Here is a 57,671-nt window from a genome sequence, read left to right on the forward strand (position 1 = left end):
TCCAGCAGCGCCGGCCCCGCCTCGGCGCACGCCTCGACCTGGTGCCGGTACACCGCGATGATGAGGTCCGCCCTGGTCGGGAAGTGGCGGTAGATCGTGCCCATCCCGACACCCGCCCGGGCCGCGATGTCACGCACCGGCGCCTCCACGCCCGACGCGACGAAGACCGCGGCGGCGGCGTCGAGCAGGGTCTTCTCGTTGCGCCGGGCGTCCGCCCGCTTGGACCGGGTCGCGCGCACCGCACCCTCGTCGCCGTCGCTCACCGCAGCACTCCTCCCGCCACCGCACCCACCGGGCTTGTAAAACGGAGCAGCGCTCCGTATGGTTACCGGAGCGACGTTCCGCTTGCATGATAGCCGCAGCGGCCCGCCGGCGACCCCACCACTCCCGACGGAGGAACCCACCCATGCAGTACCGCACCCTGGGCCGCACCGGTGTGCAGGTCGGCACCCTCTCGCTGGGCGCGATGAACTTCGGCGCGCTCGGGCGCACCGCACCGGACGAGGCCACCGCCATCGTCCACGCCGCCCTCGACGCCGGGATCAACCTCGTCGACACCGCCGACGCGTACGGCCGGGGCGAGTCGGAGGAGATCGTCGGCCGGGCCATCGCCGGCCGCCGCGACGACGTCGTGCTGGCCACGAAGGCCTTCCTGCCCATGAGCGACGACCCCAACCACCGGGGCAGCTCGCGCCGGTGGCTGGTCACCGCGCTGGACGACAGCCTGCGCCGCCTCGGCGTGGACCACGTCGACCTCTACCAGGTCCACCGCTGGGACCCCGCCACCAGCGACGAGGAGACGCTGTCGGCGCTGACCGACCTCCGGCGCGCGGGCAAGATCCGCTACTTCGGTTCCTCCACCTTCCCCGCGCACCGCATCGTGCAGGCGCAGTGGGCCGCCCGCGAGCACCACCTCGGCCGCTACGCCACCGAGCAGCCCAGCTACTCCGCCCTCCAGCGCGGTGTCGAGGCCCACGTGCTGCCGGTGACCGAGGAGTACGGCATGGGCGTGCTGGTGTGGAGCCCGCTGGCCTCGGGCTGGCTGTCGGGCGCGGTGCGCGCGGGCCGGGAGATCACCACCCACCGCTCGACGGTCATGCCGCGGCGCTTCGACACCTCCACCCCCGCCAACCGGGCCAGGCTGGACGCCGTGGAGCGGCTGGCCGCGGTCGCCGACGCGGCGGGCCTGACCATGATCCAGCTCGCGCTCGGGTTCGTGACCGCCCACCCCGGCGTGACCAGCGCGATCGTCGGCCCGCGCACGCCGGCGCACCTGCACGCGCAGCTCGCCGCCGCGGACACCGCGCTCACCGCCGACGTCCTCGACGCGATCGACGCGATCGTCGCCCCCGGCACCGACCTGGCCCCGGACGAGAAGCACGACACCCCGCCGTCGCTGCTCGACCCCGCACTCCGCCGCCGCTGACCGCCGGGCGCGGCACCCCGACCCGGCGGCGCCGCCGGGCTCGCCCGCGCGCCGCCACGGCGTGGCGCACTCCTCGCGGTACTCGGGTCCGTCTCGCCCTCGATCGGTTCCGCCGCCGCCCGCCGGGCCTCCGCTGCCGCTCGCCGGTGACCCCCACCTCCCACAGCACCCGGGGGCAGTGCCCGGGCCGGTCGCGAACCGCCACCTCGTCCCGGACGTCGTACGCCCGGTCGACCTGGTCGTCCGCGGCCTCGACGACGGGCGTGGAACGCGCCGTTGCGGAGCGCGGGGTCCCCCGAGCGGATGTCGTCCGTAACCCGGCGGGCGGGGTGGTCCACGGGGCATTGCGGCACGCCCGCGCTCACCCGAGCACCAGCCGGGGCCAGTGCGCGAATTCCGCCAGCAGCCCCCGGTCGTGGGTGGCCACGACCACGGCCGCCCCGGTGGTCACCATCGCCTCGGCGAGCTCGTCGACGAGCGACGGCGAGAGGTGGTTGGTCGGCTCGTCGAAGATCACCAGGTCCGGCCGGGCGGCCAGGCGCAGCGCCAGGTCCAGTCGCCGCTGCTGCCCGGACGAGAGCCGGGACACCGGGGTGCGCGCGGCCTCCCGGTCCAGCAACCCGGAGTCCGTCGGGGAACCGGGCACGCCCTGCCGCTCGAACAGCTCCCGCGCGGTCAGCCCACCCGGCCAGTCCGGCACCTCCTGCGCGACCAGCTCGACCCGCGCGCCCGGCAGGCGCCGCACCTCGCCGCCGCTCGGGGCCAGCACCCCGGCGAGCACGCCCAGCAGCGTGGACTTGCCCGTGCCGTTCCCGCCGGTGACCAGCAACCGGTCGCCGCCGTCCAGGGTCAGGTCGACCGGCCGGTCGAGCCGACCGGCCACCGTCACCGCACGCGCCCGCACCAACCCGGCGCCGGCATGGGTGCCCGACTCCGGCCAGCGCAGTGCCGACGGCGGCTCGGGGACGGTGACGCGGTGCGCGACCAGCGCCTCCCGCGCCCGGTTGAGCGCCTGCACGACACCCGGCGCGCGGGACTGCCGCTGGTGCCTGCCGGTGCCCTTGTCCGGCCGCCACCCCGTGCTGAGGCGCGACCTGGCCTGGTCCAGCGCGACCGCCAGCCCGCGCTGCTCGGCCTGCTGCTCCTCGTGCTCCTGCACCCACCGCGCCCGCTCGCGGCGGCGGCCCTCCCGCCAGGCGGGGTAGCCCCCGGCGTACAGGCGCGGCCGGCCGTCCCGGGTGGGGTCCAGGTCGAGGAACTCGCGTGCCACCTCGCGCAGCAGCGTGCGGTCGTGGCTGACCAGGGCCAGCCCGCCCCGGTGGGCGCGCAGCCGGTCGGTGAGGAAGGCCAGGCCGTCGGCGTCGAGGTGGTTGCCGGGCTCGTCCAGCAGCAGCAGGTCGTGCCCGGCCCCGAGGAGGCAGGCCAGCCGCACCCGGTAGCGCTGCCCGACGGAGAGGGTGCGCAGTTCGCGCTCCCGGTCCGCGCAGGCGTTCAACCCCGCCAGGGCCACGTCGAGGCGGCGCTCGGCGTCCCAGGCGTCCAGGCGGGTGGCCGCGTCCAGCGCGCGGGTGTACCGCTCGTCGGCGTCGGGGACGCCCCGGGTCAGGTCGTCGGCGGCCTCGTCGAGGGCGCGCAGGGCGGCGCGGGCGGCGTGCAGGGACTCGTCGGTCAGCGAGCCGACCGTCTCGCCGGGACCGGCGGGCAGGGCCTGCCGGGACAGCCCGACCGTGCCCGCGCGGTGCACCGAGCCCCGGTCGGGGACGTGCAGCCCGGCGAGCACGTGCAGCAGGGTGGTCTTGCCCCGGCCGTTCTCGCCGACGATCGCCAGGCGGGAACGGGAGGAGACGGTGACGGAGACGTCGGTGAGCAGCGCGCGACCGCCCAGCGTGACGGAGACGCCTTCGGCGCGCAGGTGGGGTGAAGTGGACAAGGGGATGCTCCGCAGCTCTCGGTGGAGCCGGGCAGCACGAAGCGGCGCCGCCCGGTGGATGACCGGGACGGCGGGCAGGGAGGGTTCCTCGGTGCGCCGCCGTCAGGCGGCGGAGCGGGGCCGCATCGCCGAGCGGGCGGCGGCGTAACCGGTGCACATGGCGACCAGGTTAGCCCGCGCGGTGGGCGGCGCCAACGGGATTACCGGCTCTTCGGACGGCCGGTGGTCGCCCGCGGGAGGGATGCGCATCGGGGCCGTCCGTTGACGGCGGGGAGTCGCACGCGATCCGGCAGCCGGACGTCCGCGCTCCGGTCATCAGCACCGGTCGGTCCACCGAGGGGCGTCGGGGTCCTTGCCGGAGACGGTGGGGAGTCGTCCCCGGCAAGGCGACGATCGGACCTGCGTGACGGCGGCCGGGGGTTACCGCTGGTTTCCCGCGCGCAGCCAGGCGATGTAGTCGGCGGCAGCCGCGGCGGTGTCGTACCGGGGCTCGAACCCGGTGTCCTCGCGCAGGCGTGCGATGTCGAGCCAGCTCACCGGGCGGTCCCCGGCCGGTGGGAGTTCGCACCGGAAGCCGGGCTCGGCGGAGTTGATCGCGGCGACGACGTCGGCGTTGCTCGTGGCGCGGCCGGAGGCGACGTTGTACGTGGAGTGGTTCAGCTTCCCGGCGAGCTGCAGCAGCGCGAGCGCGCGACCGGTGTCCTTGACGTAGAGCAGGTCGAGGGCGTCCTCGGCGTGCGGCGGTGCGATGAGTCCGGACAGGTCGGGTTCGCCGCGCCGGGCCGCGGCATGGGCCAGGGAGGGGGCGGCGAAGAACGGGTCGGGCAGGTGGCCGCCGGGACCCCAGGTGCCGGAGACGCGTGCGTTGACGATGTCCACGTCGGTCACGTCCGAGAGGTGGCCGGCAAGGAGTTCGGTGACCTTCTTGAACGTCGGGATGGCGTGGGAGTGCCCCAGGGGGATCGGCGCGTCCTCGGTCAGCGCGCCTCCGGTGGCGAAGCCGTAGACGCCGATGGTGCTCGCGGTCACGACACGGCGCACGCCCCAGGTCCGCGCGGCGCGGACGATGTTGAGGAACGCGTCCAGCGCTCCCCCCGTGGCCTCGATCGGGTCGAGGTCGGTCACCGGCCACGGCAGGGCGACGGCGAGGTGCACGATCCCGGTGATCGGGTACTGCCGGCCCGCGGCGAGCAGGGCGTCGAGGTCGGCGACGTCGGCCCGGACGACGTGGACGGGCAGGTCGGCCATGTGCGGGGGGACCCGCGGGGTGCGGCGCTGGAGCAGGACGCACTCCTCGCCCGCGTCGGTGAGGGCGCGGACGGTGTGGGAGCCGATGAAGCCGAGCCCTCCGGTGACGAGGATCATGGTCGCGCCTTCCGCAGTAGGTCTGATCGTCAGTATTACTGACGATCAGACTAAGCCTAAGATGGGGGCCGTGTCCACCGAGCCGAGCACCACCGCCGACCCGCACGAGGTCCTGGGGTACCTCCTCAAGCACGCGACCCTGAAGCTCACGGCGTTGACGGACGCGGCGCTCGGGCCGTTGGGGATCGACAGCAAGGACTTCGGGGCGCTCCGGGTCCTGGCCCACCGGGAACCGGCGTCGCAGCTGCAGGTGGCGCAGACGCTCGGCATCGACCGCACCACGATGGTGGCGTTGCTGGACGTGCTCGAGCGCAAGGGCATCATCACGCGGCGACCGGACCCCGCGGACCGGCGCAGGAACGTCGTCGAGCTCACCGACCAGGGGACGCGGACCTACGACGCGGCGCGGGTGGCGTACGGGGAGGCCGAGAGCGCGTTCCTGGCCGCGGTCGGTCCGGATGCGGCGGATCGGCTCCGCCGGACGCTGCGCACCCTCGTGGAGGACTGACCGGGCCCGGGTCACCGGCGACCCCGCCCCATCGACGTGCGTGGATCAGCCCGGCAGGGCCACCGGTGCGGGACGTTGTCGCGAGCCCGATCCGCCGACAGGAGTCAGGTCGTCCTTCCCACCCTCGAATCCGAAGGGCCGGATCGCCGGGGCGGCCAGGGCGCGCCGCCGCCGGCCATGCCGGCGTGGAACGGGTGCCCCTCGGTGATCTCGCCGCGCACGACCACGCGGCCGGTGAACGCGGAGGCGTAGACGGCGGCGACGAACTCCAGCGTCATCCGCGTGTCGGCGGTGGAGACCGGCGGGGTGCGGCCCTCGTCCAGGGCGTCGAGCACGGCGGCGAGCTGCGCGGTGTGACCGCTGGGCACGCCGACCGGGTCGCTCCCCCACGCCGGGGTGGGGTCGGGTGCCCCGGGGGCCGGGGTCAGCCGCCAGTCCGCGTCGGAGTAGCCGTAGAGGTGCTCCAGCTCCACGGTGGCGTGCTCGAAGTCGAAGCGCAGCCGGCTGGTCTGGCGGGGCGAGACCAGCGAGTTGACCACGGTCGCCACCGCCCCGGAGTCGAACCGCACGAGCGCGGCGGACACGTCCTCGGTGTCGGTGGGCCGGGCCTGGCGGGCGGCGACCGCGCTGACCTCGCTCCACGGCCCCAGGACGGACAGCAGCAGGTCGAACTGGTGGATGCCGTGCCCCATGGTCGGCCCGCCGCCCTCCAGCTCCCACTTCCCCCGCCAGGGGACCGCGAAGTAGTCGTCGTCGCGGAACCACAGGGTGTCCGCCGACGCCAGCAGCGGCCTGCCCAGCGCGCCCTCGGCCAGCAGGCGGCGCAACCGCACCGCGCCGGAGCCGAAGCGGTGCTGGAAGATCGTGGCCACCGGCACCCCGGCCTCGGCCTCGGCGGCGCGCAGCCGGTCGAGGTCGGCCAACGACAGCACCGGCGGCTTCTCGACGACCGGCGACACCCCCGCGGCCAGGCACTCCAGCGCCAGGGACAGGTGGGTGCCCGGCGGCGTGCACAGGTGGACCAGGTCGGGCCGCCGGTCGGCGAGCAGGTCGGCGAGGGTCGGGTGCGCGGACACGCCCCACTCCGCCCCGAAGGCGGCCACCCGGTCGGGCTCGACGTCGACGGCGCCGACGAGGCGGGCGCGGGCGGGCAGCGCCGCGATCGCCCGGGCGTGGGCGCCGGCGATCGCGCCCGTGCCGACGATCGCGCAGGTGTAGGTGCGGCTGGTCACGAAAGGCGCTCCTCGTCCGGTGGTCCGGGTCGGGCCGCGGGTGCGGCGGGTGGCGCGGCGGGGGCGGCGGACACGTCGACGGGGCTCAGGCGTCCGCACATGCCGAACACCCGCTCCGGCCTCCGCGCCTCGTGCACGACCGCCCGCCGCAGGTGCGGGGCCACGCCCCGGGCCACGTCCCCGACCAGTGCGAGGGTGGTCCCGGCCTGGTCGAGCGGACCGCCGCGCACGATCGCCCCCCAGCCCCCGGCGCGCTCCCGGACCAGGGCCGCGGCGGCGGCGTGGAAGGTCAGCAGCGGCTCCGGGTCCCCGGCGCGGACCGCGTCCCGGAGGGGGAGGAAGCCCTCGACCGCCAGGTCGCGGCGGGCGCGGGCGTCGGCTGCGCGTTCCGCCTCCGTCGCCCGGGGCGGCAGGGTGGCCGCCGCGCGGTAGCGGTCCGGGTCGGCGACCACGTCGGCCGGGAAGGTCATCACCGCGTCCCCGGCCTCCGGCAGCCCGGCGTTGCCCATCAGCACGACCACCCGCAGGCCGCCGTGGTTGACCGCCCGGTGGACGGTGCCGGGCGTGAACCAGACGACCGCGCCGGGGTGCAGCGGGATCTCGCGGCAGCCGGCGGGGGTGACGGTGTGCAGCTCCCCCTCCCCGCCCACGACCGCGTAGCACTCGGTCGAGGCCAGGTGCAGGTGCGGGCTGCCGCCGACCACGCCGTCCGGGGCCGCGTCGTCGTAGACGTCGAGGAACGACAGCGAGGTCCCGCCGGGGAAGGTGCTCATCCCCGCCCCTGTGCGTCCCCGGTCCGGTGGAGCACGTCGCGGACCGCGTCGGCCAGGGCTGCGACGTCGGCCACGCCGCCGTCGGCGATCCCGGCGCCGCAGCGGAACCGCACCGCGTCGCCGTCGGCGAGCACGAGTTCCTCGCTGAAGAACGGCGCCGGGTTCAGGCAGGCGAACCCCTCGGAGCGGACGAACCAGCGCGGCGGGTGGTGCGGGTTGTCGGCGTGGTCCACCACGACCACCGCGGACTCCGCGCCCTCGCCGGTCTCGTCGTCGTGGCGCCCCACGAAGGCCATCCACTCGCCCCGGCGACCGCGCAGCTCGTCACCGCCCACGCCGTCCGGTGCGACGACGGTCCCGCCCGTGAACGAACGCGGGCCGCGCCAGAAGAACCCGCCGTACCCCGCGTTCTCCCGGCCCTTGGTCGTCGGCGAGCCGAAGGCGATCCCCGCGCCGGAGGTGTTGGTCATCGTCGTGTCGAGGGTCAGCGCCCACGCCGCGCCGGGCAGCAGGGTCGCGGTGAGGGTCCGGCGCTCGGTGAGCACGGTGCGCCCGGCCTGCGCGACCCAGTCCAGCTCGTGGGCGAACCACGCGGTCCCCCCCTCGACGCCGACGTCGGCCACCCGGCGGTGCCGCTGCGCGCCGTTGTTGTCCAGCTGCACGTAGGACCGCCCGCGGACGTAGGTGGGGCCGCCCCAGAAGTTCTCGTCGCCGACGTTCGGCAACGACCACGCGATGCCCTTGTGCCACACGTGGTCGTGCGGCCGGAACAGGCTCACCAGCCGCCCCGCACGCGTGCGGACCGGGTGCAGGAACGGCTTCGGCGATTCCCGCCGCGGCGTGTCGGGCACGTAGGTGTAGCGCACCAGGTCCACGTCCCCGGCCGAGACCGTCACCGCGGACCCGAGGTCGTGCCGCACGGCCACCGCGCTCACCGCGACGTCCCCGGGCCGGACCGGACCAGGTGCCGGCGGTGGCCCGTCGTGCGGGCCGGCCGGTCGGGTGCGATGACGACCCCGTCCACGCGGACTCCTTTCGGAAAGCGCTTTCCGGTCAGTATCCGGCCCGCGTCGCGTGCCGGTCAAGGTCCTCCTCGGCGACGCCGCCCTCGACGTGCCGCACTCGCCTCGTCCGACCGGGCGGCCCGGTCGGCGGGTTCGACAGGCGGGTGGCCCGCGTCCGGCGCCCACGCGCACGTGTGAGGGAAAGTCGTCGAGAGGCGGTCCAGCACCGACTCGCCCCACCGACCACCCCAGTGCTCCGGCTACGCGTGGAAGCAGGTCGGCGACGGGGCCGGGGTGCTCGCACACCGGGTTCTCCCGCAACCCGATGACGGCCAGGTCGCCCCCGGCTCCGGAACGCGAGCAGCCGCTCCCCCGGCACGGCCTCCTGCACGCCCCGACCGGACCCGGCCGGGCATGGACCCGGAGCCGGGCCGCGCCGAGTCCGGCACCCTCGTGTGCCGGCCCTGCCCCGTCACCGTGCCCGCCCGGGGCGGTCCACCGGGCACGCCCCGGTTCAGCCGGACGTCCGCCGCGCCGCCGTGGTGATCGCGTCGGCCACGAGGGCGAGGGTCCTGGTGATGCTGTAGGGGTCGCGGTCGAGGTCGTCCAGCACCCTGCGCACCGGGGTGACCGACCAGGCGTTCGGGGACGCCGCGGCGGCGTCCAGGGCGGCCTGCACCACCGGGCACACCCGTTCGGCGGCGGCGGCCATGCGGTCGGCCAGGGTGATGTGGCCGACGTCGGGCACGGCCTCGCCGTCGGCGCGCGCCCACTCCGACGCGTCCAGCAGCACGGAGACCGCGTCCTCCTTGGTGACCACCAGCGCGTCCAGGTCCACGCCACCGCCGGGGGTGCGCGCCAGGCCCGGGTAGGACAGGTGCAGGTGCCGGAGCAGCAGCGCCACCAGGTCGACCAGGCCGTCGGGTCCGTGCGCGTCGCCCACGACGCGCACCCACTCCTCGTCGTCCCGGCCACCTTCGCGGAGCGCCAGCACGAAGTCGGCCGCGACCTTGTCCATCGACGCCCAATACCGGTCGGTGCCGCGCACCGGTGCCGTCATGATCGCTCCTGCTCTCCGGGGGACCTTCGGGAACGATCGAATGCCCCGGAAAGCGGGAGGGTCAAACCACCCGATCGGGGTCTGGACGCCGACCGGAACACGGGACCGCGGTGCGCGGTCCGGGTCCGGCGGCTCCGGGGTGCGGGAGCCGCCGGACCCGGCGGTCAGCGCCGCCTCTGCTTGGTGGCGCGGGCGGAGTCGGTGCAGACGTCACCCACGTCCACGGTCTCGCCGCGGTCGACGAAGACGTCGGTCAGGCCGACCAGCCGGCCGTCGCGGTCCGCGCAGGTCAGGGTGTACGCCTCCGCCACGCCGTAGGTGGGCGGCACCGGCGAGGCGAACTCGACCACGCCGCCGGTCCAGTCGTCCGGGTCGGCCGGGTCGACCTGGTCGTAGTTCACCAGGACCGCGGTGTACTCGCCGACCGGCGGGTCGAGCAAGGTGGCCCGCTCGGAGTTCGTGCCGCCGCTCGCCGACTGCGCGACCACCTGCCCCGCGGCGTCGAGGACGAACAGGTCCCAGTCGGTGCGGGTGGACGTCCAGGAGACCGACACGTCGAACCGGCCGTTGTCCGCCGCGGGCGGGCCCTGCACGGTGAACGGGATGCGCTCGGCCACCTGGTTGCCGGGGAACGAGGTGTTCTCCGCGGGCACGCCGGGCGGGTTCGCCAGGGTGATCGCGGCCTGCGGCGGGCCCTGCGGGTCGCGGCCGTGGCGACCGGCCACGTACGGGCGCGTCGAGGGGTTGACCGCCCACGTGAACCGGCCCCCGGTGGACGAGTACCTCGACTCGACCGTGTCGGTGACCTGGATCGGCGGCAGGGTCGAGCCGTCCGCCTGGCGCACGGGCGAGGTCGGCGTCCGGAACGTCTTGTGCACCTTGAGCCGGTACCCGTGCGGCGCGGTGCCGACCAGGGTGGAGTGCGCGGCCGGGTCGGCGGCGTTGGCGAGCATGTCCAGGAACGCGGCCCGGTTGCCGCCCTTGCCCGCGCCCGCCGCCGGCGCCGCGCCGACGTACTCGGCGACGACGGCGTCCTCGTACGGCGGGTGGAAGCCCCCGGGGTTGATCTCGAAGGTGAACCCGAACCCGCCGGTGGCCCAGTACGACCAGTCCTCGGTGCTGCCGGTCGTGTCGTACAGGCCCCACGACGGGATGCTGTCGTAGCCGTTGCGCGAGGCCATCCGGTCGCCCAGCGCCTTGACGACCGGTTCCTCCAGCGGCGCGCGCACCGCGGCCACGCCCGGCGGGCGCAGCACCAGGTTGCCGTAGGTGTGCAGCGTGATCAGGTTGGTGACCGCCCGCGAGGAGACCAGCGAGCGGATGTTGCGGGTCTCCGGCTCGGAGAACGGCTCCGGGCCGCGGAACGTCTCGCTGCTCCACGTCAGGCCCGCGCCCGCGCCACCCCAGAAACCGGCGTAGTTGCGGTTCGGGTCGGTGCCCCGGTCGCGACCGCCGGGGTTGGCCTTGCAGACCCCGGTGCGCAGCTGCGGCGGCGAGTCGTCCGCGCGGCAGTTCTTGCGCTTCATCTCGTAGTCGAACCGGGCGAAGTCGCCGTTCGGCTCGGCCTCGCGGGAGACGGAGAAGCCGTCCGCGTTCACGATCGGCACGACGATGTTGCGCGTCTTCACGACCTGCGACCGGATCGACCGGTCCCGGTGGTAGCCGTTGACCAGCTCGTGGGCCCACTCGATCGCGTGCTCGCCGGCCGGCCACTCGCGGGCGTGGTGCACGCCCATGAGCAGGTTGACGGGCTTGCCGTCGGCGGCGTTGTCGACGTCCTTCGCGATCTCGACCGCCACCACGTCGCGGCCCTCGACGGTCGGCTCGGGCAGCGTGAACGCCCGGACCAGCCGGGGGTTGCCGCGCGCCAGCTCCTTCAGCTCGTACTCGTACTCGTAGAGGTGCCGGTAGGAGGTCCGGCCGGAGGGCAGCCCCGACGCACGTCCCCTGGCGGCGTACGCGCGGTCCCGCGCGGCGGCGTCGCGGGCGGTCCGGGACAGGTCGGGGTCCACCGTGGTGTGCTTCAAGCCGCTGTCGCGCAGGGTCGCGCGGTCCGCGTCGCCGGCGAGCACGACCTCGACGCCGGTGGCGTCGCCCTTCTCGGTGAGGTCCAGGTCGAGGCCGAGCAGGGCGTCCTTGTCCTCCTGCCGCGGCGTCTCGACGCGCACGACCTCGGCGCGTTCGACGGTGGTCGGCGTGCCCCGCGGCGTCAGGGCGAGGAAGTCCACGCCCAGCGTCGCCGTGCGGGCGGGGCCCGCGTAGCGGCACGCCTGGACGACGAGCCGCTGCCCCTTGGTCACGAAGCTCTCGGCCAGCTCGCGGCTGCGCAGCGCGGCGGACGCGGCGACGACCGCGCCGTCCGCCTCGTCGAACACGGCGACGTCCCAGTCGCCCTCGCGGCCGTCGCCCGGCGCCAGGCGGGCCTGCACCAGGCCGTCGACGTTCGAGGTGACCTCGCGCCGGTCCACCCCGGCCGTGCCGGGTGGCAGCAGGGAGGCGTGGCACGCCCTGGTCACGGCCTGGTCGGCCCGCACCACCCGGTCCTCCGCCGTGGCCGCGGGCACCGTGACGCCGACGAGCGCGAGCCCCACCACGCCTGTCGCGACACCCGCTCGTAGCGCCACCGAGGTGGCTCTGTGCCTGGTTCCCATCGCGCACTCCGTTCGATCGTCCCACCAGGCGATCGACGCTATGGCACGACACGTGCGCCGACCACGGCCGGAAGTAGGCGCTGCCCGCGCGTCCCGGCGACGGCCGGGTGCGCCGGGGGCGGACTGCTACGGTCACGCCCCTCGAAGGCCCAGGGGGAGCTCCGCCGGGACGCGCCGGGTCCCCCACCCGACCCAGGAGGCGACCACGATGCTCGACCCCGACGTGCGCCGCGTGCTCGACGGCACCTCGATCGCCCACCTCGCCACCGTCCTCCCCGACGGCGCGCCGCACTCCGTCCCCGTCTGGGTCGGCACGCACGGCGAGCACGTCGTGGTCTTCACCGGCCCGGGCTCCCGCAAGGCGCGCAACCTGCGCCGCGACCCGCGGGTCGCGCTCTCCCTGACCCCGGTCGACAACCCGTTCCAGCCGGTCGTCGTCCGCGGTCGGGTCGTCCGGTGGGTCAAGGGCGACGCCGCCTGGGAGATCGTCGACCGGATCTCCACCAAGTACACCGGCGGCCCCTACCCGCGCGGCGACGACCGCGTCGTGGCGCTCATCGAACCGGAGCGGCAGATCATGGGCTGACGCCCCCCTCCGCACCGCGCCCGGCCGCCGGTCCACCCCCGTCGCCCTCCCGGCGGCGGTCGGGATCGCACGGCCGGGAACGGCGTCACCGGCCGACCCGGTCGACGCGCCTGCCGGCGTCGGTGGCAGCGGTCCGGGACGCGGCGGTTCCGGCCCCGACCGGCGGTGTGCCCCGGAAACCGCGCAGCCGCAGGCTGTTGCCGACCACGAACGCGCTGGAGAACGCCATGGCGGCCCCGGCGATCATCGGGTTGAGCAGGCCGGCGGCGGCCAGCGGCAGGGCGGCCACGTTGTAGGCGAACGCCCAGAACAGGTTGCCCCTGATGGTCGCCAGGGTGCGGCGGGCGAGCCGGATGGCGTCCACGGCGGCGAGCAGGTCGCCGCGCACCAGGGTCAGGTCGCTCGCCTCGATCGCGGCGTCCGCGCCGGTGCCCATCGCGAGGCCCAGGTCGGCCTTGGCCAGCGCGGCGGCGTCGTTGACGCCGTCACCGACCATCGCCACGACCCTGCCCTCGGCCTGGAGCCGCGCCACCACGTCGACCTTGTCCTTCGGCAGGACCTCGGCGACGACCTCGTCGATGCCGACCTCGGCGGCCACGGCGCGGGCCGCGGCCTCGTTGTCGCCGGTCAGCAGCAACGGGGTCAGCCCCAGGTCGCGCAGGCGTCGAACGGCTTCGGCCGAGGTCGGCTTGACCGTGTCGGCGACCGCCAGGACCGCCTTGGCCCGCCCGTCCCAGGCGACCAGGACGGCGGTGTGCCCCCGCCGCTCGGCCGCCCGCTTCGCCTCGGCCAGTTCCTCGTCGGGGTGGACGGCCCACTCGGCCAGCAGCCGTTCGCGGCCGACGACGACCGCGTGCCCCTCGACCACGCCCTGCACGCCCACGCCCTCGTGGTTCCGGAACCCGTCGACCTCGGGCAGGTCACCGACGCGTTCGGCGGCGCCGGCGGCGATGGCCCTGGCGACGGGGTGCTCGGAGGCGTGCTCCAGCGCGCCCGCCAGGCGCAGCACCTCGTCCTCGTCCACGCCGGGCGCGGTGCGCACGGCGACCAGGCTCATCCGGCCGGTGGTCACGGTGCCGGTCTTGTCCAGCACGACGGTGTCCACGCGTCGGGTGGACTCCAGCACCTCGGGCCCCTTGATCAGGACACCGAGCTGCGCGCCCCGACCGGTGCCCACCAGCAGCGCGGTCGGCGTGGCGAGGCCCAGGGCGCACGGGCAGGCGATGATCAGCACCGCCACCGCCGCGGTGAACGCGGCCGACGCTCCCCCGCCCGCGCCGAGCCAGAACGCCAGCGTGCCGACGGCCAGGGCGATGACGACCGGGACGAACACGCCGGAGACGCGGTCGGCCAGCCGTTGCGCCTCGGCCTTGCCGCTCTGGGCGTCCTCGACCAGCCGGGCCATCTGCGCCAGCTGCGTGTCCGAGCCGACCCGGGTGGCCCTGACGACCAGCCGACCGCCGGCGTTGACGGTCGCGCCGACCACGGCGTCACCGGGACCGACCTCGACCGGCACGGATTCGCCGGTGAGCATGCTCGCGTCGATCGCGGAGCTGCCCTCGTCCACGACACCGTCGGTGGCGACCTTCTCGCCCGGCCGGACGACGAACCGGTCGCCGGTGACGAGTTCCGCGACCGGGACACGGGTCTCGCGACCGCCGCGCAGCACGGCCACGTCCTTGGCCCCCAGTTCGAGCAGCGCCCGCAGCGCGGCTCCGGCCCGGCGCTTGGAGCGCGCCTCGAAGTACCGGCCGGCCAGGATGAACGTGGTCACGCCGGCGGCGACTTCGAGGTAGATCGAGCCGGCGCCGTCGGTGCGCTGGACGGTGAGCTCGAACGGGTGGGTCATGCCGGGCGTGCCCGCGGTGCCGAACAGCAGCGCGTACAGCGACCAGCCGAACGCCGCGATCGTGCCCATCGAGATCAGCGTGTCCATGGTGGCGGCGCCGTGCCGCAGGTTGGTCCAGGCGGCCCGGTGGAACGGCCACGCACCCCACACCAGCACCGGCGCGGCCAGCGTGAGCGAGATCCACTGCCAGTGGGTGAACTGGAGGGCCGGCGCCATGGCCATCGCGATCACCGGCACCGCGAGCGCGGCCGAGACGACCAGCCGCTGCCGCAGGGACCTGGTCGGGTCCTCCTCGACCGCCTCGGGCTGCTCCGGTCCGGCGGGCAGGACGGCCCCGTACCCGGCGGCCTCGACCTGCTCGACCAGCACCTGCGGGTCGACGTCGTCGGGGAAGGTGACGTGGGCCTTCTCGGTGGCGTAGTTGACCGTCGCGGTCACGCCGTCGAGCTTGTTCAGCTTCCGCTCGACCCGGTTCGCGCAGGACGCGCAGGTCATGCCCGTGATCGACAGTTCGAGCCGCGTGTCAGCCATGCCCGTGCCCCTCCTCGGTGGTCACCGTGAACTCGGCGGTGCGCACGACGCCGTCGTGCCGGAAGTCCAGGAACAGGCGGTAGCCGCCCGCCGACGGCACCTCGGCCACGAACGCGATCTCCGGTCCGGCGGCCGTCGCCCCGTCACCGGGGGCGCCTTCCGGGTGGACGTGCAGGTAGGCGAGGTCGCCCTGCCGCAGCGCCACCAGGTGGCCGTAGGCCCCCAGGTAGGGCTGGAGGTCGGTGACCGGGGCGCCGCCCCTGGTCACGGTGAGCCGCACGGGGGACGCCTCGCCCGGCGTGAGCTCGCCGTCCAGGCGCACCTCGTAGCCGTCGACGCGGGCCACCCGGGACGGTTCGTGCCGCTGCGGCTCGAACTGCCCGGCCGCGGTGACGTCGGTCCCCAGGGTGGTTGCCTCGCCGCCGGTGGGCGTGAAGTCGGCGAACACCCGGTAGGAACCCGCGCCCGCGACCGGCAGGGACGTCGTCCAGGTGCCGTCCGCGGCCATCTCCGGGTGGACGTGCCGGAACCCGGAGGTGTCACGGCGCACCACGATCAGGTGCATCCGCTTGTCGTGCTCGACGTCGAAGGCGGTCACGGCGTGGCCGTCCGGCCCGGTGATCCGGAAGGAGAAGGTGTCGGTGACCCCGGCGGTCAACGTCGTGCCGACGGGCGCGAGGGTGTACCCGCCCCGGGACGACGCCAGCCCGGCCGGCTGGTCCTGCGCCGCTCCCGCGACGGCGGCGCCGTGGTCGTCCCCGTGGTCGGCGCCCTCCGGGCCGACCTCGCCGTGGCCGGCGGCCTCGACGGACAGGGGACCGACAGCGCTCCCGACCGCCCAGGCGCCCGCGGCGACCAGGGCGAGCGCCACGCCGTAGGCGGAGAGCTTCGCTGTTGCGTTCATGGTGAACCCTTCACGTGTGATGACCAGTCACACCATACCCCTCAGGGGTATCCGGTTCGCACGCGCCCCCGGTCGCTCCCGGCGCGGCACCGGTCGTTGGACCGGCGTTGGTGCGGCGTTGGCGGCGATCACTTGACTCCGCGGGTCAGGCGTCCACGGGACCGCCCCGCTCGAACCCAGCGCTCTGAGGAAGGTCCGGCTCATGGCAACAGGCACCGCCACGGCGGCTCCCGTGCACACCGCGCTCCGGAGGAGCGTGGCCGGCGGGGACGTCGACCAGCGGATCGAGGCGATCGGCAGGGAGGCGGAGGCCGAGCCGCAGTCCGTGGTGGGCATGCCCACCGGCGGCCAGATCCCCGCCGACCCGTTCGCGACCCTCCAGGGCGTCGCGGGCTGGGCGGTCGACTACGTGGCCTTCCTGCGGGAGCCGATCGACCAGTTGCAGGGCGACCCGCAGAGCGTGCGGGCGACCGTGGAGATGATCCGCTCCAGCGCCGAGCGGATGCGCGAACTGGCCGAGCGGCAGCACGAGACGCTCGCCAAGCCCCAGGGCTGGACCGGCAAGGCCCAGGAGGCCTACCAGGGCAGCATGGAGGCGCTCGGCGAGGAGCTGGGATCGCTGGCCGGCGCCGTGGCCAGGAAGGGCGTGGTCGTCGAGCACACCGGCGGGATGGTGCAGGCGCTGCGCGAGGCACTGCTCTACACGGTCGGCCAGTACTCCGACTCGCTGGTGCCGGGCGCGATCAGCGCCCACGTCCTCGCCCCGGCGACCTTCGGCGCGTCCATCGCGGTGTTCCTGGGCGGGGTGGTGAGCAGCGCGACCCAGCTCGGCACGAGCATCGCGGCCAAGATGGACGACCTGAACGCGGCGTTGACCCGCCAGGTCGACCGGGTGAAGCAGCTCGACGCCATCTCCGACGAGATCGGGCAGCGCTGGGAGCGTTTCGAGGCCGCGGCGGGTGGCGGGGCGACCACGGCGACGGCCCGCACCGCCCCCAGTCGGATGCTGCGACAGGGCGAGACCGTCCAGGGTGAGCCGGCCCTGCAAGCGCTCCGACCCATGGAATCGCTGCGCCACGCGGAAGCGATGCGCCCCATGGAGGCGCTGCGGCCCATGGAATCGCTCCACCCCATGGAGAGCGGGCGCCTGGTGGCGGCAGAGCGGTCGGAAGCGCTCCAGCCCATGCAGAGCGCGCGGTTGCTCCCGGCCGAGGAGTCGGTGGCGCTGCGCCCCATGGAAAGCGCACGCCTGCTCCCGGCGGAGGAGTCGATGCAGGTACGTCACGCCGTGCGCCAGGCCGACGCCGAGCCGATGCAGGCACAGGCACGCTACGCGGTCCAAGCCGAACCGATGCAGGCACAGGCACGCTACGCGGTCCAAGCCGAACCGATGCAGGCCGTCCGCATGGAGGCCCCCGTCCAGCACGAGCAGCTCCAGCCGATGGCGCGTGCCGCAGAGCCCGTCACCCACTACCGCACCACCGAGCCGACGGAGGCGCGCGGGGTGACGGCCACCCACCAGTCGGCGGTCCGCAGGGTCGAGGAGACCGAGTAGGCGCGGCGGCTCACGGCCGCTCGCGCCCTGCACCTCCCCGCCCGTCCACTCCCTGCGTTCCGCGGAGGCAACGCCATGGTCACCAACCTGACCCCCACCACGATCAGCACGCCCCCTCCCGGCGGCGGGTCCGGCTTCACGATGGAGCAGTCCGCCATGGACGCGCTCCAGCAGCAGGCCGACGAACTGAGCGCCGGTTACCAGGAGGTCTCGTCGAAGCTGTCCGGCCAGATGCTGGCGGGCAACGCGTTCGGCACCGTCGGGACGTTCGCCGCCGAGGCGTTCAACGCCTCCAACGGCAGGTCGGTCGAACTGGCGGGCAAGGCCGCCTCCACGCTCGGCCTGGTCGGCGAGGGCTTGAAGGCCACCGCGCAGACCCACCTGGAGGCCGACCGCGCCGGCGGCGAGCAGTTCGCCAGGATCGAACCCGCCGAGATCGCCGAGAGGCCCCAGGGCGCACCCGCGGGCGGCGCCGGCGGTCCCGGTGCGCCCCAGGGGCCGCCGGTCACCCCGACCGAGCAGGTTCCCGGCGCTCCGGATGGTGGCGACGGCGCCCCGTCCCGGACCGACGGTCCGCCGGTCACGCCGACGGCGGACGTCCCCGGCGCGGACGGCACCACGCACGCCTCGAAGTCCACCGGCCCCGAGACCCCCACCGCCCAGGCCGTGCCCACGGGCCAGGGCGGCGGTGCGCCGACCGCCCAGGCGGGCGGAGTCCCCACCGGTCAGATGCCCCCGACGCCGACGGTCCCGGCGGGCACGTCCTCCACCCCGGGTGGCGGCGGTTCGGCGGAGGGCACCAGGGCCGCAGCCGCCCGGATGCCCGCCGCACCGGCCCAGTCCGCACCGGCCCAGTCCGCACCGGCCCAGTCCGCACCGGCCCAGTCCGCACCGGCCCAGTCCGCACCGGCCCAGTCCGCACCGGCCCAGTCCGCACCGGCCCAGTCCGCACCGGCCCAGTCCGCACCCACCCGGTCCGCGACGCCCCAGACCCCGGCACCCGTGCCCGCCTTCCCCGAGATCCCCGATCCGCCTGCCGTCCCCAGCGGCACCGGGACCGGTGGCGGTGGCGGCCTCGCGGACGCCCTCAGGAACAGTCCCGCGACCGACCGCACCGGTGCCGAGTCGACGGCAGGCGCGAAGACCCCGACCGGCGGCACCACCCCGGCAGCAGGCACCACGCCCTCAGCGGGCACCACGCCGCCGCCCATGCCTCCGATCCCGGAGGTGCCGAAGGACCTGTTCGAGCAGCCCGGCATCCCCGACCTCGGCACGGGCAGCACCTCGACCGGCGGCTCCGGCAGCCTGCCCGGCAGCGGCTCGGGGACTTCGGGCGGCTCGGGGACTTCGGGCGGCTCCAGCACACCCTCGGGATCGAACGCGGCAACGCCGACCCCACCACCGATGCCACCCATTCCCGAGGTCCCGAAGGACCTGTTCAAGCAGCCCGGCATCCCCGACCTGGGTACGGGTGGCAGCGCTGGCGCGCCTTCGGGCTCCAGTGGGACGACGCCGTCCGGAGGCATGACCCCACCGGCGACGCCCCCGATCCCCGAGGTGCCGAAAGACCTGTTCAAGCAGCCCGGCATCCCCGACCTCGGGACGGGCAGCGGTTCGGGCGCTCCAGGCGGCACGCTTCCCGACACCCCTGATCGCGGCGAACAGCCGCCAGGGGGACAGGGCGGTCGCGGCGACCGTGACGCCTCGGGTGAGGAACGTCCCGGCCGACACGGCGACGGTCGTGACCAGCAGAGCGGCGATCACAAGGACCACGATCGTCACGGCCGTGACGGCGAAGTCCGCGACCACCAGGGCCGGGAGCACCCGGGCCGGGACCACGAAGGCCGCGACCGGGACCGCGAGGAGCGCGATCACGAGGGTCGTGGCGGCGAAGGCGGCGGTGCGGGCGGCGGCGGTGAGCAGGGTGAGCGGTCGGAGCGCGACCAGCACGGCTTCCCCGTCACCACGGTGGACGGCAAGCCGTGCCTCGACCTGCGCGACCTCCCCGTCGAGGAGGGCGAGCGCTGGCAGGAGAACATCCGCGACATCCTCGCCACCAAGGGCGAAGGCTCCTTCTTCTGGGCCGGCGACACCATCGACGCCCGGGGGCAGCGGCACTCCCTCATGGACCTGGTCGAGTTCATGACCAACCTGGACGGTCGCGACCAGTCAGGTTCCGAAGCGGCCGGGCAGTCGGGCCGCGAGGTGTCGGACACCGTCTCCGCCAGCCCCGCCCGCAGCGCCAACGGCGACGTCTACGTCCTGGTCGGCCCCAACCGCGCCGAGGACGACCCGGTCGCGCTGGCGGACTTCCCGGCGCTCCAGGCCAACCCCAGGGTCGAGCGGGTGTTCGCGATCGACGTCGTCACCGGTCGGGAGACGCAGATCCACCCCGAGGTCTCCTGATCGCCCGGCCGGCGGGGAGGTCCACTGGACGGGACCTCCCCGCCGGCCGGTGACAGAAGCGAACGGCGGTGTGCCCCGCCGCCACGAGACACACCGCCCAGGTCCGCCAGGAGGCCGGACCTACTGGTAACGCTCCCAGATGAATTCGGTATTGGCACTGCACCATTCGGGCGATGAAGCGCCCACCTGATCCACCACCAAGCGAGACGCGACACCGAGGCAGCGGGCGCGGGGCGAAACTTTTCGGCAGAGCTGTTGACACCAGGACGGCGACGTTCGTACGGTCTAGCTCACCCGCCGTCGGCGATCGAACAGCCTGAGCAGCAACGTGATCGGGAGTTCTCCACACCTCACCAGGCAAACGGAGCAACTACGCCACACCAGCCGGATAGCGCTTTCCATAATTCCACACAGGTCTTATTGAATCGTTTCACCACAGAAGGAAACCCCTCCTGCGACCGCCACGAACGCAGGGACACACCAGACCATTCCTGGGAGCGCTCCCGGGATTGGACGAGCGAATGGAGCAACGGTGCTCACAACCTCGCGGGTGCGAGTGGTCGCTGCCGCCGCGGCGATCAGCGCATTGACCGGCGGCCTCCTGATAGCGGGAGTGGCCTCGGCCGCGCCCGGCTGCAAGGTCGACTACACGGTGCAGAACAAGTGGCCGGGCGGGTTCACCGCCGCCGTGACCGTCACGAACCTGGGCGATCCGGTGGACGGGTGGCGGCTGACCTGGGCGTTCCCCGGCACCGAGCGGTACGGCCAGGGCTGGAACGCCGAGTTCGCCGCCTCGGGCGCGAGCGTGACGGCGTCCAACGTGGACTTCAACCGACAGGTCCCGACCGGCGGCACGGTGACGTTCGGGTTCAACGGGACCACGAGCGGCAGTGACGTCGGCACGCCCTCCTCGTTCGCGCTCAACGGCACGACGTGCACGGGCGGCGTCAACCCGACCACCACCACGAGCACTACGACCACCACGACCGGCGTGACCACCACGACCACGACCTCCAACCCCGCGCCCGGCGACCCGACCGGCCGCAAGCAGGTGGAGCGGTTGGACCGGGGTGTGGTCAGCGTGCGGTCGGGCAGCGGGAACCTGGTGAGTTGGCGGTTGTCGGGAGGTGATCCGCAGGACGTCGGGTTCAACGTCTACCGGGGCGGCACGAAGCTGAACTCCTCGCCGATCACCACCTCGACGAACTACCTCGACGGTGGTGCGGCGGCGGACGCGTCCTACACCGTGCGCGCCGTGGTCAACGGCACCGAGCAGGCCGCCTCCCCCGCGTCGCTGGCGTTCGCTTCCGGTTACCGCGACGTGCCGATCCAGTCGCCGGGCAGCGGCTACGTCGCCAACGACGCGAGCGTCGGCGACCTGGACGGCGACGGGGACTACGAGTTCGTGCTCAAGTGGGACCCGGACAACGCCAAGGACAACTCCCAGTCCGGCGTGACCGGCAACGTCTTCGTCGACGCCTACAGCCTCCAGGGCACCCGGTTGTGGCGCATCGACCTGGGGCGCAACATCCGGGCGGGGGCGCACTACACGCAGTTCCAGGTCTACGACTACGACGGCGACGGTCGGGCCGAGGTGGCGATGAAGACCGCCGACGGCACCCGGGACGGCCGGGGCGCGGTGATCGGCAACGCCTCCGCCGACCACCGCAACTCCTCCGGCTACGTCCTCGCCGGCCCGGAGTTCCTGACCATGTTCGACGGCCGGACCGGCGCGGCGGTGTCCACGGTCAACTACGACCCGCCGCGTGGCACCGTCTCCTCCTGGGGCGACAGCTACGGCAACCGGGTGGACCGCTTCCTGGCGGGCACCGCCTACCTCGACGGCGCCCGACCCAGCCTGGTCATGGCGCGCGGCTACTACACCCGCGCGGTGGTCGCCGCCTGGGACTTCCGCAACGGCACGCTGACCAAGCGCTGGACGTTCGACTCCAACGCGTCGGGCAACTCCGGCTACGCCGGGCAGGGCAACCACTCGCTGAGCATCGCCGACGTCGACCAGGACGGCCGCGACGAGATCGTCTACGGCGCGGCCACGATCGACGACAACGGCCGCGGCCTGTGGACCACGGGCCTCGGGCACGGCGATGCCGGCCACGTCGGCGACCTCGACCCCGCCCGCCCGGGCCTCGAGTACTTCAAGGTCTCCGAGGACACCTCCAAGCCCGGCTCCTGGTTCGCCGACGCCCGCACCGGTCAGCGCCTGTGGACCACCGCCTCGGGCAGCGACAACGGCCGCGGCGTCTCCGGGGACATCCACCCCGGCAGCCCCGGCGCCGAGTCCTGGTCGTCGGCGGACGGCAGCCTGCGCAGCCCGAGCGGCGCGAACGTCGGCCGCAAGCCGTCCTCGGCGAACTTCCTCATCTGGTGGGACGGCGACCCCAGCCGTGAACTGCTCGACCAGACCCGCATCGACAAGTACGGCACCGGCGGCGACACCCGCCTGCTCACCGGCGCCGGCGTGACCTCCAACAACGGCACCAAGGCCACCCCCGCCCTCTCCGGCGACATCCTCGGCGACTGGCGCGAGGAAGTCGTCTGGCGCACCGGCGACAACACCGCCCTGCGCGTCTACTCGACGCCCACCCGGACCGACCGGCGCATTCCCACCCTCATGCACGACACCCAGTACCGCGTCGCCATCGCCTGGCAGAACACCGCCTACAACCAACCCCCGCACCCCAGCTTCCACATCGGCAACGGCATGACCACCCCGCCCCGACCCGACATCCACTACGCGGGCTGACCCGCCCCGCGGACCACGCGCGTGTGCCCGAGCCGACGAGCCGGGCACACGCGCGTACCCATGTTCGACTGTTAGCGGTCACAAAATTTTGCGGCAGCACGACTGGGACAGCAAGAATCGTCCGCCGAAACAAGCTGGTAAGGGCAATGTGAACGATACAGATTCGAACGGATTCGACCACAACAAGCTTTGTTAGCGATAACAGGTGGTCTTGCCCGCTCGCCACTCACCTCCTATGGTCGAGGAGCGCTCCCCGGAAGCGCGCGCACCGCTGCGACCCGCGCAGCACAGCCGCCGCCACCCGATCCGACGCATTAGGGGACAACGTGGTCTCATTGAGGAAACTGGCGTTGACGCTGTTGAGCACGCTCGCCGTGACGGTCGCGGTGGCACCGCACGCGTCGGCCTACCCCGCACCCGGCCGGGTGACCGGTGACATCGGCGTGCACGACCCGAGCGCCGTCAAGCGCTCGGACGGCAGCTACCTGATCGCGCACACCGGCAACGGAATCGCGCTCAAGACCTCCAGCGACCGCACCGCGTTCCGCAACGCCGGCGCGGCCTTCCCCGGCGGCACGCCGTGGGCGAACACCTACACCAACAACTCGCGCAACCTGTGGGCGCCGGACCTGTCCTACAGCAACGGCCAGTACTACCTGTACTACTCGGCCTCCACGTTCGGCTCGAACCGGTCGGCGATCTTCCTGGCCACCAGCCCCAGCGGCAATTCGGGCACGTGGACCAACCGCGGCCTGGTGGTCGAGTCGCGCACCAGCGACAACTTCAACGCCATCGACCCCGACCTGGTCGTCGACGACTCGGGCCGCTGGTGGTTGAGCTTCGGCTCGTTCTGGTCGGGCATCAAGATGATCGCGCTCAACCCGTCCACCGGGCTGCGCTCGGACAGCACGGTGCGCTCCATCGCCGGGCGCAACGGCGGGGCGATCGAGGCTCCGAACATCGTCAAGCGCGGCAGCTACTACTACCTGTTCGTGTCGTTCGACCGGTGCTGCCAGGGCGCGGCGAGCACCTACCGGGTGATGGTCGGCCGCTCGACCAGCGTCACCGGCCCCTACGTCGACCGCAACGGCACCGCGCTCACCTCCGGCGGTGGCACCGAGATCCTGGCCGGTCAGGGCAGCGTCCACGGACCCGGCCACCAGGACGTGCTGGCGGACGGCGACGGCGACGTCCTCTTCTACCACTACTACGCCGACAACGGCGCGTCGCTGCTCGGCATCAACCTGCTCAGGCTCGACTCGGCCGGCTGGCCCTACGTCTACTGACCGCACGCGAATCCCGTGCAGCGTCGCAGGGAGAAGATCTTGACAACGATCACCACCGGTTCGCTCCGACGACGGCGGACCACTCTCGTCCTGGCCACCACCACCGCCTTGTTCGGCGGCCTCACCTCCGCGCTGCCACCGGCGGCGTCGGCGGCCACCGTGGACACCAGCGCCTCCTACGTGCTGGTCAACCGCAACAGCGGCAAAGCGCTCGACGTGTACGACCTCGCCACGAACGACGGCGCGCGGATCTCGCAGTACACCCGCAACGACGGGGCGTGGCAGCAGTGGCAGTTCGTCGACTCGGGCGGCGGCTACTACCGGCTGAGGTCGCGCCACAGCGGCAAGGTGCTGGACTTCCCCTCCACCGCCGACCGCACCGGCCTGGTGCAGAACACCGACGCCAACCGCACGAGCCAGCAGTTCCGCCTCGCCGACTCCGACGGCGGCCACGTGCGCCTGCTCAACCGCGCCGGCGGCAAGGCGGTCGACGTGCTCGACTTCTCCACCGCCGACGGCGCCCAGGTCGTCCAGTGGCCCGACACCGGCGGCGCCAACCAGCAGTGGCAGCTGGTCAAGCTGGGGTCGAGCACGCCGGGCACGTTCGCGAACCCGATCAAGCGCAACGGCCCGGACCCGTGGCTCCAGTACCACAACGGCTACTACCACCTGGCCACCACGACGTGGAACTCCACGATCACCATGCGCCGCTCCCGCACCCTCGCGGGCCTGGCCACGGCGGCCGACCAGGTGGTGTTCAACCTCGCGGGTCGCCCGAACGGCTGCTGCAACATGTGGGCCCCGGAGTTCCACCTGCTCAACGGGCGCTGGTACCTCTACTACGTCGCCGGGCAGAACGTGCCCGACTTCAACCCCACCCAACGCCTGCACGTCCTCGAAAGCGCGGGCTCCGACCCGATGGGCCCGTACAGCTTCAAGGCCGACCTGGGCAACACCTGGGAGCTGGACCCCAGCATCCTGCAACACGGCGGCAGGCTGTACCTGCTGGGCAGCGCGACCGACGGCACCCAGTCGCTCACCATCACCCCGCTGTCCAACCCCTACACCACCAGCGGGCCGCGACGCACCATCTCCCAACCCACCCTGTCCTGGGAACGGCAGACGCACCCGGTCAACGAAGGCGCGGAACCGCTGTACCACAACGGCCGCACCATGGTCGTCTACTCGGCCAGCGCGTGCTGGGGCCCGGACTACAAGCTGGGCCTGCTGACGTTGACCGGCAGCGACCCGCTCAACCGCGCCCACTGGACGAAGTCGCCCAACCCCGTCTTCCAGCGCAACGACGGCAACGGCGTCTTCGCCCCCGGCCACAACGGGTTCTTCAAGTCCCCCGACGGCACCGAGGACTGGATCGTCTACCACGCCAACGACTCCGCCGGCGGCGGCTGCGACATGAACCGCTCCACCCGCGCCCAGAAGTTCACCTGGAACGCCGACGGCACGCCCAACTTCGGCACGCCCGTCCGCCTCGGCACGCAACTGCGCGCACCCTCCGGCGAACCCGCCAACTGACACACCGACCGGGAACAACGCCGTTCCCACCGCGGGTGCCGATGGCCTCTCCCCCATCGGCACCCGCGGCCCGGTCACCACGGCCCGGTCACCGTGTCGCGGTCCCCTCCGGTCGCCACCGGGCGTACCAGTCGGCAACGGCGCGCAGCGGGACCGGCAGCGGGGCGAGGTCGGGTTACCAGGCTCGTTCCCACTCCAGCGACACCCAGCCCGACCCATGGGCCGGCAGGCGTCCGCGCTCCGTCCTCGGCTGCGTGCTGTTCTCCCGCAGCACCCGCGAGCACTTCCTGCTCACCGGGCGCCTGCTCGCCGCCTGCCGGGGCGTGTCCCTGCTGCACGCGCTGTGGGACTCCGTGAACAGCATCGCCGTGCTGATCACGCTGGTGCTCACCGAGCAGCCGGGGCAGCGGCGGGCGTTGGAGTCGGGCTACCTGCCCGAGCCCGCGGCGACCCGGGTGCAGCTGTTCACCGCGTTCACCTGGATCGGGCTCGCGGTGATCTCGGCGATCGGCCTGGTCTGGCCGGCCGTCCTGGTGCGGGCCTCGCGCAGGCAGGCCGTGCCGGTGACCGTGCGGGGCCACCCGCCGGCCACGGACGCGCGGTGGTGGCCGACGGGCGGGTACCACCGGTGACCGGGCGCCCGGTTCCGGCTTGACCTTCCAGTCGACTCGAAGGCCTACCGTCGCCGGGTGACCACGTACCGCATCTCGCAACTGGCCGAGCGGGTCGGGTTGCGCCCCACCACCCTGCGCTTCTACGAGCAGGCAGGCCTGCTGCCGGCGCAGCGGTCGGGGTCCGGCTACCGGCTCTACGGCGACGACGCGGTCGAGCGCCTGGGCTTCATCACCGCGGGCAAGCGCCCCGGCCTGCCGTTGGAGGAGATCAGGGGCCTGCTCGCCGTCGGGGAGGACGGGGTGTGCACCGACGTGCGCCGCCGGCTCCGGCCGATGCTCCGGGAGCGCATCGCCCGGACCGAGCGGACCGCCGCCGAGCTGAACTCCTTCACCGACCGGCTGCGCGGCGCACTGGACGAGATGGACGGCCCGCCACCGCCCGGCCGCTGCGCACCCGGCTGCGGCCTCCCGCACGGCGGGCCGGTGCCCGTGCCGGTGACCGTCGAGCCGCGCGGCCCCCGCCCCGGCGAACGGGACGCGTCGCCGATCGCGTGCGCCCTCGGCGACGACGACCGGGCGGAACGCGTCCGCGCGTGGCGGCGCCTGCTGGAGCGGGCCACCGGCAGGTGGGCGATCGACCGGGGGCTGCGGATCACCCTGCCCGCGAACCTGGCCGGGCGGGTCGCCGGACTGGCCGCCGCCGAGCAGCGGTGCTGCGCGTTCTTCGAGTTCAGCCTGCACCTGTCGGCCGGCGACCTCCAGTTCGACGTCCGCGCCCCGGAGGACGCGGCCGCGCTGCTGACCGAGGTGTTCGGCGCGGCCGGCTGAACCCCGGCCCGGTTGCGGCCGGCGACGGTGGGCGTGGCACCGACGAGGTGACCGCGCACCGCGGAGCGTCGGGTCCGCGGTGGAGCTGTTCCCGACGCCCCGGTCGCCCGACCCGCCCGTTGCCGGCGGGACGGGCCCGTTCGCACGTCACCGCGGGTGGTCGGCGGCCGGCGGAGGACCGGCCGCCGACCGCGCGGTCAGTTGCCCAGGAGCTTGCGCACCCGGTCCGGTCCGGTCGCCAGCAGCAGCGTGGGCAGGCGGGGCCCGGTGTCCCGGCCGATCAGCGCCCGGTACAGCAGCACGAAGAACGACCGCTGGAGCACCTTCAGCTCCGGTGTCGGGGCCGCGTCCATGTCCAGACCGGCCTGGAGCTTGGGCACGCCGTACACCAGCCGGGTGAGGCCGTCGAGCGTCCAGTGCTCGTCCAGGCGTTCGAGCAGCTTGCCGACCATCTGCCGCTGCTCGTCGTCCAGCGAGGCCGCCAGCTCGGCGTCCGGCTCGTCCAGGACCCGCGTGTGCTGGTCGGCGGGCAGGTAGCGCTCCACCCACCGCCGCGCGCAGTCGAGCCGAGGCCGGACCTCGTCCAGGCCGGTGATCGGGTCCTCGCCGTCCACGCCGCCGAGGATGCGCAGCATCTGCTCCTCGTCGCCGGTGGTGATGTCGGCCATCGAGGCCAGCATCCGGTAGGAGACCGGGCGCGGCGTGGCGGGCAGGCGCACCTCGGCGGTGCTGACCGCGCGCTCGTGGGCGGTGGCGTCGGCATGGTTCGCGGCGCCCTGGCGCACCCGCTGCTCCAGGGCGTCCCACTCGTCGTACAGGCGGTAGATCTCCTGGTCGAAGGCGATCTTGAACGACTGGTTGGGCTTGCGGCGGCTGTAGAGCCAGCGCAGCACGGCCGGCTCCATGATGCGCAGCGCGTCGCCCGGCGTCGGGACCGCGCCCGCGGAGCTGCTCATCTTGGCCATGCCGGTGATCCCGACGAACGCGTACATCGGGCCGATCGGCTGCCGACCGCCGAAGACCTCGCGCACGATGTGCCCGCCGACCTCGAACGAGGAGCCCGGGGACGAGTGGTCGACGCCCGACGGCTCGAACGCCACGCCCTCGTAGGCCCAGCGCATCGGCCAGTCGACCTTCCACACGAGCTTGCCCCCGGTGAACTCGGAGAGCAGGACCGCCTCACCGTGGCCGCAGGCGCACGTGTAGGTCATCTCGGTGGTGTCGTCGTCGTAGGCCGTGATCGTGGTGAGGTCCTTGCCGCACGCCGAGCAGTACGGCTTGAAGGGGTAGTACCGCCCCCGGGGCGCCGCGTCGCCCGAGCCGTCCGGGTCGTCGGCCGGCTCGGTCTTCTTCCTGGTGCGGAAGCGGCCCAGGATCGCGTCGATGCGGTCGCGCTCCCGCATGGCGAGCAGGACCTGGTCGCGGTAGCGGCCCGACGTGTACTGCTCGGTCTGGCTGATGCCGCGGTAGGTGACGCCCAACTCGGCGAGCGACTCGATCATCGCCGCCTTGAAGTGCTCCGCCCAGTTCGGGTGCGGGCTGCCGGGCGGGGCGGGCACCGCGGTGAGCGGCTTGCCGATGTGCTCCTCCCACGACGGGTCGATGCCGGCCGGGACCCGGCGGAACCGGTCGTAGTCGTCCCACGAGATCAGGTGCTCGCACTCCCGCCCGCGCCGCCGGATCTCGTCGGCGACGAAGTGGGGCGTCATCACCTCGCGCAGGTTGCCCAGGTGGATCGGCCCGGACGGGCTCAGCCCCGAGGCGCACACGACGGGTTTGCCCGGAGCGAGGCGATCGGCTTCGGCCAGCACCTCGTCCGCAAGCCTCGAAATCCAATCCGCTTCGGTCGAGCGATCCACGGCGAGCACATCCTTTCAGGCATTTCAACGGCCTGATTGTCCCAGGACGCCCCGGCGCGCCGCGTGCCGGGGGACGCCGGACGGGTGACGCCCCGCCACGGGCGCGTCGGTCACCGGCGCGGCGGGGACGACGGCGCCCGGCTGCTCGGTGGGCGACTCCTCGCCGTCGGGCCCGGAGAGGCTGTCGCGGGACAGGTGGGCGATCGCCGGGTGGTCGGGAACCGACACTGGCGATCACCATGTGTAGTCAATACAGTACATGTGGTGACATCTGCCGCGGACTCCCCCGACCCGATCGCACGGCCGGCGGAGGACGACCTCCGCTTCGCCCTCATGGACCTCGCGCTGAGCTACCTGTTCCCGGCCGCGCTGCGCGCCGCCGCGGCGCTGGGCGTGGCCGACCACCTGGTCGACGGGCCGCGCCCGGTCGCCGAACTGGCCGGGGCGGTCGGCGCCGACCCGCTCAACCTGCACCGGGTGCTGCGCCTGCTCGCCACCCGGGGCATCTTCACCGAGGACGACGCCGGCCGGTTCGCCCTGACCCCCTCGGCGGAGCTGCTGCGCACCGACGTGGCGTCGTCGTTCACCCCGGCGGTCCTCATGATCACCGACACGACGTTCTGGCGGCCCGCCGGCGAGCTGGAGGAGACCGTGCGGACCGGGAGGACGCCGTTCGACCGGCTGTTCGGGATGCCGTTCTTCGAGCACTTCGCCCGCGACCCCGAGACGGCGGCGGTCTTCCACGTCGGCATGGCGTCGATGTCCGACCCGGAGAACCCCGTCGTCGCGCGGGCTTTCGACCTGCCGCCCGACGCCACGGTCGTCGACGTCGGCGGCGGCCACGGCGGCCTGCTGCTGTCCGTGCTGCGGGAGCACCCGGACGCGCGTGGGGTCCTCTTCGACCAGCCGCACGTGCTCGCGGGCCACCGGCTCGGCGAACTCGGCGCCCACGACCGCTGGGACCTCGCCGCGGGCGACTTCTTCACCGAGGCCCCACCCGGCGACGCCTACCTGCTCAAGCGCATCCTGCACGACTGGGACGACGAGCACGCGCTGCGCATCCTGCGCCAGTGCCGCCGGGCCGTCTCCGACCGCGGCCGCGTCCTGGTCGTCGACGCCGTCGTGCCGCCCGGGAACGACCCCGATCCCGGCAAGGTCATCGACCTGCTCATGATGAGCTCGTTCACCGGCCGGGAACGCACCCGCGCCGACTTCGACGCCCTGTTCGCCCGGGCCGGCTTCCGCCTGACCAGGGTGCTCCCGACCGACACCCGCCTGTCGATCGTGGAGGGCGTGCCCGCCACCTGACCGGGCAAAGTAGTTGAGGAATCAACCAGCGCGGCGGGGCGTTGCCCCGGACGTGAAGAAAATCGGTTTCCTGTCCTTCGGGCACTGGTCCGACAGCCCGCACTCGCAGACCAGGACGGCGGCGGACGCCCTGGTGCAGGCCGTCGACCTGGCCGTGGCCGCCGAGGAGCTGGGTGCGGACGGCGCCTACTTCCGGGTGCACCACTTCGCCAGGCAGCTGGCGTCGCCGTTCCCGCTGCTGGCCGCGATCGGAGCCCGGACCGAGCGCATCGAGATCGGCACCGGCGTGATCGACATGCGCTACGAGAACCCGATGTACACGGCCGAGGACGCCGGGGCCGCCGACCTGATCTCCGGCGGCAGGCTCCAGCTCGGCCTCTCCCGGGGATCGCCGGAGCAGGTGGTCGACGGCTGGCGCTACTTCGGCTACCAGCCGAGCGAGGGCGAGACCGACGCCGACATGGCCCGCAAGCACACCGAGGTGCTGCTGGAGGTGCTGCACGGCAAGGGGTTCGCCCGGCCCAACCCGCGCCCGATGTTCCCCAACCCGCCGGGGCTGCTGCGCGTCGAGCCGCACTCGCCGGGCCTGCGCGACCGGATCTGGTGGGGCGCCGGTTCCAACGCCACCGCCGTCTGGGCGGCGCGGCAGGGCATGCACCTGATGAGCTCGACGCTGAAGAACGACGAGGGCGGGGCGCCGTTCCACGTCCAGCAGGCCGAGCAGATCCGGGCGTTCCGCAAGGCGTGGGCGGAAGCCGGGTGGGAGCGCGAGCCCCGCGTCTCGGTCTCGCGCAGCATCTTCGCCCTCACCTCCGACCTCGACCACGCCTACTTCGGCGACGACGGCGACAGCACCGACAAGGTCGGCTACATCGACGCCGACACCAGGGCCGTCTTCGGCCGCACCTACGCCGCCGAACCCGACGTCCTGATCGGACAGCTGGCCGCCGACGAGGCGATCGCCGAGGCCGACACGCTGCTGCTGACCGTGCCCAACCAGCTCGGCGTCGACTACAACACCCACGTCCTCGACAGCATCCTCACCCACGTCGCCCCGGCCCTCGGCTGGCGCTGACCCCGCCGGCGCACCACCCGGTCGGAGCGGCGCCGCGACGGGGTTCGGCCGTGCTCGGAGGACCGGGCACGAGCCGGCCGGGCCGCCGCGATCACCTCGTCGCGGCCCGAGGGGACGAGTGGGCGCGTGCGACGAGGACCACTGCGGGGACGGCGGCACCGGCGGCGTGGCGGGCCGCTTGTCCCCCGCGCGAGCTACCCGCGGGTGTCCACCTCGCGGTGATGATCCGGAGGTCGTGCGCTCACTAGCGTTCCCCTGGCCGCGGCACCCCGTCGCGGCCAGGGGAAGGAGCAGTCGTGCGATTCGCGGAACAGCTCGTGACCGTCCTCGCGGTCGCGCTCGTCGGCAACCAGGGGGTCGCCGCCGCGCGGGGGAACCCCTGGCTCGCGCTCGCGCTCGGGACCGCGACGGCGGTGCTCGCGGTGCTCGCCTACGCGTGGGTGGTGCGGCGGACCGAACGCCGGGCGCCCGTCGAGGTGGGGCGGGACGGGGCCGCCGCCGCGATCGGCCGCGGGCTGCTGATCGGCGTCGCGATGTGCGGGGCCGTCATCCTCGGCATCGCCCTGCTCGGCCACTACGAGGTCGACGGCTGGGGTTCCCCCACGGGTGCGGTGGGGCTGCTCGGCTTCATGGCCGCCGCCGCCGTGACGGAGGAACTGCTCTACCGCGGCGTCCTGTTCCGCATCGTCGAGGAGCGCACCGGCACGTGGGTCGCGCTGCTGTTCACCGGCGTGGTGTTCGGCGCGTCGCACCTGTTCAACCCGGACGCGAGCCCGTGGGGCGCGGTCGCCATCTCGATCGAGGCGGGCTTCATGCTCGCCGCCGCCTACGCCGCCACCCGCACCCTGTGGGTGCCGATCGGGCTGCACTTCGGCTGGAACTTCGCCCTGGGCGGTGTCTTCGGTGCCGAGGTCTCGGGCGGCGACACGGCGAAGGGCCTGCTGGACGCGACCCTCTCCGGTCCCACCCCGATCACCGGCGGCGCGTTCGGCCCCGAGGGGAGCCTCTACGCGGTGGCGGCCGGTGTGGTGCTGACGGCCGTGTTCCTGCTGCTGGCGCACCGCCGGGGCCACGTCGTCCCGCGCCGTCGCGCGGACCGCGTCGCCGCTACGCTCGCCCCGTGATCGACGTCCGGCGGCTCCAGGACCTGTGGCGTCGGTGCGACGTCGCGGTCCGCGACCTCCCGCCCGCCCTGCTGCTCGCCGCCGTGTCGCTGCTGCCGGGCACGGGCGACTACGGGACGCAGCTCGGCGCCCTGCCGCACCGCCCGTTCGACGCGCTGACCGTCGCGGTGGTCGCGCTCGAGTGCCTCCCGCTGGTCGTGCGCAGGCGGTGGCCCGCCGCCTGCCTGGCCCTGGTGGCGCTGGGCTTCGCCGTCGACCAGCTCCACGGGTTCCACACCTTCGCCACCATCGCGCTGCCCGTGGCGCTGCTGAGCGCGGGCGCCCACCTGGAGCGGCACCGCCGGACCGCCGCCGCCCTGGTGTCCGCCGCGTACGTGCCGCTGGCGGTCGCGCTCGAACGGCGCGGGGTGGACGAGGGCGTGGCCGGGTACGTGACGTTCTACCTGGCACTGGCCGTCGCGTGGGGCGCCGGGGCGTGGCTGCGGTTGTCGCGGGAGGCCGAGGCGGAGCGCCGGCGGCACGTCGCCGAGACCACCCGGGCCGCCGAGCGCACGCGGATCGCGCGCGAGCTGCACGACGTGGTGACGCACCACGTGACGGCCATGGTCGTCCAGGCCGAGGCGGCGCGCTGCCTGACCGCCGCCCCGGAACGCCTCGACCGGACCCTCACCGCCGTCACCGACACCGGCCGCCGGGCCATCTCCGACCTGCGGCACCTGCTCGACCTGCTCGACCCGGACCACGGCGCCCCGCCGGGGGCGCGCTCCCCCGGTGGGCTGACCGCCCTGGTCGAGCAGACGCGGCAGGCGGGCCAGCCGGTCGAGTTCCACGAGGAGGGCCGGCCGCGGGAGACGGCGGGCAGCGCCGAGGGCGCGGCCTACCGGGTCGTGCAGGAGGCGCTGACGAACGCGCTCAAGCACGCCCGCGGCAGCCGTACGGCGGTCCGCGTCCACCACACCACCGGGGGGATCGCCGTGGAGGTGACCACGGAGGGCGCGGGGGCGGGTCCCGCCCCGCCCGGCGGCAACGGGCGCGGCCTCACCGGGCTCCGCGAACGGGTCGACGTGCTGGGCGGCGAGTTCGACGCGGGTGGGCGACCGGGCGGCGGTTTCGTCGTCCGGGCCCGCATCCCCGCCGGGGGGACGTCGTGACCGCGCCGATCCGGGTCCTGGTCTGCGACGACCAGGCGCTCATCCGCACCGGGTTCGCGACGATCATCGGCGCCCAGCCGGACCTGGAGGTGGTGGGCGAGTGCGGTGACGGGCGGACCGCGGTCGAACTGGCCGGCCGGTTGCGCCCGGACGTGGTGGTGATGGACGTGCGGATGCCGGTCCTCGACGGCATCGAGGCCACCCGGCTGCTGGCGGGCACCGGCGTGCCGGACCCGGTCAAGGTGCTCGTGGTGACGACGTTCAACCTGGACGAGTACGTGTACGAGGCGCTGCGCGCGGGGGCGGGGGGTTTCCTGCTGAAGGACGCCCCGGCCGACCGGCTGCTGCACGGCATCCGCACCGTCGCCGCCGGCGCGGCGCTGCTGGACCCCGAGGTGACGCGCCAGTTGGTGGGCAGGTACGCCACCCGCATCCGGCCGCCGGCGGGAGCCCCGACCGACGTGCCGCTGGCGCCGCGCGAGCTGGAGGTGCTGCGCCTGATCGCCAACGGCCTGTCGAACGGCGAGATCGCCGCGGCCCTGGTGATCAGCCAGGAGACCGTGAAGACGTACGTGTCGCGCATCCTCACCAAGCTCGACCTGCGCGACCGCGTGCAGGCGGTGGTCTACGCCTACCGCCGGGGCCTGGTGACCTGAGCCGGCGGGGCACGGGGATCACCGCTCCTCGGGGCGCACCTCGATCCGGACCCCACCCGCCAATCCCTCCAGCAGGTCGTCGACCTCGGCCGCGCCGGGAGCGCCGACCACGAGCACGGCGGGCCGGTCGGCCGAGTGGGCGACCGGTCGGACGGTGGCGCCGGGCGCGGCCGACAGGTGGGCGGCGAGGAGGCCGGGCGTGGTCGGGCCCGGCCAGCCCTCCACCGCGGTCACGGTGCCCGGAGGAACCGGCGGGAAGTGCACGGCGGCCGCCCCGGCGGCGGGTGGCACGGGAGCCGGGGGCACGCCCAGCAGGTCGTCCACCAGGGTCCCGTACAGCTCCAGCCCCGGGTGGACGTGCTCCAGCATGGCGTGGATGAAGTCCCCGCCCGGACGGGCGTGCAGCTCACCGAGCACCGGCGCGGGGGTGAGCCAGAACTCGACGTGGAAGATCCCGTGGGTCAAGCCGGCCGCGCGCAGGGCGCGCGCGACCTCCGCGCGGGCGGCGGCCTCGGTGGCCGGGTCCAGGACCGCCGGCATCCGGTGCCCGGTCTCCACGAAACCGGGCCCGGTGGACTTGGCGGTCAGGCCGACCACCACCGGCTCGCCGCCGACGAAGACGCCCTCGGCGGAGTACTCGGGGCCGGTGACGAACTCCTCGACCAGGAACGGCCCGCTCGCGTCGGGCAGCGCGGCCACCGCGGCCGGCAGGTCGTCCACACCGGACACCAGCGACACGCCGACGCTGCCCATGGCGTCACGCGGCTTGACGATCCACGGCCCCGGACCGGTCAACGCGGCCCGCGCACCGTCCACATCGGACACCACCGCGCACGCCGGCTGGGGCAGTCCCGCCTCGCGGAGCACCTCGCGGCACAGGTCCTTGGTGCGGACGGTGCGCACCGCCCGCGGCGGGTTGCCGGGCAGGCCCAGCTCGTCGGCGATCGCGGCGACGGACTCCACGCACATCTCGCGGAACGTCATCACCGCGTCGACGCGCACGGACCCCGCCGCCGCCCAGGCCCGGGCGGCGGCGGGGTCGTGCACGTCGAACACGGCGGTCTCGTCCACCAGGTCGGACGTCGCCGCCACCGCGTCGGCGCCCACCAGCCGCAGGCCGCGGCGGCGCACCTGGGCGCTGACGCGGCGCAACTGGTCGCGACCGTGCGGCGTGCCGGACGCGTGGCCCAGCAGCAGGACCGCGCGCACTACGAGATCCGCGGGGTGACGGCCTCGACGGCGCGGGCCAGGGTCGCGCGCACGGCGTCGGCCGAGTCGCCCACGGCGATGACCGCGCCCAGCGTGCCGGACATGTAGTCCTGCGGCGGCAGGGCGACGGACGCGCCGGCCGAGCGCTCGACGGCGACGTGCCGCACCCCCGGCACCGCGAGCGCGTCGACCACGCCGTCCACGGAGAGCACCACGCCCGCCTTGTCCGCCATGATCTTGCGCACCCCGGAGAACAGGGGGCCCGCGGTCCCGGGCACGGGCGCGGAGCCGGTCGCGACGCGGATGACGTTCTCCGCGAACGGCACGCCCGTGGCCAGGCCGACCAGGTGCGAGGTGATGAAGTCCCCGCCCACCCGGGCCGCGACCTCCACCAGCTTCACCGTGCCGTCGGGCGCGGCCATGCACTCCAGGTGGAAGGTGCAGTCGTCCAGCCCGATCGCCGACACCACGGTCGCCGCCAGCCCGCGGGCCGCGTCCTGGACCGCGGGCGGCAGGCTGCTCGGGAACGTGTGCGCCAGCTCCAGCCGGAACGGCTCGGTCGTCTCCTTGTCGGTGATGCCGGCGACCACGACCTCGCCGCCGACCACGAAGCCCTCGACGCTGTGCTCGGTGCCGACCAGGAACTCCTCGAAGATCAGCTCGTTCGGGTTGTCCCCGAACACCTTGTCGACCTCGGGGCGGGTGTAGCGCATCAGCTCGTCGAACGCCGGGCGCAGCTCGTCCTCCGAGCGCACCACGAAGATCCCCTTGCTGCCCGACGCCGACGTGGGCTTGAGCACGGACGGGTAGCCGATGTCCGAGGCGGCCTTGGCCAGCTCGTCCCAGGTGGTGACCCGGGCGTACCGGGGGATGGTGTGCGGGTGCTCGGCCAGCGCCTCCCGCATCAGGTACTTGTTGCGCGCGATCCGGGCGGCGCCGACCGACGGGGCGGGCAGGCCGAGCCGCTCGGCGATCCGGCTCACCGTCTCCACGTCCCGGTCCGACCAGGTGACGACACCGCGGATGTCGTGCTCGGCGGCCACCGCGTCCACGGCGCGGTCGACGGCGGCGAGGTCGTAGGTGTCCACCTTGTGCACGACCCGCACGATCCGCTCCGGCAGCCCGGCGGGCACGGTGTCGGCGATCAGCGCGACGCCGAAGCCGAGCCGGTGGGCCGCCTCCACCGCGGCGCCGTGCTCCAGGTGGGTGCGGCGCAGGTTGAGGAACAGCACGACGGGGTCAGACATGGACATCTTCCTTAGTGTCGATCAGCGCGGCGGAATCATATCGGGCCTGGTACCACGGGTTGTCGAAGTCGGTGACGGCCAACTCGACCGGGTGCGCGGCACTGGCCTGGTAGAGCGCGCGCAGCAGTTCGCCGACCGCGACGGACGCGCGCAGGTCCGCCTCGGTGTACGGCACGCCGTCGGTGCGCATGAGCCGGAAGTCGTGCAGGCCGGGCCGGTGCGCGCCGGCGAGGTCGATGCCGAAGGGCACCCGGATCGCGTACCGGACGCCGTTGGCGACGTGCCCGGTGTGGTGCTGGTCGGACCAGTCGGTGACGTCGGACATGGTGGGTGCGTAGAACCAGTCGCGGTCACCGGACCCGGCGTGCACGCCGATCGTGTGCGGCAGGTAGTGCCAGCCGTTGTAGCGCATCCGGGCGCTGATGGCCCGCAAGACCTGCGGCAGCTGCTCGGGCGCCCGCGCGAACCGGTCCACGAAGCCGGTCGACGGGGTCACGCAGCAGTAGAACGCGTTGGTGGTCCACCCGACGGCCGTGGCCGCCTCCCCCGCCGCGACGAGCCGGGCGAGTTCGTGCGGCCTGCGCGGGCCGCGCGACATGCCCACGTCCGAGCCGGTCGCCCCGGTGGCCGCCTGCACCAGTTCGTGCAGCACCTGCTCGAACCGGCTGGTGAACCCGTCCCCACCGGCCTCGCGCAGACCGGGCGCGGCGGTCGCGCACGCGCGGGCGACGTCCTCGAAGTCGCCGGGGACCGGGGACTCGACGAGCAGCGCGAACGTCTCCAGCACCTGCGCGGGCACGTCGGCGACGGTCACCGGGGTGCTGGTGAGGTGCTCCTGCTTGTTCAGGTTCAGGCCCTGGATGAGCCGGTAGGGCCGCACCCCGGCCGCGACCGCCGCCGCCCGGCCCGCCGCGCACGCCTCCGCGAGCACGTGCAGCCGCTCCCCCGCGGGCAGGCCGGCGGTGTCCGGCCCGGCGACCCGGTAGGACGCGATCCGCTGCCGCAGGAACGCCTCCAGCCGGTCCGGCCGCAGCTGGGTGCCGCTGAACTCCTCGGCGCGCACCGGCGGCCCGGACACCAGCAGGGCGTGCAGGCAGGCCACGAAGGTCGCGTCCCGGTGGTCCCACTCGGCGACCGGCACGCCGAGCAGCCGCCCGAGCACGCAGTCGGGCGAGTCGATCCGGGTGGACTTGCCGACCAGGTTCCCCCTGCCGAGGTTGGTGTAGCAGCGGTCGCCGGTGTAGAGCAGCACGGGCGCCATGTGCAGCAGCGACTGCCGGATGCGCTCGACCATCGCGACGACCCGCTCGCGCGGCAGGCCCGCCAGCCAACCCGCCACGTCGGCGAACTCGGCGTCCTCGACGTCCTGGAGCGCCCGGAGCTCCGCCGGGTCCACGGCGATGTCCGCGACGCCGACCGGCAGCGCGTCGTCCGGCACGCCGGCGCCGATGACGAGCCGCCCCGTCCTCGTCAGCGCCAGCCGGTAGCCGGGCCCCTCGGCGGCCAGGGGCGCGTCCCGGCCCGCCGCGAGCAGTCGTTCCTCCGGTCTGGTCAGCGCGGCCAGGCCGATCCCGGCAGGCAGCCTGCCGTCGAGCGTGGCCGCGGTGAGCGCCGCGTCACCGGTGTTCCCCTTGGTCGCCGCCACCTTCGCGACGGCGGTCGCTAACTCGATGAAGCCCTCTGCCCGCAGGATGCCCACGTGATTCCCCTGTCACCATGAGATCGGTTGTTCCAGCCGAGATCACCCGGTGCGCGGCGGTGGGCACCGGGGTGGTTCCGCGCCCGGTCGCCCGGGTCGGTGGTCGGTCAGCGCTCGGTGGTCAGCGCTCGCTCTTCACGTCCACCCGCACGGCGGCGACGGCCGCACGGGCCCTGGCGTCCGCCTCGGCCGGGGTGTCGCCGACGGCGATCGCCGAGCCCACCCGGTCCCAGGACGAGCGCAGGTCGGCCAGGGTGTCCCCGGCCTTGCGCAGGACGTCCACCCGCTCCACGCCCGGCAGTGCGGAGGCGTCCTCCACCCCGTCGACGGCGAGGACCGTGCCCGGGTCGGCGGTGACGAACGCGATGGCGGCGGCGCGCGAGGCCGTCGCGGGCGGGTCGACGGGCCGGCCGGCCAGGGCGTCCACCCAGTGCCGGGTCAGGTTCGTCCGGTAGGCCAGGTCGATCAGGTCCACGATCTTGTCGCCGGGCGGCCTGCCCGCGCACTCGACCAGGCGCGGCCCGTCGGCGGTGCGCACCCACTCGGCGTGCAGGATGCCGGTGTCGAACCCGACCGCGCGCACCAGGTCGTCCACCGGTCCGCGCCACTCGGCGGGGGGCTCGGCGGGCACCACGTGGCCCAGCTCGACGGGGGCCGGGCCGGCGGAGGTGCGCTTGGCCGTGACGTTGAGGAACACCACCTGCCCGCCCGCCACCAGGCACTCGGTGCTGAACTCCGGGCCACGCAGGCGCTCCTCCACCAGGTACCGCCAGGACATCGGGCGGTCGGCGATCTGGTTGCCCTCGTCGGCGGTCGTCGTGGCCGCCCACGCCGCCCCGACGTCCGCGCCCGCGTCGAGCAGCAGCACGCCCAGGCTGGCCTGCCGGCCCGACGGCTTGACCACGCACGGACCGCCCCCGGCGAACGCGGCGATGTCGTCGGCCGAGCGGACCTCGGCGAACCGCGGTCCCGGCATGCCCGCCGCGGTGGTCACCTCGCGCAGGGTCAGCTTGTCGCGCAGCACGGACGCCGCCCGCACGCCCGCGCCGGGCAGCCCCAGCGACCCGGCCGCGCGGGCTGCGGCGACGACGGCGTACTCCAGTCCCGGCGCCACCGCGTCGACGCCGGTGAGGCCCGCGACGACCTCCAGGAACTGGTCGTCCTGCTGGTAGCGGCCGAACACGACCTCGGCGAGGCAGGGGTGGCGCCCGGCCTTCGCGGCGAGCCCCTTGGCCTCCCACAGGTCGCGCTCCTCCAGGACGACCACCTCGGTGTCGCCACCGTCGAGCGCGGTGAGGACACCGTCGTTGTATCCGAGGAGCAGCAGTCGCACGGGTCAACCCTCCTGGGCCGGGGTGAAGAGGTGGAACAGGACCGCGAGCACGCCGAACACGGCCAGCGCGCCCCAGTACAGGGGCCGTGCGCCGTGCGCGGCGGCGGTCAGGAACAGGGCGCCGCCGGTGAACGCGCCCACCGACTCGCCGGCGGTGGCCGCGACCTGGCGCAGGTTGAACAGCTCGACCACCGGCCGGTCGCCGGGGATCACGCTGAACGCGGTGTTGACCATGGGCGTGAAGAACGTCTCGGCGAGGGAGAACACCGCCACCGCGCCGAGCACCCCGGCGACGACCGCGCCGGTGATGCCCATCAGCGCGAACGCGGCGGCGAAGATCCCCACGCCGACCAGCAGGAACACCGTCGGCGGGGTGCCCGCGCCCAACCTGCGCGCGCAGTAGGCGGTGACCGGGACCTGGAGCGCCACCACCAGCACGGCGTTGGCGGTGAAGATCCCCGCCCGCCAGGCCGGGTCGTCGGTGACCTGGGCGACCTGGAGCGCCACGGCGGAGAAGAACTGGGCGTACAGGAACCCGCCGGCCGCGGTGATCAGGGAGACCCGTCGCACGTGCGGGTCCGCCACCACGGCCCGCAGCAACCCCCACCGCAGCGGGGGCCGCACGTCGCCGTCGTCGGGCCGCACGCCCCCCGGCACCAGGACGAGCACGGCCGCGGCGGCCAGCACGTACATCCCGGCGACCGCGAGGAGCAGGAGGGTGTCGAGCGCGTTGTCCAGCATGAGGTTCGCGACGACGGGCCCCAGCGCGGCGGACACGTTGACCGCGATCTGCACGGTGGAGAAGACGGTGTTGCGGGCGACGGTCTCCAACGACAGGGCGACGTAGACGCGCGCCATCAGCCCGTTGGTGCTGATCCCCGTGCCCGCCAGCAGCAGCGCGGCGACGATCCCCGCCGCACCGGGTGCCACCGGCAGCACGGCGAACCCGGCGGCGGCCATCAGCAGCCCGAACGCCATCGCCACCCGCACGTCCGCCCGGTGCAGCAGCGAGCTGACGAACAGCGAGGCGCCCCGGACGGCGAAGTTGAACGCGAACAGCGCGACCCCGACGAAGACCGCCCCGCCGGCCGGCTCGAACCGCTCCAGCAGGACGGGCAGCACCGGCAGGACGGCGAAGAAGCCCAGGTGCGACAGCAGGTAGTCCAGGACCACCGGCACCGTCACCCGCGCACGCCGCGCAACCACCCCAGTCACCACCGGCCCCCAGCCGCTCCGAGCACCCGACGCCGCGCGGACGAACCGCGCGGCATCCCCGTGGGTTCGTATCTACCACCGATGGGAGGGTGTTACGAACGGGTTGCGGCGGACTTCGGGGAGTCCACCGCGTGGGACCCACCGGTCGACGGGATCAGCCCGCCCAGCACCGAGAGGCCCGCGGCGATGAGCCCCAGGGTCACGAAGTCCAGGGACTCCCCGAGCACCCCGAAGCCGGCGGAGCCCGCCGCCTGCCCGACGGCCAGGGCGATGAACAGCACCGAGGTGCCCGCTCCGGCGGCGTCCGGCCAGACCTGCCGGCTCCAGAGGACCAGCACACCGGACAGCCCCAGGTAGCCCGCGCCGAAGACCGCCATGCAGGCGTACGCCACCCAGGCCGCGCCCGTGCCCACCGACAGCGCCAGTCCCCCGCCGGCCAGCGCCGACGCACCCGCGCAGAGGCACCACGCCCGCCGCCTCCCCCACCGCTCGACCACCACCCCGGTCAGCGTGCCGAGCACGCCTCCCAGGCCCAGGGCGATCCACAGCCCGCCCACCCCGCCGGCGTCCACGACGCCGGCTCCGGTGACCGCCAGCGGTCCGAACGTCCAGATCAGCGCCGACCCCGCGCCGGCGACCACCGCCGCCGCGCCCGGCACGACCAGGGACCGCCACGACCTCGGCGCCCGGGACGCCCGCGGCGCCCGCCGGGGAGCGGCCAGGTCCGCGCGTGCCCGCACCGGGTACCAGGTCGCCAGCGCGGCCACCGCGCACACCAGCGCCATCACCACCCAGGCAGGGCCGACCGAGGGGACGAGCGGGGCCAGCACGCCGGCGCCGATGACGCCCACGGCCGTTCCCGAGTTCACCAGGGACTGCCCCGTGGCGGCGGCGCGGCGGGAGACGACCGCGTCGACAACCGGGACCAGCGCGGGCGACGCGAACCCGCCCCCCATCCCGCCGACGAAGACCGCGATCACGAACACCACCGGGTCCGCGGCCACCGCCACGCCCAGGCAGCCCGCCGTCGCCGTGACGCCGGCGAGGAGCACCCCGGCGCGGGGGTGGCGGTCGGCCGACCGCGCGGCCACCGCGGCGGCCAGGGCGTACGAGGTGAACTGCGCCGCCGCGGCCCAGCCGAGGACGCCGGCCAGCTCCGGGCGCCGCACGCCCAGCTCCGGGGCGAACAGGCCGACCCCGAACCTGGCCATCCCGTAGGTGGCGGCGATCAGGGCCATCCCCGCCACCGCCGTGCCCAGGCCGGACCCGGCACGGCGGTCCGCGGTGGTCGTCGACATCCCGGCTCCCCATTCGGTATAACGCTCGTTATAGCGCAACGGTCGTTATGCTAGGGGCATGTCCGGTCGCCCGCACACCAGGGAGCGCATCCTCGACGCCGCCGAGGCGCTCTTCTTCCGCAACGGCATCGCGGTCACCGGCGTAGACCAGGTGGCGGCCTCCGCGGGCGTCGCGATCGTCACGCTCTACAAGCACTTCGGCGGCAAGGACAACCTCCTGCGCGAAGTGCTGGCACGGCGGCTGGAGGCGTGGACCCGGCACTGGGACGCGGCCGTCGACCGGGCCGGCTCACCCCGTGAGCGCCTGCTGACGGTCTTCGAGGCGATCGAGACCTTCCGCGCCGCCACCGGCCCGACGCAGTGGTGCTGCTTCCTCGCCACCGCCTCCGAACGCCCCGCGCCGTCGGACGGGCGGGCGGACCCCGTGTTCGACCTGGTCGAACAGGACACGCGACTGGTCGCCGAACGCTTCGCCCGCCTGGCCGAGGACGCCGGGTGCGTCGACCCGGGCACCGTGGCGTCGAGGCTGCTCCTGCTCTACAACGGGGTCCTCGGCAGCCTCCTGCGCGGAGTCCCGGCGGACCCCGTGGCGCACGCCCGCGACACCGCGCGCCTGGTCGTCGACTCCCACTCGCCCGTCGCGTGACCCGCCGTCGACGGGAAGCGCCTTCCCCGCCCCGGACCCCGCGGTCGGGCGATCGCCTGCGCGGACCGGCGGCGCGAGAGGAAGGCGGCGGACGAGGAACTTCAGCACGCGTCTCAGGCGCTGCTCGTCCTGGCCCACCCCGTCCGCCCCCGGTGCACGCCCGGTGGGCGCGGGGCGGGGGGACGTCCTCCGGACGTGTCCCGATCCCCTCGGCACGGGGCACAGCAGCGGTTCACGCGGTCGGGTGGTCCGCCGTGCCGCCGGACCCGGTGAGGCGTCGGGCACCCGCTGCGGGGTACCCGGCGGAGCCGGGGCAGGTGCCCGACCACCGCACGGGGAGCCACCGTGGACGAAGAAGAACTCGAACGACTGCACCGACGAGCCGACCTCCTCGCCATCGTCCACCACGACCGGATGACACCGGACCAGTTGCGCACCGCCATCGCGGAACGCGAACGGGGGGCGGACCCGCACCAGGCCGAGGCGAAGACCGGGAGGTTCGGCCAGGCGGACGAGACGTGAACCGCGTCGACGTCGGAGGACCGCGCCCCACGCCCGCGCTCCGTCAGCGGCTGCGGTCCACCACCCGGAAGCTCTTCAGCTCCGGGTCGGCCGGGTCGGGGAGTTCCATGCCGGCGCCGAGACCGCCGCGCACGGAGTCCACGACCGCCTCGGTGATCACCTCGCCGGGGAGCACGGCGGGCGCGCCGGGCGGGTACGGCGTGACCATCCCGGCGCAGATCCGGCCGACGGCCTGGTCCGCGGGCACCTGCTCGACCTCGGCGAAGAACGCGTCGCGGGGCGGTATCGCCGTCTCCGGCTGGAGTTCGTCCGGCGTGGGCAGGTCGACCGGCGGGGGCGCGGACATGTCCTGGGCGGCCTTGGTCAGGGCGCCCGGGGCGTCGGGCAGCACGCCGGCGGTGCGGTGGTCGTCGGCGTGGGTGAACTGGGCGACGACGCGCCGGTGGTCGGACAGCCCGACGGTGACGCGCTGGTGCTCGCGCAGCCAGTCGGCGGCCTGGTAGCCGCTGATGCCCAGCTCGGCCACGTCGACGACCATCTTGAGGGGGTCGAGGGTGTGCGTGCGGCCGGGTCCGGTGAACTCGGCCTCGCCCACGACGCGCAGGCCGGGCGGGTCGTCGATCGCCGCGCGGGTGGAGTGCGCCGGCGCGAGGGTCGCGGTGAGCAGCTCCTCGCCGTGCTGGACCATCTGCCGCCGCCACCCGTCGAGGGTGGCGCAGACGAGGGAGGTGGGCTGGTGGTGGCCGGCAGGCCTGTCGAGGCGGTCGTCCAGGCCGCTGACCGGGATGACGTACCGCCTCGCCCACGGCGTCCAGCACGCGGGGTCCACCCCGCGCCCCTGGCGGTGGCCGGGCGGGGTGAACGGGGTGAACCCCTGCTCGCGGAACGCATGCGACGCTTCCGGCACCGGTGCTCTGCTGTGATCCATGCGGGTGGAGCAACCAGGACGGCGTGGCTCGACCACGACCGTCACCGGCCGCGGGGGTGCCGGTGGCCCGCCGGTGGCCCGATTCAAGTCGCGGAACCGGTCCCCGGGCCGGTGCGCCGGAACGACCACGTGCGGATGATCTTGGCGGTGTCCAGCACCGACACGGTGCGGTCGGGCAGCATCACGGGCACCCAGGAGCGGGAGGTCTGCGGGTCGACCACGTGCGCACCGATCACCACGCCGCGCACGTAGACGGTCGGGTGCAGCACGTCCGGGTTGAGGTAGGTGACGATCGAACCGCGGTCGGGGCAGGGGATGACGGCCATGGCGGAGTCCAGTGGGGTCGGGTGCGCCCGGGCGAGTGCGTCGTCACCGGGGCGGGGTGGTGTCGCCGGCTGTTCGACGTCCCGGTCGAGTACCCCCACCCCGCCGTCGAAACCACCGATCCACGACCGGATCGACGCGCCGGCGTTCCGCGACCCCGTGGTGGTCGCGGGTGCTCCGGGGCCGGCGGTCGTGGGTGTGGACGGGTTCGACGATCGACACCGCACCCGTCCCGACCGGCCGGTCCCACCGACGCGGTCGGCCGTCGTCGGCCGGTGGTGAACAGGTGCGTCGGCACGGCGTCCACCGGCGCGCGGTAGCCGGCCGGGTTGAGGTGCAGGTGGTCCCGGCGTCGTAGGCGGTGCCGAGCGCGCGGCCGGACCGGTCGGGCCGGCGGTCGTTGCCGTTCACCGGGTCGAGGTGCTTCCCGGGGCTGTGGAAACGGCTTCCGCGCCCACCCGATCAGCGCAGCGCCGACCGCGACACCCGTCTCAGCACGGCGGGGCGGTGCTGTCGCGGACGACGAGCGTGGTCGCCAGTTCGACGCGCTCCCGGGAGGTCGGCCGCCCGGCGACGAGCGACAGGAGCAGTTCGGCGGCGGTGGCCCCCATCTCGGCCGCGGGCTGCCGCACGGTGGTCAGCGGCGGCCCGCACCAGCGGCCGGCGGGGATGTCGTCGAAGCCGACCACGCTGAGGTCCTGCGGGACGCGCAGGCCCGCCTGCCGGGCCGCCTCGTAGACGCCCAGCGCCTGGAGGTCGTTGCCGCACACCACGGCGGTGGGCCGGTCGGGGAGCCGCAGCAGCTCCCGGGCGTGGTCGAGGCCGTCCTCGAAGGCGAACCGCCCGACGCGCACCAGCCGCTCGTCCACCCCGGCCCCGTGCGCGTCCATCGCCGCCCGGGCGCCCTCCAACCGGGCCCGCGCGCAGAGCCGTTCGACCGGGCCGGTGATGACGGCGATGCGCCGGTGCCCGAGGTCGAGCAGGTGCCGGGTGGCGGCGATCCCGCCGCTCCAGTTGGTCGCCCCGACCGAGGGCACCGGGTGCTCGGGCTCGCCCGTGGGGTCCAGGACGACCATCGGGATGCCGCTGGCCGTGAGCAGGGCGTGCTGCTCGGAGGTGAAGCCCAGGTGCACGGCGATGACGCCGAACGGCCGTCGCGCCAGCAGGTCGTGCGCCCAGGACCGGCCGCTCGACGTCTGCTGCACCGCGTCGGTGAACCCGACCGCCAGCTCGTGCCCGCCGATCACCCGCCCGACCCCGCGCATGATCTCGACCGCGAGGAAGCTCTGCATCCCGTAGAAGACGACCTCCACGTTCGGCGCCCGCACCGCCGCCTCCGGTCGGCGGTAACCGTGCTCGCGCAACGCGTCCTCCACCCGGCGCCGGGTCTCCGACGCCACACCCGCACGCCCGTTGAGCACCTTCGACACGGTGGGCGCCGACACCCCGGCCAGCCGCGCGACCGCCGCGACCGTCGGCTCGCCCCGCCGGGGACCCCGCCGGCGCAGGCCCGCGAGGCCGGTGGCGGGCGCCGGGCGCGCGTCACCGGCGACCGGCCGCTGCTCCGGGGCGTCCGCCGGGCGGGCCCGCGCCTCGCGCAACCCGCGGGCCTCGTCGAGCAGCCGGGCACGGACCGCCTCCGCCCGGCGGTCGGCCTCCGGACCGGCCGGGACCGTCTCCGTGAGGTAGCGCCGCTTCCGGGAGTCGGGCTCGACACCGGCGTACACCCGCACCCGCAACGACCCGCTCGGCAGCCTCTCGACCTCGCCGCGCGCCCGCCGTCCCGTCCCGGAGTTCCCCATGGAGCCACAGTAATGAGACAGTCGCTCCACGCCAGTCGTCCGGCCGCTCCGCACACCTCCCGACCGGAGGTCGTCCCCACCGGTGCCCGGTCCCCCGGTGGTCGGTTGCTAGCGTGACGCGGTGTCTGAGCGAGAGCACACCGGGCGGATCATCGACGGCCGCTTCGAACTGCTGGCCAGGTTGGGCAGCGGCGGGATGGGCACGGTCTGGCGCGCCCTCGACCTGGGGCTGCACCGCGAGGTCGCCATCAAGGAGGTCCGCCCGGCCGACACCGACCAGGTCGAGAGCAACCCCGCGATGGCCGCTCAGCTGCGGGAGCGCGTGCTGCGCGAGTCCCGCGCCCTGGCCCGGTTGCAGCACCCGAACGTCGTGTCGATCTACCAGATCGTCGAGTCGCCCGACTCGCCGTACCCGTGGATCGTCATGGAGCTGGTCCGCGGCACGTCGCTGGACGCGCGGCTGGACGGCGGCGTGCTCACCCCGGCCGAGGCGGCGCGGGTCGGGCGGGACGTGCTCGCGGCGCTGCGCTCGGCCCACTCCGCGGGCGTGCTGCACCGCGACGTCAAGCCCGGCAACGTGTTGCTGCGGACGGACGGCAGCGCCGTGCTCACCGACTTCGGCATCGCCGCCCTGCAGGGCTCGACCCAGCTCACCGCGACCGGCGACGTCATCGGTTCCCCGGAGTACATCGCCCCGGAGCGGCTGCGCGGCGACGAGACGCACGCCGCGTCGGACTTCTGGTCGCTCGCCATGCTGCTGTACGTGGCCGTCGAGGGTCACCACCCGATGCGCCGCGCGTCCACGATGGCGACCCTCGCCGCGGTCATGACCGAGCCGGTGCCGCCGCCGAGACGCGCGGGCGCCCTGGCGCCCGCCCTCGACGCGGCCCTGCGCAACGACCCCGCCGACCGGCCGACCGGCGAGGTGCTGGACCGGATGTTCGCCGCCGCCGAGCGCGACCCGGCCCCGTTCCCGGGACCTCCCACCCCGGGCGGGTTCGCCGTCCCGGGGCCGCCGGGCGGTCCTCGGCCGCAGTACCCCCACCGGCCGTCCGGACCGACGCCGATCCCGGTCGGCGGGCCGCACCCCCACGGCTACCCGCAGCCCCACCCGACGCCGATCCCGCTCCCGGTCACGGGGGCGCGCAAGCGGACGGTCGCCGTGGTCCTCTCGCTGGTCGGGGTGGCGCTGATCGTCGCGACCACGCTCGTCGTCCGCACGTGGGTCTCGGACGGCTCGGCGAACGCCGGCGGGAGCACGTCGACCACGCCGACGGCCACCGGGCCGGGCACCGGCCCGCCCGCCGTCCCGACCACCGCGCCGGCCGACGTGGTGGAGGACGACCTGCTCACGCCCGCCGGCGCGCGCAAAGCGGTCGGTGCGCTCGGCGAGGCGATGGGCGGCACCGCGGTGTCCGAGCTGACGCTGTGGCCGGACCGCGCCACGGCCGTCGCCCCGACCGCGGCTGTCGCGCACGGCTTCGACAACTTCGAGTACAGGGGCGGCAAGGCCACCAGGAAGGGCCCGGACGGGGTGGACGCCGACGAGGCGGTGCTCGACCTGAACGAGGTGGACTGGGACGCCCTGCCCGCCCTGTTCGAGCGGGCGGACCTGGAGCTGGGCGTCCCGGCGCCGACCATGCGCTACGTGATCGTGGACACCGGCCTCATCGACAAGATCGCGTCGGTGAAGGTGTACCTGATCGACGACTACGGCGCCGCGTACCTCCAGGCGGACCTGAAGGGCGAGGTGCAGAAGACCTACCCGCGCGACAAGTGAGCGGCCGGCGGCTCGGTGGGCCGCCGCCCGCCCGCGTCAGCCGACGGGCTGCCGGTCCCGCTTGGCGTAGCTGAACTTCCGCATGATCGGCCGCTCCACGAGGTGGAACAGCAGCGCGCCCGCGGCCAGCGTCGCGACGAACAGCACGAGCGCGACCAGGATGGCGGTGGGGGTGTCGTGCGTGCCGCGCAGCAGCCAGCCGCCGTAGATGACCACGACGCCCTGGCACAGGTAGAAGCCGAAGGAGACGTCGCCGAGCCACCGCATCGTGCGGCCGCGCAGGGCACTGCGGCGACCGTCGACGTCCGCCGCCGCGGCGGCGCAGATGAGCACGCCCAACGGGACGGCGGTCGCCACGGTGAAGCCCCACACCATCGGCGCGTACAGCGCGGCGGCGTACCCGACGGCGGTCAGCAGCGCGGCGGGCAGGATGCCGATCGAGGGCCACCGGCCGGCCATCACGACGCGGGCCAGGACCATGCCCAGCACGAACTCGAACAGCCGCATCGGCGGGAAGACGTAGCCGAACCAGAACTGCAGGTCCGACAGCGGCGCGTCGGCGGTCCGGCCACCCGGGACGAGGTACTGGGTCACGAGCTGGTGGACGACCATCCCGGCGACCATCAGGCCGGCCCAGGTCCACAGGCGACTGTCCGCGATGCGCTTGACGCCGCGCAGCAGCACCGGGAACAGCAGGTAGAACAGCAGTTCGCAGCACAGCGTCCAGGCCGGCACGTTGATGCTGCGGTGGATCTCGGTCTGCGGGAAGAACGCGTGCACCAGCAGCAGGTTGGGCAGGTAGGCGACCCACGGCGTGATCGCCGAGGCGAACACCAGCAGCGTGACGGCCCACGTGACCACGTGGTTGGGGAAGATCTTGAGCACCCGGCGGCGCCAGAACGGCCGGGCCGCCTCGCCGTCGCGGGCCGACCAGGTCAGCACGAACCCGCTGAGGATGAAGAAGAACGAGACGCCGACGTACCCGGCTTTGCCGAACAACCAGAAGAGGTCCTGCGCGGTGCCGGGATCGCCGAACGGGGACATCATCGCGTGCGGCGGGATCGGCGAGGGCATCATCACCGTGATGTGGAAGAGGAACACCAGCATCGCCGCGATGAACCGCAAACCGGTCAACGAGGGCAGTTCCACGGCTCTCGCCGCAAGGCGGGCGCGCAATCCGGACGCCATCGACCCGGTGGGGACCATGTGCTTTTCCTTCCACGAGGGAGTCACGAACCAGTCGTGCCCTTCCGGCGATTACGACCGGGTCGTGCGCTTTCCGAGAGCCCCCTTGCTCCAAGATCGATCGGTCGGAAATGTACGTCCGACCCCGTGGGCACGCAAGGGTCCGGGACCGGAACACCGGGCGACCGGTCCGTGAAGCCGAGGTGCCGCGGCGCGACGCCCCGGAGAGGCCGCGGCCCGCGCGGCCTTCGACGCGACCACCCCGACACACCGTCCCGGCGATGGGTCGACATCGGATGCCGATGCTAAAATGTTTGCGCTAACTTTAGCGCGACCAATCGAATCCACTGTCGAATGACATTCGACGAGACAGCGCCACTTGCCTGTGCGAAACAGTTTCGTAACATCTTGACCGGCTGTCTCTCGTCGTCCACAGTCGGAGAGGCACGACGCCCGCCGGTAGCGACAACCGCGTCAACTCGACAACACCCCCATTTCCACCGAGGAGACCAACGGCGAAATTGTTAACGCTAACAAGTCTGTTGGACCTCCTGTCGCGACCAGCCGAGCGGGTGCCGGCCAGTGCCCCTGTCACCGCGGCACCACGACACGCGGTGTTCTGATCCGTGAGGACACGTGATGAACCATTCGACACGAGCGGTCATTCGGCCGACGCCCCCGCGTCGGCCGAGAACAACGGCGTTGCTGCTCGTCGCAGGACTCGTCGCCACCACGATGACGGTGGCGTTCGGCGGAGTCGCCCACGCGGGCACGACGCTGGGCGCGGCGGCGGCGGAGAAAGGCCGGTACTTCGGCGCCGCCGTCGCGGCGGGGAGGCTCGGCGACGGCACGTACACGACCATCCTGAACCGCGAGTTCAACAGCGTCACCGCCGAGAACGAGATGAAGATGGACGCGACGGAGCCGAACCAGGGCCAGTTCACGTTCACCAACGGCGACCGGATCGTCAACCACGCCATCAGCCGCGGCATGAAGGTGCGCGGCCACACCCTGGCCTGGCACGCGCAGCAGCCCGGCTGGATGCAGCGCATGGAGGGCTCGGCCCTGCGCTCCGCGCTGGTCAACCACATCACCCGGGTCGCGTCGTACTACCGCGGGAAGATCCACTCCTGGGACGTGGTGAACGAGGCGTTCGCCGACGGCGGTTCCGGCGGGCGGCGCGACTCCAACCTCCAGCGCACCGGCAACGACTGGATCGAGGTCGCGTTCCGCACCGCGCGGGCGGCCGATCCCGGCGCCAAGCTCTGCTACAACGACTACAACACCGACGGCGTCAACGCGAAGTCCACCGGCATCTACAACATGGTGCGCGACTTCAAGGCCCGGGGCGTGCCGATCGACTGCGTGGGCTTCCAGTCGCACCTGACCAACTCGGCGCCGTCCGACTACCAGGCCAACCTGCAACGCTTCGCCGACCTCGGCGTGGACGTGCAGATCACGGAGCTGGACATCTCCGGCGCCAACCAGGCCAACGCGTTCGGCACCGTCACCCGCGCCTGCCTCGCCGTCGCCCGCTGCACCGGCATCACCGTCTGGGGCATCCGCGACAGCGACTCCTGGCGCACCGGCCAGAACCCCCTGCTGTTCGACAACTCCGGCAACAAGAAGGCCGCCTACACCGCAGTCCTCGACGCCCTCAACGGGGGTTCGCCCCAGCCGGGGGTCATCGACACGACCGCCTGGTACGTGCTGGTGAACCGGAACAGCGGCAAGGCGCTCGACGTCTACAACCTCGCCACGAACGACGGCGCGCGCATCACCCAGTGGACCCGCAACAACGGGAACCAGCAGCAGTGGCAGTTCGTCGACTCCGGCGGCGGCTACTACCGGCTCAAGTCGCGCCACTCCGGCAAGGTGCTCGACGTCTACAACTTCTCCACCGCCGACGGCGCGTCGATCGTCCAGTGGGCCGACGGCAACGGCACCAACCAGCAGTTCCGCGCGATCGACGCCGGCGGCTACCTCCGCCTGGTCAACCGCAACAGCGGCAAGGTGCTCGAAGTCCAGGGCGCGGCCACCGCCGACGGCGCGAACGTCGTGCAGTACAGCGACTGGGGCGGCGCCAACCAGCAGTGGCAGCTCCTCCGCGTCGGCTGACGCACGTCCACCCTTCTCCCCGCGGCACCCCGTTCCCCTGACAGAGCGGGGTGCCGCCCTCCCCATCACCGACGAAAGGGTGCGAACCATGTACGGGACAAACCAACCCCCGTCACCGACGCGCCGGTCAGCCGTGCCCGGTTCCCCGTCGGGACGCCGCCGCCGGTGGGGCGGAGCAGCCGTCGCGCTCGTGGCCGTCCTGCTGGGCGGCATCACGGTGGTGCTCGGCTCCACGACGGCATCGGCCGCCACCGTGGACACGACGGCCTGGTACGTGCTGGTGAACCGGAACAGCGGCAAGGCGCTCGACGTCTACAACCTCGCCACGAGCGACGGCGCGCGCATCACCCAGTGGGCCCGCAACGACGGCAACCAGCAGCAGTGGCAGTTCGTCGACTCCGGCGGCGGCTACTACCGGCTCAAGTCGCGCCACTCCGGCAAGGTGCTCGACGTCTACAACTTCTCCACCGCGGACGGTGGCGGCATCGTGCAGTGGGCCGACGGCAACGGCACCAACCAGCAGTTCCGCCTCGCCGACTCCGACGGCGGCCACGTGCGGCTGATCAACCGCAACAGCAACAAGGCCGTCGAGGTGCAGGGCGCCTCCACGGCCGACGGCGCGAACGTCGTGCAGTACAGCGACTGGGGCGGCGCCAACCAGCAGTGGCAGCTCGTCCGGGTCGGCGGCGGCGGTCCGACGACCACCACGACCACCCAGCCGGGCGGCCAGTACACCAACCCGGTCGTGTGGCAGGACTTCGCCGACGTCGAGGTCATCCGGGTCGGTGACGCGTACTACATGACCGCGTCGACCATGCACTACTCCCCCGGCGCGCCGATCCTGCGCTCCTACGACCTCGTCAACTGGGAGTTCGCCGGCCATTCGGTGCCCTCCCTGGACTTCGGCGCCAAGTACGACCTGACCAACGGGCAGCGGGCCTACGTCAACGGCATCTGGGCCTCGACGCTCCAGTACCGGCAGAGCAACCGGACCTACTACTGGGCCGGCTGCATCGACTTCAACGACACCTACATCTACACCGCGAGCAGCGTCGAGGGTCCGTGGAACCGGCACGCCCAGATCGACAACTGCTACTACGACGCGGGCATGCTCATCGACGACAACGACACGATGTACGTCGCGTACGGCAACGGCGCCATCAGCGTCGCCCAGCTGTCCGCCGACGGGCGCAGCCAGGTCCGCGCGCAGCAGGTCTTCCAGACCCCCTCGAACATCGGGACGCTGGAGGGCGCGCGGTTCTACAAGCGCAACGGCAGCTACTACATCTGGCTGACCCGACCCGCCAACGGCCAGTACGTGCTCAAGTCGGACAACGGCCCCTTCGGCCCGTACACCGTGCGGCAGGTGCTGCTCGACCTGCCGGGCCCGATCCCCGGTGGCGGCGTGCCCCACCAGGGCGGCCTGGTCCAGACCCAGAACGGCTCCTGGTACTACATGTCGTTCGTGGACGCCTACCCCGGCGGCCGCGTCCCGGCGCTCGCCCCGATCACCTGGACGGCGGACGGGTGGCCGACCCTCCAGACGGTCAACGGCAGGTGGGGCGTGAACTACCCGTCGCCGCTGCCGCCCCGGCCGGTCAAACCCCTCACCGGGTCGGACACCTTCGCGGGCACGGCGCTCGGTCCGCAGTGGGAGTGGAACCACGACCCGGACACGTCCCGCTACTCGGTGGCCAACGGGCTGAGGCTCCAGACGGCCACGGTCACCAACGACCTGTACGCCGCACGCAACACCCTGACCCACCGCATCCAGGGACCGACCTCCACCGCCACGATCGAACTCGACCACAGCGCGATGCGCGACGGCGACCGCTCCGGCCTGGCGATGCTGCGCCAGTCCTCGGCGTGGATCGGCGTCAAGCGCGACGACGGCCAGACCCGCGTCGTGATGACCAACGGCCTGACCATGGACAGCAGTTGGCGCACCACCGGCACCGGCACCGAGGCCGCGAGCGCCGCGGTCGGCGGCAGCCGGACCTGGCTGCGGGTCAACGCCGACATCCAACCCGGGTCCAACCGGGTCGCCCGGTTCTCCTACAGCACCGACGGCGTGAACTTCACCCCGCTCGGGCCCGCGTTCACGCTGAACAACGCCTGGCAGTTCTTCATGGGCTACCGCTTCGGGATCTTCAACTTCGCCACGCAGTCCCTGGGCGGCGCGGTGACGGTGCGCAAGTTCGACCTGACCACGCCCTGACCGCTCGTGGTCGGCGGTGCCCGGTGTGGTCCAGGAGGCCACACCGGGCACCGGTCGGACTACTCCTCGTCGCCGCCGAAGGCCTCGCCGCCGTCGTCCTCGAACGCGTCGTCGAGGGCCTCGCCGATGATCATGCCGCCGACCACGCCCGCCGCCGCGCCCGCGACCACGCCGCCCATGCCCGGCCCCCGGCGGTGGCCGTGGTGCCCGTGCTGGTCGTAGCCGTGGCCGTAGCCCGGCTGGCCGTACCCGGGCTGGCCGTACGCCTGGTGACCGCCGCCGAAGGCCGCGTGGCCGCCGCGCTGGGAGACCTGGGCCAGCCACTGGTCGATCGCGCCCGCCCAGTCGGTCTGCATCGCGTCCTGGTGGGACACGTGGAACCGCCCGAACGAGTCGCCGCCGGACGAGAACATCCCGCCGCGCTTGTCGGCCTCCAGCACCACGACCAGCTCGTGCGGGTTCGTCACGAAGGTCAGCTCGACCTGGCTGAGCGCACCCGCGTACCGGGCGGGCGGGAAGAACTCGATCTCCTGGTAGAACCCGAGCTCCTGCTGCACGCCGTGGATGCGCCCGGCCTCCACGTCGGCCGACCGGAACTGGAAGCCCAGCTGCCCGAACGCCTCCAGCACGCGGTCCTGCGACGGCAGCGGGCCGATGAACAGCGGGTCGAGGTCGCCCTTGTCGGGCGCGCCGGAGATCACCAGCTCGGTGCGCACGCCGACGGTCATGCCGGGCAGCGGCTGACCGCCCACGGCGGTGATCGGGGCCTCCCACGGCACCGGCACCTGGAACGGCACCGACACCGGTTGGTTCGCCGCCACGTGCACGCCCTGGGCGACCTGCACGCGCAGGAACTCGGCCGTGCCGCCGAACTCCTGGTCGCCGTGCTCGACCTCGACGCGCGTGACCAGCGACAGCACGACCTGGTCGATGCGGGCCTCGTTGCTGCCGCCCTGGATGCGCACCTGACCGGTGACGACCTGGCCGGGCACGACGTGCGGGGTGTCCAGGACGGTGTCGACGGACGGGGCGCCGACGCCGAAGGCGCTGAGCATCCGCTTGAACATGCGGTTCCTCTTTCAGGAGTGGGACGGGTGGGGTTCAGTTCGCGTCGAGCAGGGTGTCGGTCTCGTCCTCGAAGTCGCCGATCAGCTCTTCGAGGAGGTCTTCCAGGGCGGCGATGCCGACCACGCGGTCGTCCGCGCCGGCCACCAGCGCCAGTTGCGCGCGCCGGGCGCGCATCTCGGTCACCGCAGCGGCCACCGGCAGGCTCGACGCCAGCACCAGCGGCGCGGTCATCAGTTCGCGCGCGCTCTTCTCCTCGCCCACCGCGGTGGCCCGGACGGCCTCGCGGATGTGCACCAGGCCGACGTACTCGCCGTGCATGTCCATGACGGGGAAGCGGGACCGGCCCGACTCCCTGCTGCGGCGCTCGACGGCGGAGGCTCGGGTGTGCTCGGTGACGCTGACCGCGTCGTCGATCGGGATCATGATCTGCGCGACGGTCGTCTTCTGGAGCTGGAGCATCCGGGTCAGCAGGCGCTGCTGCCCCTCGGGGATCAGCCCGTGCTCACCGGACTGGCGCACCAGCAGGCGCAGGTCGTCGGGCCGGTGCGCCTGCGCCAGCTCGTCCTGCGGTTCCACCTTCAACGCCCGCAGCAGGGCGTTGGTGAGGTTGTTCAGCCCGGTCAGCAGCCACCGGACGCTGCGCGCGAACGCGCGGAACGGGATGGCCAGCAGCAGCGCCGAGCGCTCGGGGTGCGAGATCGCCCACGACTTCGGCGCCATCTCGCCGACCACCATGTGCAGGAACACCACGACGACCAGCGAGATCGTGAACGCGATGGCGTAGGCGGCGGCGTCCGGCAGGCCGACGGCGCCGAACAGCGGCTCCAGCAGGTCCGCCACGGCGGGCTTGGCGAGCGCGCCGAGCCCCAGCGTGCACAGCGTGATGCCCAGCTGCGCGCCGGCCAGCATCACCGACAGCTCGCGCACCCCGGCCACGGCGGCCCGGGCCGCGCGGCTGGTCTCCGCGTCCTGCTCCAACCGGTGCCGCTTGGCCGCGATCAGGGCGAACTCGGCCGCCACGAAGAACGCGTTGGCCACCAGCAGCAGCAGCGAGACGATCAACGCCCAGGTGATGCTCATCGGGCCTCCTCCCGCGCCTTGCTGGTGGTGCTGAGCACGACCGTGCCGGGCACGTTGCGGACGACCTCGACGACGCGCAGCGACACGCCGTCGAACTCGATCCGGTCGTCCACCTGCGCGGTGCGCCCCAGCCGGTGCAGCAGCAGGCCGGAGATCGTGTCGTAGGTCTCGTGCTCGGGCAGCTCGACGCCGGTGGAGTCGGCGATCTCGTCGAGGCGCATCCGACCGGGCACCCGCCAGACCCCGTCGCCGAGCGGTTCGATGGCGAGGCGGACCACGTCGTCCTCGTCGTGGATCTCGCCGACCAGTTCCTCGGCCAGGTCCTCCAGCGAGACGACGCCCGCGAAGCCGCCGAACTCGTCCACCACGCACGCCAGCTGCCGGTGCTCGGCGCGCAGCCGCTCCAGCACGGCGGGCAGCGGAAGCGTGGCGGGCACGACCAGGGCGGGCGAGGCGATCTTCCCGACCGGTGTGGTCGTCCGCTCCCCCGGTTCCACGGTCAGCACCTCGGCCAGCCCCACGACGCCCCGCACGTCGTCCAGGCCGTCGCCGGTGACCGGGAACCGCGAGTGCCCGGTGTCGAGCAGCTCGACCACGCGCGAGACGGGTTCGTCGGCGCCGATGGTCCTGACCAGCACCCGCGGGGTCATCGCCTGCTCGGCCACCAGCTCCCGGAACCCGAGGCCGCGGTCGAGCAGCCGGGACAGCTCGGGGTCGAGGTGCCCCTCGGCTCCGGCGTCGTCGATGATCTGCTTGAGGTCCTCGGGCGTGGCGCCCTGCGGCAGTTCCTCCACCGGCTCGATCCCGACCGCGCGCAGCAGCCGGTTCGCCGTCGCGTCGAACAGCCGGATCATGGGGCCGGCGATCTTCAGGTACACCAGGGTGGAGGGCGCGAGCGCCTTGGCCAGCACCTCGGGCTTGGCGATGGCGAGGTTCTTGGGGAACAGCTCCCCCAGCACCATCTGCACGACCGTCGCGAACACGAGCGCGATCGCCATGGAGATCGACACCGAGGCCGCCTCGGGCAGACCGGTGAGGCCGACCACCCCGGTCAGCCCCTCGCCGAGCAGCGGTTCGGCCACGTAGCCGACGAGCAGGGCCGTCACCGTGATGCCGAACTGGGCGCCGGAGAGCATGAACGACAGCTTCCGGGTGACCCGGTAGGCGCGCTCGGCGTTCTTGTCGCCGCCTTCGGCCATCTGCTGGAGCCTGCCCCGGTCGACCGCCATGTAGGCGAACTCCTGGGCCACGAAGTACCCGGTGGCCGCGGTGAGGGCCACGATGACCAGCAGTCCGAGGGATATCAACACGGCGCACCCGCGCCGCGGAGGAGATCAGGCCGGGGAAGTCCCGGCCTCCTACTGCATGTGTCGTCGTCTGAAGCGCTTGGCATACACCTCACAGTAGCACGCGGCACTGTAGGGTTGGGATCAGGACGTCAGAGGGGAGTCGACGTGACCGAGGCGCTGCTCAGGATCGGCGAGCTGGCCGCCCGCGCGGGCGTCAGCATCCGCACGGTCGACTACTACACCACCCTCGGCCTCATCGACCCCGCCCAGCGCACGGCGGGCGGCTACCGCCTCTACCAACCCTCCGACGTGGACCGCATCCACCTCGTACAACGCCTGGAGGTCCAGGGAGTTCCCCTGGAGGAGATAGCCACCGCGCTCGCCACGAGACAGGTCGACGTGAGCGTCATCCTCGACCGCATCAACGAAGACCTCCGGACCCTCCAGGCCGCCGTGGACAGCGCCTCCCCCGAAGCGCACGGCCTGCTGGCCGCCATCGCCACCCGCGTGCACTCGCTGATCACCGTGGCGCTCCAGATCCCGCCGGACATGCTCCTGCCCTGACCGCGTCAGGGGCCGTGTCAGCACGGTGGCGGCCCGGTGTCAGGACGGCCGGCGATGGTGGTCCCCGTGATCAGGTCACCGATCACGGCCACCGCCATCACGGACGCCCCCACCGACGGGGACGCCCGGACGCACCGTCAGGAGAGCACCATGCGGTTCGACACCCCC

General features: G+C 73.7%; 47 protein-coding genes (2 of these 47 running past the window's edge). 22 read left to right on the plus strand and 25 right to left on the minus strand.

Annotation, left to right across the window (positions count from 1 at the left end; translation table 11 throughout):
* Positions 1-263 carry the 5' end (the start) of a TetR/AcrR family transcriptional regulator gene (locus CKY47_RS14745; protein ID WP_306746346.1) on the minus strand. The gene continues 340 nt to the left of window position 1, outside the view, so only the first 263 of its 603 coding nucleotides appear in the window; it begins with the start codon at positions 261-263; its stop codon lies beyond the left edge, outside the window.
* A 143-nt stretch (positions 264-406) separates the two neighbouring features.
* Between CKY47_RS14745 and CKY47_RS14750 the strand changes: the two genes are divergently transcribed.
* Positions 407-1,426 (plus strand): aldo/keto reductase, encoded by a 1,020-nt coding sequence (locus CKY47_RS14750; RefSeq protein ID WP_306746347.1) that lies wholly within the window; start codon positions 407-409, stop codon positions 1,424-1,426.
* Between the two features lie 361 nt (positions 1,427-1,787).
* On the opposite strand, the gene CKY47_RS14755 is transcribed toward CKY47_RS14750, so the two are convergent.
* Together CKY47_RS14755 and CKY47_RS14760 are read right to left on the minus strand one after the other, a co-directional pair.
* A complete protein-coding gene (locus CKY47_RS14755; protein ID WP_371320671.1) occupies positions 1,788-3,362 on the minus strand; it encodes an ATP-binding cassette domain-containing protein in 1,575 nt (524 codons plus the stop codon).
* Positions 3,363-3,776: 414 nt separating this feature from the next.
* A complete protein-coding gene (locus CKY47_RS14760; protein WP_306746349.1) occupies positions 3,777-4,721 on the minus strand; it encodes an NAD-dependent epimerase/dehydratase family protein in 945 nt (314 codons plus the stop codon).
* A 70-nt stretch (positions 4,722-4,791) separates the two neighbouring features.
* Here CKY47_RS14760 and CKY47_RS14765 point away from each other — a divergent pair, with 70 nt between their 5' ends.
* Positions 4,792-5,229 carry a MarR family winged helix-turn-helix transcriptional regulator gene (locus CKY47_RS14765; RefSeq protein WP_306746350.1) on the plus strand — a complete coding sequence of 146 codons (438 nt, stop codon included), beginning with the start codon at positions 4,792-4,794 and terminating at the stop codon, positions 5,227-5,229.
* A gap of 104 nt (positions 5,230-5,333) precedes the next feature.
* On the opposite strand, the gene CKY47_RS14770 is transcribed toward CKY47_RS14765, so the two are convergent.
* From CKY47_RS14770 to CKY47_RS14790, 5 genes are all read right to left on the minus strand, one after another.
* Positions 5,334-6,461, minus strand: coding sequence for a Gfo/Idh/MocA family protein (locus CKY47_RS14770; RefSeq protein ID WP_306746351.1), 1,128 nt, complete (start codon positions 6,459-6,461; stop codon positions 5,334-5,336).
* On the minus strand, positions 6,458-7,234 hold the full coding sequence (locus CKY47_RS14775) for a cupin domain-containing protein (RefSeq protein WP_306746352.1): 777 nt from the start codon (positions 7,232-7,234) through the stop codon (positions 6,458-6,460). The genes CKY47_RS14770 and CKY47_RS14775 overlap by 4 nt, the downstream gene beginning before the upstream one ends.
* Positions 7,231-8,169 carry a DUF6807 domain-containing protein gene (locus CKY47_RS14780; RefSeq protein WP_306746353.1) on the minus strand — a complete coding sequence of 313 codons (939 nt, stop codon included), beginning with the start codon at positions 8,167-8,169 and terminating at the stop codon, positions 7,231-7,233. Before CKY47_RS14780 ends, CKY47_RS14775 begins: the two co-directional genes overlap by 4 nt.
* Before the next feature lie 583 nt (positions 8,170-8,752).
* Complete coding sequence (locus CKY47_RS14785; RefSeq protein ID WP_306746354.1) at positions 8,753-9,298, minus strand: hypothetical protein; 546 nt, start codon at positions 9,296-9,298, stop codon at positions 8,753-8,755.
* A gap of 164 nt (positions 9,299-9,462) precedes the next feature.
* A complete protein-coding gene (locus CKY47_RS14790) occupies positions 9,463-11,949 on the minus strand; it encodes a M14 family zinc carboxypeptidase (RefSeq protein ID WP_306746355.1) in 2,487 nt (828 codons plus the stop codon).
* A gap of 208 nt (positions 11,950-12,157) precedes the next feature.
* On the opposite strand from CKY47_RS14790, the gene CKY47_RS14795 reads away from it, so the two are divergent.
* Positions 12,158-12,535, plus strand: coding sequence for a TIGR03618 family F420-dependent PPOX class oxidoreductase (locus CKY47_RS14795; RefSeq protein WP_306746356.1), 378 nt, complete (start codon positions 12,158-12,160; stop codon positions 12,533-12,535).
* 85 nt (positions 12,536-12,620) lie between these two features.
* Here CKY47_RS14795 and CKY47_RS14800 read toward each other — a convergent pair whose 3' ends face one another.
* Together CKY47_RS14800 and CKY47_RS14805 are read right to left on the minus strand one after the other, a co-directional pair.
* Positions 12,621-14,915 (minus strand): heavy metal translocating P-type ATPase, encoded by a 2,295-nt coding sequence (locus tag CKY47_RS14800; RefSeq protein WP_306746357.1) that lies wholly within the window; start codon positions 14,913-14,915, stop codon positions 12,621-12,623.
* Complete coding sequence (locus CKY47_RS14805; RefSeq protein ID WP_306746358.1) at positions 14,908-15,819, minus strand: DUF8832 domain-containing protein; 912 nt, start codon at positions 15,817-15,819, stop codon at positions 14,908-14,910. Before CKY47_RS14805 ends, CKY47_RS14800 begins: the two co-directional genes overlap by 8 nt.
* 202 nt (positions 15,820-16,021) lie before the next feature.
* On the opposite strand from CKY47_RS14805, the gene CKY47_RS14810 reads away from it, so the two are divergent.
* The 7 genes from CKY47_RS14810 to CKY47_RS14840 all read left to right on the plus strand — a co-directional run bounded on the left by CKY47_RS14810 (position 16,022) and on the right by CKY47_RS14840 (position 26,805).
* Positions 16,022-17,374, plus strand: a complete 1,353-nt coding sequence (locus CKY47_RS14810; protein WP_306746359.1) for a hypothetical protein — start codon at positions 16,022-16,024, stop codon at positions 17,372-17,374.
* Positions 17,375-17,449: 75 nt separating this feature from the next.
* Complete coding sequence (locus CKY47_RS14815) at positions 17,450-19,780, plus strand: hypothetical protein (RefSeq protein WP_306746360.1); 2,331 nt, start codon at positions 17,450-17,452, stop codon at positions 19,778-19,780.
* Between the two features lie 550 nt (positions 19,781-20,330).
* Positions 20,331-22,544, plus strand: coding sequence for a rhamnogalacturonan lyase family protein (locus CKY47_RS14820; RefSeq protein ID WP_306746361.1), 2,214 nt, complete (start codon positions 20,331-20,333; stop codon positions 22,542-22,544).
* Between the two features lie 344 nt (positions 22,545-22,888).
* Entirely contained in the window at positions 22,889-23,830 is a 942-nt protein-coding gene (locus CKY47_RS14825) for an arabinan endo-1,5-alpha-L-arabinosidase (protein ID WP_371320672.1), read from the plus strand.
* A 39-nt stretch (positions 23,831-23,869) separates the two neighbouring features.
* The gene (locus CKY47_RS14830) at positions 23,870-25,363 is read left to right on the plus strand and encodes a family 43 glycosylhydrolase (RefSeq protein WP_306746363.1); all 1,494 of its coding nucleotides are present in this window, start codon (positions 23,870-23,872) and stop codon (positions 25,361-25,363) included.
* A gap of 254 nt (positions 25,364-25,617) precedes the next feature.
* On the plus strand, positions 25,618-25,995 hold the full coding sequence (locus CKY47_RS14835) for a hypothetical protein (protein WP_306746364.1): 378 nt from the start codon (positions 25,618-25,620) through the stop codon (positions 25,993-25,995).
* Positions 25,996-26,052: 57 nt separating this feature from the next.
* Positions 26,053-26,805, plus strand: a complete 753-nt coding sequence (locus tag CKY47_RS14840) for a MerR family transcriptional regulator (RefSeq protein WP_306746365.1) — start codon at positions 26,053-26,055, stop codon at positions 26,803-26,805.
* 197 nt (positions 26,806-27,002) lie between these two features.
* On the opposite strand, the gene lysS is transcribed toward CKY47_RS14840, so the two are convergent.
* On the minus strand, positions 27,003-28,673 hold the full coding sequence (gene lysS / locus CKY47_RS14845; protein ID WP_306746366.1) for a lysine--tRNA ligase: 1,671 nt from the start codon (positions 28,671-28,673) through the stop codon (positions 27,003-27,005).
* 15 nt (positions 28,674-28,688) lie between these two features.
* Positions 28,689-28,892 carry a hypothetical protein gene (locus tag CKY47_RS14850; protein ID WP_306746367.1) on the minus strand — a complete coding sequence of 68 codons (204 nt, stop codon included), beginning with the start codon at positions 28,890-28,892 and terminating at the stop codon, positions 28,689-28,691.
* Positions 28,893-28,928: 36 nt separating this feature from the next.
* Between CKY47_RS14850 and CKY47_RS14855 the strand changes: the two genes are divergently transcribed.
* The 5 genes from CKY47_RS14855 (at position 28,929) to CKY47_RS14875 (ending at position 33,978) form a co-directional block, all read left to right on the plus strand.
* On the plus strand, positions 28,929-29,972 hold the full coding sequence (locus CKY47_RS14855; RefSeq protein WP_306746368.1) for a methyltransferase: 1,044 nt from the start codon (positions 28,929-28,931) through the stop codon (positions 29,970-29,972).
* A gap of 52 nt (positions 29,973-30,024) precedes the next feature.
* Positions 30,025-31,047: an LLM class flavin-dependent oxidoreductase gene (locus tag CKY47_RS14860; protein ID WP_306746369.1), complete on the plus strand. Its 1,023-nt coding sequence runs from the start codon at positions 30,025-30,027 to the stop codon at positions 31,045-31,047.
* Positions 31,048-31,343: 296 nt separating this feature from the next.
* Entirely contained in the window at positions 31,344-32,171 is an 828-nt protein-coding gene (locus tag CKY47_RS14865; protein ID WP_306746370.1) for a CPBP family intramembrane glutamic endopeptidase, read from the plus strand.
* Positions 32,168-33,322, plus strand: coding sequence for a sensor histidine kinase (locus tag CKY47_RS14870; RefSeq protein WP_306746371.1), 1,155 nt, complete (start codon positions 32,168-32,170; stop codon positions 33,320-33,322). Before CKY47_RS14865 ends, CKY47_RS14870 begins: the two co-directional genes overlap by 4 nt.
* A complete protein-coding gene (locus tag CKY47_RS14875) occupies positions 33,319-33,978 on the plus strand; it encodes a response regulator (protein ID WP_306746372.1) in 660 nt (219 codons plus the stop codon). Before CKY47_RS14870 ends, CKY47_RS14875 begins: the two co-directional genes overlap by 4 nt.
* 18 nt (positions 33,979-33,996) lie before the next feature.
* On the opposite strand, the gene CKY47_RS14880 is transcribed toward CKY47_RS14875, so the two are convergent.
* From CKY47_RS14880 to CKY47_RS14905, 6 genes are all read right to left on the minus strand, one after another.
* Positions 33,997-35,187, minus strand: coding sequence for an ATP-grasp domain-containing protein (locus CKY47_RS14880; RefSeq protein ID WP_306746373.1), 1,191 nt, complete (start codon positions 35,185-35,187; stop codon positions 33,997-33,999).
* Positions 35,187-36,434: an ATP-grasp domain-containing protein gene (locus tag CKY47_RS14885; protein ID WP_306746374.1), complete on the minus strand. Its 1,248-nt coding sequence runs from the start codon at positions 36,432-36,434 to the stop codon at positions 35,187-35,189. Before CKY47_RS14885 ends, CKY47_RS14880 begins: the two co-directional genes overlap by 1 nt.
* Entirely contained in the window at positions 36,427-38,133 is a 1,707-nt protein-coding gene (locus tag CKY47_RS14890) for a hypothetical protein (RefSeq protein ID WP_306746375.1), read from the minus strand. The genes CKY47_RS14885 and CKY47_RS14890 overlap by 8 nt, the downstream gene beginning before the upstream one ends.
* Positions 38,134-38,254: 121 nt before the next feature.
* A complete protein-coding gene (locus CKY47_RS14895; protein ID WP_306746376.1) occupies positions 38,255-39,466 on the minus strand; it encodes an ATP-grasp domain-containing protein in 1,212 nt (403 codons plus the stop codon).
* 3 nt (positions 39,467-39,469) lie between these two features.
* Positions 39,470-40,672 (minus strand): MFS transporter, encoded by a 1,203-nt coding sequence (locus tag CKY47_RS14900; RefSeq protein ID WP_306746377.1) that lies wholly within the window; start codon positions 40,670-40,672, stop codon positions 39,470-39,472.
* A gap of 101 nt (positions 40,673-40,773) precedes the next feature.
* Positions 40,774-41,979 carry an MFS transporter gene (locus CKY47_RS14905; protein ID WP_306746378.1) on the minus strand — a complete coding sequence of 402 codons (1,206 nt, stop codon included), beginning with the start codon at positions 41,977-41,979 and terminating at the stop codon, positions 40,774-40,776.
* Between the two features lie 58 nt (positions 41,980-42,037).
* On the opposite strand from CKY47_RS14905, the gene CKY47_RS14910 reads away from it, so the two are divergent.
* Together CKY47_RS14910 and CKY47_RS14915 are read left to right on the plus strand one after the other, a co-directional pair.
* Entirely contained in the window at positions 42,038-42,625 is a 588-nt protein-coding gene (locus CKY47_RS14910) for a TetR/AcrR family transcriptional regulator (protein ID WP_306746379.1), read from the plus strand.
* Between the two features lie 345 nt (positions 42,626-42,970).
* The gene (locus tag CKY47_RS14915; RefSeq protein WP_306746380.1) at positions 42,971-43,147 is read left to right on the plus strand and encodes a hypothetical protein; all 177 of its coding nucleotides are present in this window, start codon (positions 42,971-42,973) and stop codon (positions 43,145-43,147) included.
* A gap of 43 nt (positions 43,148-43,190) precedes the next feature.
* On the opposite strand, the gene CKY47_RS14920 is transcribed toward CKY47_RS14915, so the two are convergent.
* From CKY47_RS14920 to CKY47_RS14930, 3 genes are all read right to left on the minus strand, one after another.
* The gene (locus CKY47_RS14920) at positions 43,191-44,054 is read right to left on the minus strand and encodes an Orn/Lys/Arg family decarboxylase (protein ID WP_306746381.1); all 864 of its coding nucleotides are present in this window, start codon (positions 44,052-44,054) and stop codon (positions 43,191-43,193) included.
* 104 nt (positions 44,055-44,158) lie between these two features.
* On the minus strand, positions 44,159-44,401 hold the full coding sequence (locus CKY47_RS14925; protein WP_306746382.1) for a hypothetical protein: 243 nt from the start codon (positions 44,399-44,401) through the stop codon (positions 44,159-44,161).
* A 489-nt stretch (positions 44,402-44,890) separates the two neighbouring features.
* Complete coding sequence (locus CKY47_RS14930) at positions 44,891-46,201, minus strand: LacI family DNA-binding transcriptional regulator (RefSeq protein WP_306746383.1); 1,311 nt, start codon at positions 46,199-46,201, stop codon at positions 44,891-44,893.
* A gap of 121 nt (positions 46,202-46,322) precedes the next feature.
* On the opposite strand from CKY47_RS14930, the gene CKY47_RS14935 reads away from it, so the two are divergent.
* Entirely contained in the window at positions 46,323-47,981 is a 1,659-nt protein-coding gene (locus CKY47_RS14935; protein WP_306746384.1) for a serine/threonine-protein kinase, read from the plus strand.
* 36 nt (positions 47,982-48,017) lie between these two features.
* On the opposite strand, the gene CKY47_RS14940 is transcribed toward CKY47_RS14935, so the two are convergent.
* On the minus strand, positions 48,018-49,187 hold the full coding sequence (locus CKY47_RS14940; RefSeq protein ID WP_306746385.1) for an acyltransferase family protein: 1,170 nt from the start codon (positions 49,185-49,187) through the stop codon (positions 48,018-48,020).
* A 681-nt stretch (positions 49,188-49,868) separates the two neighbouring features.
* Between CKY47_RS14940 and CKY47_RS14945 the strand changes: the two genes are divergently transcribed.
* On the plus strand, positions 49,869-51,284 hold the full coding sequence (locus CKY47_RS14945) for an endo-1,4-beta-xylanase (RefSeq protein ID WP_306746386.1): 1,416 nt from the start codon (positions 49,869-49,871) through the stop codon (positions 51,282-51,284).
* A 190-nt stretch (positions 51,285-51,474) separates the two neighbouring features.
* Entirely contained in the window at positions 51,475-53,502 is a 2,028-nt protein-coding gene (locus CKY47_RS14950; RefSeq protein ID WP_306746387.1) for a family 43 glycosylhydrolase, read from the plus strand.
* Between the two features lie 59 nt (positions 53,503-53,561).
* On the opposite strand, the gene CKY47_RS14955 is transcribed toward CKY47_RS14950, so the two are convergent.
* Genes CKY47_RS14955 through CKY47_RS14965 form a run of 3 tightly spaced genes read right to left on the minus strand, consistent with a single transcriptional unit; the run spans position 53,562 to position 56,960 of the window.
* Entirely contained in the window at positions 53,562-54,569 is a 1,008-nt protein-coding gene (locus CKY47_RS14955) for a sporulation protein (RefSeq protein WP_306746388.1), read from the minus strand.
* A gap of 34 nt (positions 54,570-54,603) precedes the next feature.
* Positions 54,604-55,650: a hemolysin family protein gene (locus CKY47_RS14960; protein ID WP_306746389.1), complete on the minus strand. Its 1,047-nt coding sequence runs from the start codon at positions 55,648-55,650 to the stop codon at positions 54,604-54,606.
* Positions 55,647-56,960, minus strand: a complete 1,314-nt coding sequence (locus CKY47_RS14965; protein ID WP_306746390.1) for a hemolysin family protein — start codon at positions 56,958-56,960, stop codon at positions 55,647-55,649. The genes CKY47_RS14960 and CKY47_RS14965 overlap by 4 nt, the downstream gene beginning before the upstream one ends.
* 144 nt (positions 56,961-57,104) lie before the next feature.
* Between CKY47_RS14965 and CKY47_RS14970 the strand changes: the two genes are divergently transcribed.
* Both CKY47_RS14970 and CKY47_RS14975 read left to right on the plus strand, forming a co-directional pair.
* Complete coding sequence (locus CKY47_RS14970; RefSeq protein WP_306746391.1) at positions 57,105-57,503, plus strand: MerR family transcriptional regulator; 399 nt, start codon at positions 57,105-57,107, stop codon at positions 57,501-57,503.
* 150 nt (positions 57,504-57,653) lie between these two features.
* On the plus strand, positions 57,654-57,671 hold the beginning of the coding sequence (locus CKY47_RS14975; RefSeq protein ID WP_306746450.1) for a DUF4097 family beta strand repeat-containing protein. Its footprint extends 654 nt past the window's final position; the window shows 18 of its 672 coding nt (coding positions 1-18); its start codon is at positions 57,654-57,656; its stop codon lies beyond the right edge, outside the window.

Source organism: Saccharothrix longispora (assembly GCF_030852425.1).
GTDB classification, from domain to species: Bacteria; Actinomycetota; Actinomycetes; order Mycobacteriales; family Pseudonocardiaceae; genus Actinosynnema; species Actinosynnema longispora.

What these genes read in the sequence shown, in the direction of transcription:
- CKY47_RS14750 (WP_306746347.1), top strand. Translation starts at nt 407, where the DNA reads ATGCAGTACCGCACCCTGGGCCGCACCGGTGTGCAGGTCGGCACCCTC.
- CKY47_RS14760 (WP_306746349.1), bottom strand. Translation starts at nt 4,721, where the DNA reads ATGATCCTCGTCACCGGAGGGCTCGGCTTCATCGGCTCCCACACCGTC.
- CKY47_RS14775 (WP_306746352.1), bottom strand. Translation starts at nt 7,234, where the DNA reads ATGAGCACCTTCCCCGGCGGGACCTCGCTGTCGTTCCTCGACGTCTAC.
- CKY47_RS14785 (WP_306746354.1), bottom strand. Translation starts at nt 9,298, where the DNA reads ATGACGGCACCGGTGCGCGGCACCGACCGGTATTGGGCGTCGATGGAC.
- CKY47_RS14790 (WP_306746355.1), bottom strand. Translation starts at nt 11,949, where the DNA reads ATGGGAACCAGGCACAGAGCCACCTCGGTGGCGCTACGAGCGGGTGTC.
- CKY47_RS14795 (WP_306746356.1), top strand. Translation starts at nt 12,158, where the DNA reads ATGCTCGACCCCGACGTGCGCCGCGTGCTCGACGGCACCTCGATCGCC.
- CKY47_RS14800 (WP_306746357.1), bottom strand. Translation starts at nt 14,915, where the DNA reads ATGGCTGACACGCGGCTCGAACTGTCGATCACGGGCATGACCTGCGCG.
- CKY47_RS14805 (WP_306746358.1), bottom strand. Translation starts at nt 15,819, where the DNA reads ATGAACGCAACAGCGAAGCTCTCCGCCTACGGCGTGGCGCTCGCCCTG.
- CKY47_RS14810 (WP_306746359.1), top strand. Translation starts at nt 16,022, where the DNA reads ATGGCAACAGGCACCGCCACGGCGGCTCCCGTGCACACCGCGCTCCGG.
- CKY47_RS14815 (WP_306746360.1), top strand. Translation starts at nt 17,450, where the DNA reads ATGGTCACCAACCTGACCCCCACCACGATCAGCACGCCCCCTCCCGGC.
- CKY47_RS14885 (WP_306746374.1), bottom strand. Translation starts at nt 36,434, where the DNA reads ATGTCTGACCCCGTCGTGCTGTTCCTCAACCTGCGCCGCACCCACCTG.
- CKY47_RS14905 (WP_306746378.1), bottom strand. Translation starts at nt 41,979, where the DNA reads ATGTCGACGACCACCGCGGACCGCCGTGCCGGGTCCGGCCTGGGCACG.
- CKY47_RS14910 (WP_306746379.1), top strand. Translation starts at nt 42,038, where the DNA reads ATGTCCGGTCGCCCGCACACCAGGGAGCGCATCCTCGACGCCGCCGAG.
- CKY47_RS14925 (WP_306746382.1), bottom strand. Translation starts at nt 44,401, where the DNA reads ATGGCCGTCATCCCCTGCCCCGACCGCGGTTCGATCGTCACCTACCTC.
- CKY47_RS14930 (WP_306746383.1), bottom strand. Translation starts at nt 46,201, where the DNA reads ATGGGGAACTCCGGGACGGGACGGCGGGCGCGCGGCGAGGTCGAGAGG.
- CKY47_RS14940 (WP_306746385.1), bottom strand. Translation starts at nt 49,187, where the DNA reads ATGGTCCCCACCGGGTCGATGGCGTCCGGATTGCGCGCCCGCCTTGCG.
- CKY47_RS14955 (WP_306746388.1), bottom strand. Translation starts at nt 54,569, where the DNA reads ATGTTCAAGCGGATGCTCAGCGCCTTCGGCGTCGGCGCCCCGTCCGTC.
- CKY47_RS14960 (WP_306746389.1), bottom strand. Translation starts at nt 55,650, where the DNA reads ATGAGCATCACCTGGGCGTTGATCGTCTCGCTGCTGCTGCTGGTGGCC.